The organism is Ancylobacter terrae (genome assembly GCF_045108345.1).
Classification (GTDB): Bacteria; Pseudomonadota; Alphaproteobacteria; order Rhizobiales; family Xanthobacteraceae; genus Ancylobacter.
This window is the reverse complement of the sequence record NZ_JBJGXH010000003.1, coordinates 338193-393763: the sequence shown is the minus strand read 5'-3', so window position 1 is coordinate 393763 and position 55571 is coordinate 338193. Positions and strand designations below refer to the sequence as shown.

Genomic DNA, 55571 nt, shown 5'->3' with positions numbered 1-55571 from the left:
GTCCGGCTCGGATGCCAACGAGACCAACGTCAAGCTGATCTGGTACGTCAACAACGTGCTCGGCCGGCCGGAGAAGAAGAAGATCATCTCGCGCTGGCGCGGCTATCACGGCTCCGGGCTGATGACCGGCAGCCTCACCGGCCTCGCCATCTTCCACAACGCCTTCGACCTGCCGCTGGCCGGGGTGCTGCACACCGAGTCGCCCTATTACTACCGTCGCGCCGACCGCGCGCTGTCGGAGGAACAGTTCTCCGACTACTGCGCCGCGCGGCTGGAGGAGATGATCCTCGCCGAGGGGCCGGACACCATCGCCGCCTTCATCGGCGAGCCGGTGCTCGGAACGGGCGGCATCGTGCCCCCGCCCGCCGGCTACTGGGCGAAGATCCAGGCGGTTCTGCGCAAATACGACATCCTGCTGGTGGTCGACGAGGTCATCACCGGCTTCGGCCGGCTCGGCACCATGTTCGGCTCCGACCATTACGGCATCGAGCCGGATCTGATCACCATCGCCAAGGGGCTCACCTCCGCCTATGCCCCGCTCTCCGGCGTCATCGTCTCGGAGAGGGTCTGGCGCCTCCTTGAGGAAGGCTCCGACAAGCTCGGCGCCATCGGCCATGGCTGGACCTATTCCTCGCACCCGCTCTGCGCGGCGGCGGGCGTCGCCAACCTGAAGCTGATCGACGAGCTCGACCTCGTCACCAATGCCCGCGAGGTCGGCGCCTATTTCAGGGCCGGGCTCGCCGCGGCGGTGGGCGACCATCGCCACGTCGGCGAGGTGCGCGGCGAGGGCATGCTGGCGGCGGTGGAACTGGTGCAGGACCGCGACGACCGGGTGTTCTTCGATCCCTCGGCCAAGGTCGGCATGCGCGCGGCGGCCACGCTCGGCGCGCGCGGCGTCATCGGCCGGGCCATGCCGCATTCCGACATCATCGGCTTCGCGCCCCCGCTCTGCCTCACCCGGGAAGAAGCGGACATCGTCATCGACGCGACGAAAAGTGCGATCGAGGAAGTCGCCGCGACGCTGTGAGCGCAGTCTCGCCCCCGCCCGCGCCGGGCTCTACTCTGGCGCGGCGCACGCCTGCCGCCACGGCGCGGTGCCTGACCCCGGAGGTTGCATGAAGATCGGCGCCCTGTTTCCCCAGTTCGAGATCGGCCGCGACCCCGCCGCCATCCGCGCCTTTGCCGAGACCGCCGAGGCGCTCGACTACACGCACCTGACCGCCTTCGACCAGATCATCGGGCTGAACAAGGCGAGCCGGCCGGACTGGACCTATGTCCACGATGCCGAGGACATGTTCCACGAGCTGTTCGTGCTGTTCGGCTATCTCGCCGCGCTGACCCGCAAGATCGACTTCGTCACCGGCGTGCTGGTGCTGCCGATGCGCGGCACGGCGCTCGTCGCCAAGCAGGCGGCGGAAGTCGATTTGCTCTCGGGCGGGCGGCTGCGGCTCGGCGTCGGCGTCGGCGTGAAGCCGGACGAGTTCGAGGCCTGCGGCGAGGAGTTCAAGAATCGCGGCAAGCGCATGGACGAGCAGATCGACCTGCTGCGCAAGCTCTGGTGCGCCGACCTCATCAGCTATGAGGGCCAGTTCCACCGCGTCCGCGACGGCGGCATCAACCCGTTGCCCGTCCAGCGCCCGATCCCGATCTGGATCGGCGGCGTCTCCGATGCCGCCATCCGCCGCGTCGCCAAGCTCGGCGACGGCTGGCTGCCGAACTTCCAGGCGGACGACACCGGCAAGCGCGGCATCGACGAGATGAAGGCGCAGGCGAAGAGCTTCGGCCGCGACCCCGACGCCATCGGCATCGAGGCGACCATGACCATCATCGACCGCTCCCCCGCGGAGCTGCGCGAGGAGGTCGAGGCCTGGCGCGCCATCGGCGCCACCCACATCACCGTCAACACCATGCCGGAGCGCTGGGTCGAGGAAGAAAAGCGCTGGAACAAGGCCGATATCGGCAAGCTGGAGAACCCGGCGGCCCATGTCGAGGCGCTGCACGCCTTCCGCCACGCCCTGCCGGAATTGTTCTGAGAGCCTGTCCGGAAACTCAGGCCGTCATCCTGAGGAGCGCCGCAGGCGCGTCTCGAAGGAGGTCCAGAGAGCTTCCGAGCCTCCTGGACCCTCCTTCGAGACGCCATTCCTGAACGGAATGGCTCCTCAGGATGACGGTGTCGCCCTTTTCCAAACCGACTCCGAGACGGCGGGGCATTCCCTCTCCCCGCCGGGGAGAGGGTAAGGGCGAGGGGCACGCCAGTCAGAGGATGAGCATGCCAGTGTTCGAACGCGCCGAATATCGTGCCCGCATCACCCGCGTGAAGGCGGCGATGCGGGCGGTCGGCATCGATGTGCTGGTCTGCGCCGATCCGGCCAACATGAACTACCTCACCGGCTATGACGGCTGGTCGTTCTACGTCCACCAGTACGTCGCGCTCGGCCTCGACGCGGACGAGCCGTTGTGGATCGGGCGCGCCATGGACGCGCCCGGCGCGCGGATCACCAGCTTCCTGGCGGACGCGAATATCCGTCCCTATCCCGAGACCCACGTCGATTCGGACGATCTCCACCCCGCGCAGTTTCTCGGCCAAGTGCTGGCCGAGGCCGGCTACGGCGCCGCCACCCTCGGCGTCGATCTCGACGCCTTCTATTTCACCGCCCGCGCCTTCCTCGAACTCGGCAAGGCCCTGCCGCAGGCGCGCATCGTCGACGCAAAGGGGCTGGTCAACTGGGTCCGCCTCGTGAAATCCGACGACGAGGTGGCCTTGATGCGCGGCGCCGCCGCCATCGTCTCGAACGCCATGGCGGTCGGCATGGAGGCGGTGGCGCCGGGCGCGCGCGAATGCGACGTGGTGGCGCAGATCACCGCCGCCCAGTTCCGCGGCGTGCCCGGCTTCTGGGGCGACTACCCGGCGGCGCTGGCCAACGTGCCGAGCGGGGCCAAGACCGCCGCGCCGCACCTCACCTGGTCCGGGGAACGCTACGCCCACGGCAACGTCGCCTATCTCGAACTCGGCGGCTGCCATGCCCGCTACCACGCCGCGCTCGCCCGCACGCTCTATATGGGCACCCCGCCCGCCGGCCTGCGCGACATCGCGAAGGTGGTCGCCGAAGGGCTCGACATCGCGCTCGACACCGCCCGCGCCGGCGCCACCGCCCATGACGTCGCGGCGGCGTGGAACGCCGTCATCGCCCGCGCGGGCTACGCCAAGCCCTCGCGCATCGGCTACGCGATCGGCCTCAACTACCCGCCCGACTGGGGCGAGCGCTCGCTGTCGCTGCGCGAGGGCGAGCACCGCGTGCTGGAGGAGAACATGTGCTTCCACATGATCCTGGGCATGTGGATGGACGACTGGGGCTATGAGCTGAGCGAGACCTTCCGCGTCACCGCCGCGGGCGCGCCGGAGGTGCTGACCTCCTTCCCGCGCGATCTCGTCGTCAAGCCGTGAGGGAGCGCGCGCCATGACCCATGCGGAAACCCCCGATGCCGGCGTCGTCGCCCTCTCCGGCGGCATCGGCGGTGCCAAGCTGGCGCTCGGCCTCTACCGCACGCTCGGCCCGGGCCGGCTGACGGTCGCGATCAACACCGGCGATGATTTCGAGCATCTCGGCCTGCACATCGCCCCCGACATCGACACCGTCGCCTACACGCTGGCCGGCATCAGCGATCCCGTGCGCGGCTGGGGGCTCGAGGGCGAGAGCTGGGCCTTCATGGAGCAGCTCCGCGCGCTGCGGGGCGAGGACTGGTTCCTGCTCGGCGACCGCGACCTCGCCACCCATGTGCTGCGCAGCGAGATGCTGCGCGCCGGCGCCAGCCTGTCGCAGGTCACCGCCGATCTCGCCGCCCGGCTCGGCATCGGCGCGTCGCTGCTGCCGATGAGCGACGACCCCGTCCGCACGATGGTCGAGACGGACGAGGGCGTGCTCGCCTTCCAGCGCTATTTCGTCGAGCGCCGCTGCGCCCCGCGCGTCACCGCTATCCGCTTCGAGGGCGCGGCGCGTGCGCGCCCGCAGCCCGAGCTTCTCGCCCGCCTCGCCGATCCGCGCCTCGCCGCCATCGTGATCTGCCCGTCGAACCCGTATCTCAGCGTCGACCCGCTGCTCGCCGTGCCGGGTCTGCGCGCCGCGATCGCCGCTGCGCCGGCGCCGGTCATCGCCGTCTCGCCGATCATCGGCGGCAAGGCGGTGAAGGGGCCGACCGCCAAGATCATGGAGGAACTCGGACTGCCGGTGAGCGTGCGCGCCGTGGCCGAGCATTATCGCGGCCTGATCGACGGATTGGTCATCGACGATCTCGATGCCGCCGACGGCCCCCATCTCGGCCTGCCGGTGGCGGTGACCCGCACGCTGATGGAGACGCTGGAAGACCGCGACCGCCTCGCCCGCTCCGTGCTCGACTTCGCCGCCGCCCTGCGCAAGCACCCGTGAGCGGGCGCGCCGGCTCCCGTTTCGGGCCGGGGATGGCTCATCGGCGGTCGTCATGGCCGGGCTTGTCCCGGCCATCCCCGTCTTTGTGACGGCGAAGGACGTCGTGGATCCCCGGGACGAGCCCGGGGATGACGCATTCCGACCCTGGGTTGCGCGCGTCGAACCGCCCTCACGGCAGCCGGGCGATGCGCTCCAGCATGAGTTCGTAGAAGGGCGGGTTGTCGAGTTCGCGCAGCACCAGCGCGTTGGCGGGCTTCTTGGTGACGTTCCACCAGTCGACCACCGTCATGCCCGAGGTCACCGGCGAGTGGATCTCGATCTCGACATGGCAGCGGCGTCCGGAGAACAGCTCGGGCCGCAGCAGGTAGCCGATGACGCAGGGGTCGTGCAGCGGGTAGCTGTCGGTGCCGAACTTCTTGTTGCCGAAGACCTGGTAGAACTCGGCCATGCCGGCCGCCTCCACCGCCGTGCGCGTGCCGACCGCGCGCAGGCGGCGCAGCCAGTCCGGCGTCATCACCGCCTTGTAGGTGCAGTCGATCGGCACCATCGTCACCGGCGCGCCGGAGGCGAACACGACATGGGCGGCGTGCGGGTCGACGAAGATGTTGAACTCGGCGGCCGGGGTGGTGTTGCCACCCTCGAAGAAGCCGCCGCCCATCATCACCACTTCCGCGAGGCGCGGAATGATGGCCGGCTGCTTGATCATCGCCACGGCGAGGTTGGTCATCGGCCCCAGCGTGCAGACGGTGATCGCGCCGGGCGCAGCCGACATCACCTGCTCGATGATGAAGTCGACGCCGTGCTGGGTACCGAGCGGCGCGGAGGGGACGGGCAGGTCGCAGCCGTCCAGCCCGCTCTCGCCATGGACATATTCGGCCGTGAAGCCGGGCTTCACCATCGGCCGCGGGCAACCGGGATGGACGAGGATATCGGCGCGGCCGGCCAGTTCCAGCACCTTCTGGGCGTTCTCGCTGGTGCGCGCGAGCGGCACGTTGCCGTGCACCGAGGTGACGCCGACGATGTCGAGTTCTTCCGGCGAGCCCAGCGCCAGCAGCAGCGCGAAGGCGTCGTCCTGGCCGGGATCGGTGTCGATGATGATCTTGCGCCGCATCATGGCGTGCCGGCCTCCTGTTGCGCGCCCACCATAGCCGCGCCGTTCCGAAGAAAAGCCGGCCGCGATGCGCGCCTTGCGCCGAAAATCCTTCGGCCCCGCCGTCCCCTTGCGGGTTGTTTCTTCCCGGCCCCCGACCTTAGTCTGGACGCCACGGGCGCGCGACCGCCGCGGCGGCGCCACGCATCGGAAAAACAAGCATAATTCCGTCCAGAGAGAGGCACGACGATGAACAGATGGCTGCCGGTGATCTTTTGCAGTGCACTCGCCCTGGGCGCGGTGCAAAACGCGGCTTATGCCGCGGACCCGATCCAGATCGGCGTGATCGCCAATCTGACCGGCTCGTCGGTCAACACCTCGATCCAGATGACCCGCGGCGTCGAACTGGCGGCGGAGGCGATTAACGCGGCGGGGGGCATCAACGGCCGCCCGGTCAAGCTGATCGTCGAGGATTCCGAGAGCCGCGCCCAGGCGGCGCTCGATGCGGCCAACAAGCTCTACAACGTCGACAAGGTGCCGGCCGCCATCATGTTCGGCGGCTCCAGCCTGATGATCCCGGTCGCCGAGCTCGCCAAGCAGAAGGGCACGGTGCTGATCAACACCTCCTCCTCCTCGCCCAAGCTCGGCAACTACCCGGGTACGCTGTTCTCGATCCTCCCGCTCGACGACATCGTCGGCAAGGAACTCGGCCTCTACCTCGCCGATTCCGGCGCCAAGACCGCCGCCGTGGTGGTGCCGAACAACACCTTCGGCCTCGGCGTCGCCGATGCGGCCGCCGCGGCCTTCGAATCGAAGGGCGGCAAGATCGTCAAGAAGGTGGCCTACACCGAGGGCCAGCCCGACTACCGCGCCGACATCCAGCCGCTCATCGCCGCCAAGCCCGAGGCGATCATCACCGCCGGCTATGGCGACGACACCCGCACCGTGCTGCGCAACGCCCGTGAGCTCGGCCTCGCCGCGCCGTGGTACGCCGCCTATCCCTCGATCCTCGAGATCGAGAACAAGGACTGGATGAGTGGCAAGCTGATGGGCGTCGACAATGGCGGCTACGGCCAGCCGACCGGCAAGGGCGTGGCCGACAAATACGCCGCCAAATATGGCGACCCGGCCTCCATGCTCGCCCATGTCTATTACGGCTATGACGCGCTGACCGTGCTCGCCAAGGCGATCGCCGCCGCCGGCTCGGCCGATCCCGCCGCCATCGCCAAGGCGATGCCGGAGGCGGTGAAGTCCTATGAGGGCGCCACCGGCAAGATCGTGTGGGACGCCCGCAACCAGCGCGTCGACCCCCCGCTCGACATCATCGTCTATAAGGACGGCGCCTTCGTCACCACCGGCACCCGGAACTGACATCTGCGTTCGACCGCCGGCAGCCGGGCGCCCCGCGCCCCCGGCTGCCGGTGCTTCTGCCGCCTCCCCGCGCCGCGCCGGAACCCGCCTTGCTCCAGGTCCTCGTCAACACCCTCGTCTATGCCAGCATGATCGCGGTGATCGCGGTCGGCGTGGCGCTCTGCTACTCGATCCTGCGCTTCGCCAACTTCGCCCATATCCAGTTCGCGGTGCTCGGCGGCTATCTCGCCTACTCATTCCACGGGCTCGTGGGCCTGCCGATCCCGCTCGCCGTGCTGGCCAGCGCGGTGGCGACGGGGGCGATCGCCGTTCTGGTCGACTGGCTGGTCTTCGCCCGGCTGCGCGACATCGCGCCCGAGGGCAAGATGATCGTCTCCTGGGGCGTCGCCCTGTTCATCCGCTCGATCCTCGCGGTGATCTATGGCGGCTCGGCCCGGGTGTTCGACCTGCCGACCGGGGTGATGGTGGTGGGCGACGCGGTGTTCACCACGCTCGACGCCATCGTCGTCGCCGCCGCCTTCGCGCTGATGATCCTGCTGCAGCTGTTCCTGCGCGGCACCCGCGTCGGCTCCGCCCTGCGCGCGCTCGCCTCGAACCCGGAACTCGCCGTGACCCGCGGCATCCCCGGCGAGCGGCTGATCGCGCTGATGTGGTTCATCTCCGGCGGCCTCGCCGCCATCGGCGGCGCGCTGCTGGCGCTGGAGACGCGGCTGCAGCCGAACATGGACCTCTTGATCCTGCTCCCGGTCTTCGCCGCGGTGACCATCGGCAACCTCTCCAGCGTCTCGGGCGCGCTGATCGGCGCGCTGGTGCTGTCGCTGGCGCAGAACCTGCTGATCTATGTCGATGTCGGCTGGCTGCTCGGCGGCTTCGCGACCGGGGACAGCTGGCACATCCCGACGCAATACCGCGACTTCATCGCGGTGGCGGCCCTTCTCCTCGTGCTGCTGCTGCGCCCGCGCACGGCGCCGCTGGCGGGGAGGTGAGCGGGTGCTCGATTTCGCGATCTACTGCCTCACCATCATCGCCATCTGGTCGGTCCTCTCGCTCAGCCTGAACATCCAGTTCGGCATGGCGGGCCTGGTCAATTTCGGCCAGATCCTGCCGTTCGGCCTCGGCGCCTATGCCGCCGCCATCGCCGCCGCTTTCGGCCTGCCCTGGCCGGTGGGTGCGATCGCCGGCCTCGCCGCCGCCGCCCTCGGGGCGGTTCTGGTGATCCTGCCGGCCCGGCGCCTCGCGCAGGATTACTGGGCGCTGGTGACGCTGGCGGTGGCCGAGATGTTCCGCCTCCTCGCCCTCAACACCCCGGGCCTCACCGGCGGTGCCGACGGGCTGAACGTGCCGCGCGTCAACGATCCGCTCGTCGCGCTCGGCCTGTCGCTCGCCCTGCTGGCGATCGCCTACCTCATCGCCACCCGCATCGGGACCTCGCCCTTCGGCCGCCTGCTGCGGGTGATGCGCGAGGACGAGGTGCTGGTGGCGACGCTGGGGCGCGATCCGGTCAGTTACCAGCTGCGGGCCTCGCTGGTCGGCTGGATGATGGCGGCGGCGGCCGGCGTGCTCTACGCCCATGTCATCGGCTATGTCGCCCCGAACAGCTTCACCGTCGCCGAGACCTTCATCGTCTGGACAGCGGTGATCCTCGGCGGGCCCGGCAACAATCTCGGCGTCATCCTCGGCACCGCCATCGTCCAGCTCACCGCCGTGTCCTCGCGCTTCGTCGCCGCCTGGCTGAGCCTGCCGGCGGACGTGCTGGCCAATCTGCGCCTCGCCGGCTTCGGGCTGGTGCTGGTGCTGATGTTCCTCTACCGGCCGCAGGGGCTGGTGCCCGAGACGCGGGAGGCGCGCCGTGCTCGCCGTCCGTGACCTCACCCTCGCCTTCGGCGGCCTCCAGGTGCTGCGCGGCGTGACGCTCGAGGCGGCGCCCGGGCGCGTCACCGGCATCATCGGGCCGAACGGCTCCGGCAAGTCGACCCTGCTCAACGTCGTCGCCGGCGTGCACGCGCCGAAAGCCGGCACGGTGACGCTGAACGGCGCCGCCCTGCCCTATGGCCGGCCGGAACGGGTCGCGCAGGCCGGCATCGGGCGCACCTTCCAGACCCCGCGCCTCGCCCGCCGCCTCACCGTGTTCCAGAACATGCTGGCGGGCGATCGCGACCAGCCGGGCGAGCGGCTCAAAGACCTGTTCCTGCGGCCCGGCCGGGTGCGGGCGCGGGAGCAGGAGATCGCGGCGCGCGCCGAGGCGATGCTGACCCGGCTCGGCCTCGCCCACAAGAGCGACGACCCCGCCGGCGGCCTCTCCGGCGGCCAGCAGAAGCTGCTCACCATGGGCATGCTGCTGATGGCCGATCCCGCCGTGCTGCTGCTCGACGAGCCCGCCGCCGGCGTCAATCCGGTGCTGATCGAGCAGCAGGTGGCGCTGCTGCGCGAGCTGCGCGCGGAAGGGCGCATCGTCATGCTGGTCGAGCACAACATGGAGATGGTCGCCGACATCTGCGACACGGTGTTCGTGCTCGATGCCGGCGCGGTGATCGCCGCCGGCACGCCGGGCGAGATCCGCGCCGACGAGACCGTGATCCGCTCCTATCTCGGCCAGCCCGCGGGGGGTGGGCGATGAACGCCATCCTCGCCCTCGACACCGTCACTGCCGGCTATGGCCCCGTCACCGTGCTGGACGGGCTCTCGCTGGCGCTCAATCCCGGCGAGATCCTCGCCGTGCTCGGCGCCAACGGCTCGGGCAAGTCGACCGTGCTCAAGACCGCGATGGGCCTGACGCGGGTGAGCGCCGGCACCATCGCGCTCGCCGGCGAGCCGTTCACCCGCCTGCCGGCGCATGAGCGGGCCGCGCTCGGCCTCGGCTACGTGCCGCAGGTGCGCAACGTCTTCGCCGACATGAGCGTCGCCGATAACCTGCGCATGGGCGCCTATCTGCGCCCGAAGGAGCTGGAGCGCGGCAGCGAGAAGGTGTTCGCGCTGTTCCCGCGCCTGAAGGAGCGCCGGCGCGAGCTGGCCGGCAACCTCTCGGGCGGCGAGCGGCGCATGCTCTCCATCGGCATGGCGCTGCTGCTCGATCCGAAGGTGCTGCTGCTGGACGAGCCGTCCAGCGACCTCGCCCCGGCCACCGTCGACCTCGTCTTCGCCGCCATCCTCGACATCCATGCCCGCCTCGCCATCCCGATCCTGCTGGTCGAGCAGAACGTGACCAAGGCGCTGTCCATCGCCCACCGCGTCTGCGTGCTGGTGCGCGGGCGCGAGGCGCTGGACGCGCCGGCCTCCGCGATCGACACCTCGCACCTGCACGCGCTGTTCCTCGACGGCGGCGTGCGCACCTCGGGTGGCGCCTGAGTGACCATCTGGCAGGTTCCGCCCGCTGTGGGACGGTGTAGGTGCCGGAAGGCCTTCCTCCGGCCGGCACCTTGGAGGCGGGCTGGGAATCCCGGGGGATGCCGCCGCCGCGTCCCGGATCGGCGCTGCACGGCGTGCCGCTTGTCCGGGAAACAGGACGTTCAAAAGGCGCGCCGCATGACGAGCGCTTGTGCGAAGGCGCGATGCGCCGTCATCCTGAGGTGCCCGGGCGCCGCGCGGGCCTCGCAGGATGTCCGGTGCGCTGCGGGCAGAGCCGATTTTCAGACCGCCCTTGAACGGGTGCGGAGGGACCGGGCTTCATGATCGACAATCCCCCGCCCTGGCCGAACGGCGCGCGCTGCGCCGTCGCCTTCTCCTTCGATATCGACGCCGACAGCGTGGTGCACGCCGCCCACCGCGCCCGCGCGCCCGACCTGCCGCAGGCGCTCGCCCATATGCGCTACGATCCCTTCGTCGGGACGCCCCGGCTGGCGCGGCTGTTCGGCGAGCGCGGCGTGCCGATCACCGCCTTCGCCCCCGGCTGGGTGATCGAGACCTACCCGCAGGCGATCGAGGCGATCCTGAAGCACGGCGGCGAGATCGGCCATCACGGCCATTTCCACGAGCGGCCGAGCGATCAGGGCGAGGAGGCCGAGCGCGAGACGCTGGCGCACGGCAGCGCGATCATCGAGCGCTTCTGCGGCCGGCGCCCGCGCGGCTACCGCGCGCCCTATTACGCGCTGTCGCGCGCGACTTTCGACCTGCTGATCGAAGCCGGCTTCGCCTACGATTCCTCGCTTTTCGCCGACGACGTGCCGATCCTGCTCGACAATGGCCGGGGCACGCTGGTCGAGCTGCCGGTGCCCGCCTCGGTGGACGACTACAACCAGTATGTCTCCAGCCGCGCCTTCGATTACCTGATGAAGGTGTCGGCGCCCTCGCAGGCGCTGGCGGTGTTCCGCGAGGAGTTCAACGCGCTCTGGCAGTTCGGCGGGCTGTGGGTCTCGGTCTGGCACCCGGCGGTCAGCGGGCGCCCGGCGCAGGCGCTCGCCATCGCCGAGCTGATCGAGCACATGCGGGCGACCGGCGACGTGTGGTTCGCCACCCTGTCCGAGATCGCCGATCATGTGCGCGCGCTGATGGCGGCGGGGACGTGGCGCCCGCGCGTCGAGACGGTTCCATTTTACCGTGATCCGGTGTTCTGAACCGCGGATGAAAGCGATGACACTGACTGCACCGACCGCACCGATCGTCCACCTCACTGCACCGACCGGTCACCCCCGCGCGCGGGCCTTTGCCATCCCCTTCGACGGGGTGCCGGGGCCGAACAACGCCATCACCGACGTGCCCGGCGTAAGCGTCGGATATTCGACGCTGATTTCCGGCGAGGGGCCGCTGAAGGTGGGCGAGGGACCCGTCCGCACCGGCGTCACCGCCATCCTGCCGCGCCCGCCCGGGCAGTTGGAAGTGCCTGTATTCGCAGGGCTTTACAGCATGAACGGCAATGGCGAGATGAGCGGCTCGCACCTGATCGAGGAGATCGGCGCGTTCAATTTCCCCATCACCATCACCAACACCCACGCCTGCGGCCTTACCCGCGACGCCACCCTGCGCTGGGTGGCGAAGGCCCGGCCGGACGCGCTGGAAGACGCCTGGGGATTGCCGGTGGCGGCCGAGACCTATGACGGCTTCCTGAACGATATCAACGGTTTCCATGTGCGCGAGGAACACGTCGTCGCCGCCATCGAGGGCGCGACGGACGGGCCGATCGCCGAGGGCAGCGTCGGCGGCGGCACCGGGATGATCGCCTTCCAGTTCAAGGCCGGCTCGGGCACCGCCTCGCGCCGCGTCGCCTTCGCGGGCGAGACCTATACCGTCGGCGCCTTCGTCCAGGCGAATTTCGGTAAGCGGATCAATCTCTTGATCCGGGGCCGCCGGGCCGGTCGCGAACTCGGCGAGCCGGCGATGATCGAGCGCACGCCGCGCGCGGAGAAGGGCTCCATCATTGCCATCGTCGCGACCGACGCGCCCTTCCTGCCCCACCAGCTCAAGCGCCTCGCCCGCCGCATCCCGCTCGGCGTCGCGGCCACGGGGGGCTATGGCTATCACTCGTCCGGCGATATTTTCCTTGCTTTTTCAACGGCTAATGGACCGGCCGCGGGCGGTGCCGGTGGGCGCCTGTCGCAGGCGGCGTTCGTGCCGGAGGCCGATATCGACCCGTTCTTTGACGCCGTGGTGCAGAGCGTCGAGGAAGCCATCCTGAATTCGCTGGTCTCCAACGGCGACATGACAGGTCGCGATGGCAATTTCGTCCCGGCTTTGCCAAAAGACTGGCTGAGCAGCAATTTTGGCCCGCAGGACGGGCTTCGGGAGCGGTGAGATGGCGGCGGACAGGCTGGACCCGGTGGATGTGCGGATCCTGGCGCTGCTCCAGAAGAACGGCCGCATCAAGAAAGTCGACCTCGCCTCGGCGATCGGCTTGTCGCTTTCCTCCTGCTGGGACCGCCTGCAGAAGATGGAGCAGGCCGGCTATGTGCGCGGCTATCGCGGCGAGATCGACCTGGCGCGCCTCGTCAAGACCGAGCTTATTTTCACCACTCTGACGCTTCAGCACCACACCGGCGCGCATTTCTCCCGCTTCGAGCAGGTTGTCCGGAATGTCCCGGAAGTATTGTCCTGCCACGCCGTGGGGGGTGGTATCGATTATATCCTGCAGATCATCGCCCGAAACATCGGACACTACCAGGAGATCATCGACGATCTGCTGACGCGCGAGATCGGCATATCGGTTTATTTCACCTATGTCGTGACCAAGACCATCAAGCGCTTCGAGGGCTACCCGCTCGCGGAACTGCTGGAGCAGGACGAACCCGGCGCGGAGACGACGCGCGCGAGGTCGCGGTGATCCCGCCCGCCCGGCTGGAGCTGATCGCCGTCCCCGGTCTGCCGCTGATCGCCGCGGGCGATGACCTCCCCCGCCTGATCCACGACGCGCTGTCGGCCGCCGGCCAACCCCTCGTCGAGGGGGATATCGTTGTCATCGCCCAGAAGATCGTCTCCAAGGCGGAAGGCCGCCGCATCCGCCTCGCCGATGTCGAGCCGTCCGCCGAGGCTCTGGCGCTGGCCGGCGAGGTCGGCAAGGATCCGAGACTCATCGAACTGATCCTCACCGAGAGCCGCCGCATCGTCCGCAAGCGCCCGGGCGTGCTGATCGTCGAGCACCGGCTCGGCCTCGTCATGGCCAATGCCGGCATCGACCAGTCGAACATCGGCGGCGCGGAATCCGATCCCGCCGCGCTGCTGCTCCCGCTCGACCCCGATGCCAGCGCGGCTCGTCTCGCCGAGGGCTTTTCGGGGCGCGCGGGCGTGCGGGTCGGCGTCGTGATCAATGACAGCTTCGGGCGCCCGTGGCGGCAGGGCACCGTCGGCGTCGCCATCGGCGCGGCCGGCCTTGCGGCACTCGTCGACCGGCGCGGCGATCCGGACCTGTTCGGCCGCACGCTGCGTGTCACCGTCATCGCTCATGCCGACGAGATCGCCGCCGCGGCGTCGCTGCTGATGGGGCAGGCCGACGAGGGACGCCCGGCGGTGGTGGTGCGCGGCCTCGCTTCGGCGGGACCGGAGGCGCCGGCGCGGGCGCTCATCCGCCCGGCGGGGGAAGACCTGTTCCGCTGAAGGCGCGCCCTCACGGACGGTAGCGGAACGCTTTCCGCCGATCCGCGTTCAAGCTGTCGCGCAGGCCCGTGAAGCAGCGCGTCAGGAGGTTTCAGGCACCGTCTTGTCGGCCGCGTGGCGTCACGCTACAGTCCCTGCAACCCGATCCGGGCCCCTCTGACGCTAGCCCTGCCGGCGCTCGCGTGATGTCGGATCCTTCCCGATGTCCGCCGGCCGAGAGAATCAATGCGTCGCTTATCGCATCCCCTACCCATGCCTGCCGCCCTGCTGGCGGCCGCTGTCGCTTATCTCCCTACCCTCGATCACGACCTGACCGGGCGCTGAGCCATGGAACAACTCATCGAACTTGCCGCCAGCCCGGCCGCCTGGGCGGCGCTCGCGACGCTGATCGCCATGGAAGTGGTGCTCGGCATCGACAACCTGATCTTCATTTCCATTCTCACCAACAAGCTGCCCGAGCACCAGCGCACCAAGGGCCGGCGGATCGGCATCGGCCTCGCGCTGATCATGCGCCTCGCTTTGCTCGGCACGGTGGCCCTCATCGTGCGCCTCACCCAGCCGATCTTTTCGGTGTTCGGCCACGATTTCTCGTGGCGCGACATCATCCTGATCCTCGGCGGCCTGTTCCTCGTGTGGAAGGCGACGCGCGAGATCCATGAGAGCGTCGATCCGCGCGCCCATGCCGAGCAGACCATGAGCCAGGCGGTGACCATCAGCTTCGGCGCGGCGATCGTCCAGATCATCATGCTGGATCTCGTCTTTTCGATCGACAGCATCATCACCGCCGTCGGCATGACCGAGCACATCCCGATCATGGTCATCGCCGTCATCGTCGCGGTGCTGGTGATGCTGCTGGCGGCCGACCCGCTCGCCCGCTTCATCGCCGCGAACCCGACCATCGTCATGCTGGCGCTGGGCTTCCTGATCATGATCGGCATGACGCTGATCGCGGAAGGTTTCGGGGCGCACGTGCCCAAGGGCTATGTCTACACCGCGATGGCCTTCTCGACGGCGGTCGAGGCGCTCAACATGCTCGCGCGCCGGGCCAAGACGCGCACGCACTGATGTCGCTGCGGCCCGGCGGCGTCCTGTCGCCGGGCCCGTTCCTCATCGCCATTTGTCAAACCCGCGAGGGAGCGACTATAGACCTGCGGCCCCGTCCAAGGGGCGCAGGCGCGGCGAGACGGGATGTGAGGCGATGTCGAAAGTCTTCAGGATCGGGACCCGCGCCAGCAAGATGGCGCTCGCGCAGAGCGAGGCGGTCCGGGCCGCGCTGCAGGCCGCCTTTCCCGAGCACCGCTTCGAACTCGTCACCCGCCCGGCTCCGGCCGATCGCGACCACAAGAGCCGGCTCGGGGCGCTGGGCGGCAAGGGCGGCGCCTTCATCCAGGCGATGCGCGACATGATGACCGCCGGCGAGGCGGACATGGCGATGCACTCGCTGAAGGATCTGCCCGGCAATGACGAGTATTACGCCGAGACCGGCTTCGCCATCGGCGCCTGCCTGCCCCGCGACGACGCGCGCGACGCGCTGGTGCTGCGCGAGAGCGTGACCGCGCCGGCGGTGATCGGCACCTCCTCCATCCGCCGCCGGGCCTTCCTGCGCCGGCTTTTTCCGGACGCCGAGGTGGTGGCCTTTCGCGGCTCGGCCGATCTGCGGCTCGACCGGCTCGATCGCGGCACGCCGATGGAGTTCAACTATGGCGGCTCGACGCCGCCGGTGGAAGCCGTGGTGCTGGCCAAGGCGGGCCTGCAGCGGATCGACCTCGGCCACCGAATCTCGCGCGTGCTGGAGGTCGAGGAGATGTGCCCGGCAGTGGGGCAGGGCGTCGTCATCGTCGAGTACCAGAGCGGCAATGACGAGATCGGTCGGCTGCTGGCCGCGATCAACCACCGCGCCACCACCTTCCTCTACCAGGCCGAGCGCGCCATGCTGCGCGAGCTCAACGGCCACTGCGATTCCTCCATCGGCGGCTATGCAACGATCGAGGGCGGGCGGCTGCATCTGCGTGGCGTCGTGGTCTCGGCGGACGGGCGCAGCCTCGTCGAGGTGATCGATTCGACGCCCAACGCCGCCCCCGCCGATCTCGGCGCCCGCGTCGGCGAGCGGCTCAACGCGCTCGGCGCCCAGACCATCATCGAGGAAAGCCGCTACATCGACTGAGGCGGCGGGTCGCCTGCGGGACGTGGGCGCGGGAAATGGTTGCGGCAACGCGGGTCCGTCATCCCAGAACGGCCGGCAGGTCGTGTCCGGGATCGCCGGCACGGTGGCTCCGACACGCTACACCGGCTCTTCGGCCTGCATGACGGGATCGAACACCCGCCTCAGGCGCCGAATCGCTCGGCGATCAGCGCGTCGAGGGCGCGGATGGTCTGCGCCTCGCCGCCCTCCGGCCGGCCCGGTCGGGATGAGGGGTTCCAGGCGTAGATGTCGAGGTGCAGCCAGGATTTCGCCTGCCCCACGAAGCGCTTGAGGAACAGCGCGGCGGTGATGGAACCGGCAAAACCCGAGCCGGGGGCGTTGTTGAGATCGGCGATCGGGCTGTCCAGCATCGCGGCGTAACCCGGCCACAGCGGCAGCCGCCAGAGCGGATCGGCTTCCGCAACGGCATGGCGGGCGAGGTCGGCGGCGAGCGTCTCGTCATCCGTATAGGCCGGCGGCAGTTGCGGGCCGAGCGCCACGCGCGCGGCCCCCGTCAGGGTGGCGAGGTCGATCAGCAGCTCCGGCGCCTCCTCATCGGCGAGGGTCAGCGCGTCGGCGAGGATCAGGCGCCCTTCCGCATCGGTGTTGCCGATCTCGACCGAGAGACCCTTGCGGCTGGCGAGAATATCGCCGGGGCGGAAGGCGGAGCCGTCGATGGCGTTCTCCACCGCCGGGATCAGCACCCGCAGCCGTATCTTCAGGCCACGACCCATGATCATGGCGGCGAGGCCGAGCGCGTTCGCGGCCCCGCCCATGTCCTTCTTCATCAAGAGCATGCCGCTCGACGGCTTGATGTCGAGCCCGCCGGTATCGAAGGCGACGCCCTTGCCGACGATGGTCACCTTCGGCGCATCCGGATCGCCCCAGACGAGGTCGATGAGGCGCGGTGCGCGCGGGCTGGCGCGACCGACCGCGTGGATCATCGGCAGGTTGGCGGCAAGCAGCTCCGCGCCGCGCGTCACCGTGATGGCGGCGCCGTGGCGGCTGGCGAGGGCGCGGGCGGCGTCCTCGATCTCGGCGGGGCCGAGGTCGTTGGCGGGCGTGTTGACCAGGTCCCGCGCCAGCGCCACCGCCGCTGCCGTGCGCGCCAGCATGCCGGCATCCACGCCGTCGGGCACCACGAGGCGCGCCGTGCCGCCCGGCCGCTTGCGGTAGCGCTCGAAACGGTAGCCGCCGAGCGCGAAGCCGAGCACGGCGAGGCGCGCATCCGGCGGCGCCAGTGCGAGGCGCCAGTCGCCGGTCGGCAACACGGTGGCGAGCTTGCCGAAGGCGAGCGGGTCCGCGCCCGCCGCGTCGGAGAACGCGAACAGCGCGCCGGCGAGCCCGCCATCCGCACCCGGCAACAGCACATGCGCGCCGGCATCGGCCCTGAATCCAGCGGCGCGGGCATAGGTGAGCGCGGCCGGCGGCGGCGCCTCGGGTCCGGCTCCCCCGGTCCAGCTCCCGTCCTTCCAGTCGCGTGCGGTAAGGCACCAGACCGGCAGGGCGTCGGGCGAGGCGGCGATCAGGCGGTCGCTCATGGCAGGCACTCCGGGGACGGGTGGCTCGGCCTAACATGGCGCCGGCCGGGGCGGAAGACGGCACCCCTTAACCGCTTGTTAGGGTTAATGCTCCATGAAGAGGCAAGGGCATGCCGCCCGCCGGAGATGGTCATGCGTTCGCTTCTGGTCACCCGCGCGCAACCCGTTCGCGCGCCGCGCCGTGCGCTGGTGGCACTGGCGCTTGCGGGCAGCGCGGCCCTCCTGCTTGGCGGCTGCCAGACCAGTTCGCGCTCGCTGACCGCCAACGCTACCGGTTCCATTTCGCAATCGGCCCCGTCCGCTGGCCGCCCGGCCCAGCTCGCCGAACTCGAGCAGCGCTATGCTGCCGATCCGGCCGATGCCGCGGCAGGCCTCGCCTATGGCAACGCGCTGCGGGCGACCGGTCAGCGCGCGCAGGCGACCGCCGTGCTGCAGCAGACCGCCATCAAGAACCCGCGCGATACCCGGGTGCTCGGCGCCTACGGGCGCGCGCTCGCCGAGAACGGACAGCTCCAGCAGTCGCTCGACGTGCTCGCCCGCGCCCACACGCCGGACCGGCCGGACTGGCGCATCCTCAACGTGCAGGGCGCCGTGCTCGACCAGATGGGCCGGCCCGAGGAAGCGCGCAAATATTACGAGACGGCGTTGAAGATCGCCCCGGACGAGCCGACCATCCTCGCCAATCTCGGCCTTTCCTACGCATTGTCGAAGAACCTGCCACAGGCCGAGGCGACGCTGCGCCAGGCCGCCGCCAGCCCGAAGGCGGACCTGCGCGTGCGGCAGAACCTCGCCCTCGTCCTCAGCCTCCAGGGGCGGATGGGCGAAGCGGAGCAGCTGGCGCGTGCCGATCTGTCGCCGGAGGAGGCGCAGGCGAGCGTGGCCGCGATGCGCCGCCTGGCGGCCGCGGGCGGCGCCAAGCCCCAGGGCGGCAGCACCGTGGCCACCACGCGGCCGGCGGCCCGCGGCGCGGTGGCCTCGGGCGCACCGCAGCTGCGCAGCACGCCCGCTGCCCCCGACGATGCCTCCGCGCCGCTGTCGCTCGCACCCCAGCCGGCCAAGGTCGCCGCCTGGGGCACCGCGCAGTAACGAGCCCCCGCTTGCGCGGGCGGCATCAGCGGAAGATGTTGTTGAACTCGTCCTTGATCTTGCCGGCGTTCTTTTCGAGCGCGGCATAGTCGACCGGCAGGACGGTCAGTTCCGTCAGCTTGGGGCCTCCCTCGGGCGGGGCGATGTCAGAGCGGGCCGAATAGCCGCCATCCGCCGGGAAGATGTTCTGCGCCGCCGGGCTGATCATGAACTCGGCGAAGGCCTTGGCCGCATTCGGGTTCGGGCTGCCCTTCACCACGGCGGTCGGGGAGGGGATCACGAAGGTGCCGTCGGCCGGATAGACGGTGATGATCTCGTGGCCGTCCTTGCGGTCCTCGGCGGCGTAGGAATCGAGCGCGCCGACCGCGATCAGCCGCTCGCCGCGCTTGAGATTGTCCGATACCTGCTGGTTGCCCTGCACGACCATCACATTGTTGTCTGCCAGCTTCTTGTAGTAGCCCCAGCCCAGCTTCTGCGACAGCGTGCCGACCACCGACAGCTGCAGCGAGGTGAAGGACGGGTCGGTCATCACCAGCTTGCCGTCATATTTCGCGTTGGTCAGATCGGTCCATTTGGCCGGGCGCTCGCCGGCCGCGATCTTGTCGCCGCGCATGTAGATGGTGATGAGGTTGAGGCGTTGACCGATCCAGGCGCCGTTCGGGTCCTTCGCCTCGGCGGGCACCTTTTCAAAGTCCTTGGGCTTGAACGGGATGAACAGCCCCTGCTCGGCCATCACGTTCGAGGCCGCGGGGTCCGACGTCGTCAGCACGTCGGCGGCGACCCGGCCGGCCGAGACCTCCTGGTTGAAGCGGCGCAGGATGGCCGAGCCGCCCGAGCGGAACAGCTCCACCTTGATCCCGGTCTGCTCCTCGAACAGGCGCGCCAGCTTGTTGGCCTGCTCGATGGGGGTGGAGGTGTACCACACCACCTTGCCCTCGCTCTTGGCCTTGGCGAGATCGACCTCGTCGGCCGCCGCAGCGCCGGCCATGCCGACGACCGCGCCGCCCAGGATGAGCCCCAGGGCGGCGACGACGCACCGCCGCGACGCGGCGCCCGTTTGCTGAGTCATGATGTCCTCCCGTAGCGTTGATTTTGTTGTGTCGTGGCCCTGCCGGTTCAGCCGCGATAGAGCGGCTCCGGCTGGGTGAAGAAGGCGTGCAGGATGTGCAGCACCAGCATGTAGTTCTTCTGCTGGAACGAGGCGTGCGAGATGCCTGGCATCACCGCGAACTGCTTGTCGGAGTTGGGCAGGCGCTTGAAGAACTCGACCAGGTCGTCGAAGCCGGCGATGCCGTCATACTCGCCGCGCATCACGATGGTCGGCACGGTGATCCTGGTCGGATCGATCACCGGCAGGTTGGTGCACATGTCGATATAGGTGCCGTTCGGCATGGAATCGTCGAGCGCCAGGATGGCGTCGGCGAAGGCCTCGATCACCCGGTCCTCCGCCGTGCCGGGATGGTCGCGGTTGAAGATCGAGTAGACGAAGGCCTTGTCGATGGGCCGCCGGCCGCCCGCGGGGAAGTCCGGCAGCTTCTTGCGCCGGTTCTCCAGCGTATGGCTGCCCTCGCCGGTCCACACGAAGGCATCGAGCGCAAGACGCCTCACCCGTTCCGGATGCGCCTGCGCGAAGGTGGCCGCGCGCAGCGCGCCGGAGGAGATGCCGTAGACGAGGAAGTCCTTCGCCCCGGTCTCGCCCATGATGTAGTCGGTGGCGGCGGCGACGTCGGCGCCCCCTTCCGCGATCGTCGCCTGCGTGCCGGGGCGCTTGTCGGAGCGGCCATAGCCGCGCATGTCGACGGTCCAGGTCTCGAACCCCTTGTCGACGAAATAGTCCATCGCCGAGGAGAAGGGCCGCCCTGGGATCTGGAGGTCGAATGTCGGCTGCGAGGCCATCGACGAGCCGTGCACGAACAGCACGGTGCCGGCCTTGTCGCGCCCTTCCGGGGTCTTCTGCCACAGGAAGAGCTCGGCATCGCCGTTGCGGGTCCAGTGCTCGCGGCCCGTGACGGCCGGCTTCAGCGCGGATGCGCCCTGCATGATCAACTCCTTGGTCAACGAATCTAGGCGGCGAGCCGGGCCGGTTCGGACGTGCGCGGGAAGACGCTGCATTCCGAGGTATCGATGGCGAGGAAGACCTCGTCGCCGACGGCGAACGGCTCGAGCGGATGGGTCTGGACCCGCAGCACGGCGCCCGAGGGGAGCTGGGTCCAGTATTCGGAGAGGTTGCCGAGATAAGTGTGCTCGGTCACGCGGGCGGCGAGGCGGTGGGTCTCGCTGCGGGCGCGCGCCATGCGGATGCTCTCGGGCCGCACCGCGATGTCGACGCCATCGCCAGCCCGGAGCCGGTCGGCCTGGCGGAGGCCGGTGACCTCCATCCCCTCCACCACCACGGCCGGCGCGCCACCGGTGCCGGCGCGCACCTCGCCCGGCAGGAAGTTCACGATGCCCATGAAGTCGGCGACGATCTTGTTGGCCGGGCGGCGGTAGACCTCGTCCGGCGTGCCGTATTGCTGGAGCGCGCCGCCATGCATCACCGCGATCTGGTCGGAGAGCGCGAGCGCTTCGGACTGGTCATGCGTCACATAGACGAAGGTGATGCCGGTGCGGCGCTGCAGCTGCTTCAGCTCGACCCGCATCTTCTCGCGCAGCTTGGCGTCGAGATTGGACAGCGGCTCGTCGAGCAGGAGGATCCCCGGCTCGACGACGAGGCTGCGGGCGAGCGCGACGCGCTGCTGCTGCCCGCCCGAGAGTTCGTTCGGGAAGCGGCCTTCGAGGCCGTTCAGATTGACCAGCGCGAGGGCGTCGAGCACCTTGCGCCGCGCCTGATCGGTCGGGATCTTGCGCAGCTTGAGGCCGAAGACGACGTTCTCGAACACCGTCTTGTGCGGCCAAACCGCATAGTTTTGGAACACCATGCCCATGCCGCGCCGGTCCGGCGGGGCCACCCCGTCGGGCGACGACACCACCGTGTTGTCCACCCGGATGGTGCCGGCATCGGGCGTGAGGTAGCCGGCGATGAGCCGCAGCGTGGTGGTCTTGCCGCAGCCGGACGGGCCGAGCAGGGTCACGAACTGGTTGTCCTTGATCTCGAGATCGAGGTCGCGCAGCGCGGCCATGCCGCTGTCCTTGCCACCATAGAATTTCGAGAGGCCGTTGATGCGGATGCCAGCCATCAGCCCATCACTCCCGGTCGCGAATTGCCTGAAGCGCCCGTCTTCATGCCGAGCCGGCTGCCGCCGAAATGGCGGGCGATGCCGATGGCGAGCGCGATGATGACCATGTTGACCATGGCGAGAGCGGCGACGGGTTCCGTGTAGCCGGTCTCGTAGAGGTTGTAGACCGCAACCGCCAGGGTGATGGAGGTCGAGGAGAACAGCAGGATCGAGGCGGAGAGTTCCTGGATCACCGGCACGAACACCAGCAGCCAGCCGGCGAACAGGCCCGGCTTGATGAGCGGCAGGGTGATCTCCCGCATCGTCGTGCCCCAGGAGGCGCCGAGGATGCGGGCGCTCTCTTCCAGCGAGGGATCGATCTGCCGGAGCGAGGCGTTCGCCGCCCGCACGCCGAGCGGCACGTAGCGCCCGACATAGGCGAGCAGCAGGATGGCGAAGGTGCCGTAGAGCGCGACCGGCATCGCCAGCCAGAACTGCAACAGCGCCACCGCCATCACGATGCCCGGCAGGCCGAGCGGGATGAGCGAGGCATAGTCCAGCAGGCGTCGACCCGGCAGCTTGGTGCGCACGTCGATCCAGCTGATCGCCGCGCCGAGGAAGACGCAGGCGGTGGCCGCCACGGTGGCGAGCAGCAGGCTGTTGGTGATGGCCCGCCGCGTGACGTCGTAGTCGACGAGCACGAAGCGGTAGTTCTCCAGCGTGAGGTTCTGCCAGAAATTGAGGCCCCAGGACTTGGAGAAGGACACCGCGATCAGCGTGCCGTAGGGCAGCACGATGGCGACAAGGAAGGTGACCACGCAGGCGCCGAACAGCACCCAGCGCCAGCCGCCCAGATCCATCAATTGAGGCCGCGCACCCTTGCCCGCCAGCGTCACATAGGAGCGTCGCGCCAGGAAGGCGCGCTGCAGATACAGCGCCGCCACGGTGATGGCGATGAAGAGCAGCGACAGCGCCGAGGCGGTGCCGAGCTGCGGGGGATAGTCGAACAGCGAATAGATGCGGGTCGGCAGTGTCACGATGCGGCCCGGCAGGCCGATGATCGCCTGGCTGCCGAACAGGGCGATGGCGTTGACGAAGGCGAGCAGCGTGCCCGACAGCACCGCCGGCGCCACCAGCGGCAGGGTGATGGTGAGCGCCGTGCGCAGCTTGCTCGCGCCGAGGATCTGCGCCGCCTCCTCATAGGACGCGTCCACCGATTGCAGCGCCGAGGACGCCAGCAGATAGACGAAGGGGAAGGTGTGCAGCACCGTGACGAAGACGAGGCCGCTCATCGTGAAGATGTTGAAGCCGATGTTCAGCCCCATCACCTCGCGCAGGAACACGTTCACGATGCCCGCATTCGGGCTGAACAGGTTCACGAAGGCGATGGCGGTCAGGAAGGGCGGCGACAGATAGGAGAGCGTCGCCGTGACCTGGATCAGCCCCTTGCCCGGCACGTTGGTCCGGCTCACCGCCCAGGCCAGCGGCACGCCGATGACGACGCTGAGCAACCCGGTCCACGCGCCGAGGACGAGCGAATTGCCGAGCGCCCGCAGATAGGAGCGGCCGGTCAGCGCTTCGGCGAAGAATTCCCCGGTCAGGTGCCCGTCCCGCCACACGCTCGCGAGGATGAGCGAGAGGACGGGCAGGATGACGAGGACGGTCAGCGCGATGATCGCGGCGCCGATGACGATGTTTTCGAGGCGCAGCCATCGCGGCAGGCCACCAGGTCGCGACGCCGTCGCGAGGGCGAGTGAAGCCATTTTTCCTCCCGGAGCCGGCGCACGTTGTCGGGGCTGCGCTTCGGCATGGACGTTCAGGCTCGAGGGGCGCCGCGCCGGCTGGGGTGTCAGCTGGGGCGTGGCGCGGCGTCAGGCAAACGGGTTGCTCAGCGTCCCGAGGCCGGTGATCGACATGGTGACGTTGTCGCCGGCCTTGAGGAATTTCGGCGGGTTGAAGCCCAGGCCGACGCCGGCCGGCGTGCCGGTGGCGATCAGGTCGCCGGGCATCAGCGTCGCCCCGGCGGAAAGGGTCTCGATGAGGCCGGGGATGTCGAAGATGAGATCGCGGGTGTTGGCGTTCTGGCGCAGTTCGCCGTTCACCCAGGTGCGGACCTCGAGATTGTCGATATCCACCTCGTCGGCGGTGGTGATCCACGGGCCCATGGGGCAGAAGCTGTCGAGCGCCTTACCGAGGAACCATTGGCGGTGGTTCTTCTGGCGGTCGCGGGCGGTCACGTCGTTGATGATGGTGTAGCCGAAGATGTGCTTGAGCGCGTCGTCCCGGCGGATGTCCCGGCCGCCCTTGCCGATGACGATGGTGAGTTCGACCTCGTAGTCGACGGCACTGGTGACACGCGGATGGGTATCGACCGGCTCGCCCGGGCCGACGACGCAGGTGCCCGGCTTGGTGAACACGGCCGGGTAGTCGTCGATCTCCGCCCCCTTCACCGCCCCCGCCTCATAGCCGGAATTGGCGAATTCGCGGGCATGGTCGCGGTAGTTCTTGCCGACGCAGAAGATGTTGCGGCTGGGGCGGGGGATGGGGGCCAGCAGGCGAACCTCGGACAGGTCCATGCCGTTGCCGTTCATCTTGATCCGCGGGGCGATCTCGTCGAACCGGCGGATGAGGTCGATCATGTCTTGCGCCTCCATCGGACAGACGCGTTCCGCCTCGGCATCGACGAGGCCGATCTGCTCGCGCCCGGCGTGGAGGAAGGTGGCGAACTTCATGTTTTGCCCTTGATTGGTTGACCAATTTGCCGTGTTATGGCGTTATTGGTCCAAAATAGGTCAACCAGGTCAAGTCAAAACCGGCACGCGAACATGAAATTCTTCGGAAATGACTGGTGCAGGTCGTCTTTATTGGTATACCAAATACGACGAACATGAGCCCAACAGCGGAAGCGGAATATGGATCGCGACCTCGCCGAGCCGAAGCCGACCGTGCAAGTGCATGACTTCCTCGCCTCCGCCATCGGCTCGGGGCGGTACGACGTCGGCGCCAAGCTTCCCACCGAGCGGGCGCTGGCCGAGCAGCTCCGCGTGCCGCGCTCGGCGGTCCGCGACGCTCTGTCGGTGATGGAGGCGCAGGGGCGCGTCGTCCGCATCATCGGCAGCGGCACTTATGTCGCCAAGCCCGCGGAAACGCCGGTCGAGGTTCCCTCGGCCCGCCTCCACGATGCCAGCCCGACCGAGATCATGGCGGCGCGCCTCATCGTCGAGCCGCGCCTGGCGCAGCTCGTCGTGATGAACGCGAAGGCCGCCGATTTCGAGCGTATGGAGGAGTGCAACCGGCGCGGCGAGGCGGCGGACGATTTCGTGGAGTTCGAGACGTGGGACGCCGCGCTGCACCAGGCCATCGCCGAGGCGACGCACAACCCGCTCATCGTCGCGATCTACGCCACCATAACCGGGGCCCGCGAACTCGCCGAATGGGGCGAACTGAAACGCCTCAGCATCACCGCCGAGCGCCGCGACGCCTATCGGCAGGAACACCGGGAGATCGTCGCCGCCCTGCGCGCCCGCGACGGGCGTACGGCCGAGGCGGCCCTCACCGGCCACCTCGCGCGGGTGCGCCGTAACCTGCTGGGCGAGTGATCGGAACGATGGGGATCTACCCCTTTACCCGTCGGCGATAGCCGTCCGGCACGGTGACGTTGAAGGTGCCGTCTCCGACCGCATAGACGGCTCCCTGCCGCACGGGCAGATCGGCGGCCGTTTCCACCGGCATTCCCGTGAGCGCGTGCAGCAGTGCGCGGATGACGCCGCCATGCGTCACGATCACCGCGTCCTCGGTGATCTCGGCGATGGCGGCCTGGGCCCGCTGCGTCAATGCCGCATAGCTCTCCCCGCCCGGCGGCACGAAATGCCAGGGATCGGCGTCACGCGCGGCGACGGCGATCGGATCGCGCCGGCGCAGGTCGAGCCAGGTCGAGCCCTCCCAGCGGCCGAAGGAAAGTTCCTTCAGCCGGTCGTCGCGGCGGAACTCGTCGGGTGGCAGGCCGAGCCCGGCCCGCAATATGGCCATGGTCTGCGCAGCCCGGCTCAGCGGGCTCGCCACATAGCAGCTCGGCCGGTCGAGGCTGAGCTGGCCGATGACGCGCGCCGCGCCGGCCGCCTGCTCGCGGCCGAGATCGTTCAGCGGGATATCGTGGCCACCCTGCAGCCGGCCGGCCAGATTCCAGTCGGTCTCGCCATGGCGGATCAGGAATATCCGCGGCTTGGTCATCGCGCGGGAATGGTGACGACGTGGGTATAGGAACTGCGGAACGGGTAGGCGACGCGCACGGTGATCTGCTGCGGGCGCAGCGGCAGCGGGCCGGCATAGTTGAGCCGGGTGCCGCGCACCTGCCGCCCGAGGCAGAGCGTGTTGCCGCCGTCGACCCCGGTCACGATGAAGGGGCCGATGTCGGTCGACAGCCGGCCGGTGGCGGGGGGCGTCAGCACGGTGATGGTGGGCACCTGCTGCCACTGGCACAGATTGTCGGCGGTGCCCGCGGCGAAGAGCGTGCGCCCGGCGCCGCTGCCCGTGAGCAGAGAGACCGGCGTGCGGCCCCTCCGATCGGTCGGAGGCATGCGATAGCCGGGGAACACCGCGCCGCCCGACCCGAAGATGCGGTCCCAGAGCGGGTATTCCTGGAAGGTCGGCGGCACGCCGTTGTCCGGGACGCCCGGCGGCGGACGCACGATGATCGGCGCGACGCCCTGCGCCTGTGCCGAACCGGCGAGGGTGCCGAGGACTGTTGCGGCGGCCAGGACCGCCAGCGCGGCGCGGCGGACGATCCGGTTGGAGTGCACGGGCATCGCAATCGTCTCCATCGGCGGCGCATCGCGCCCGGCAGGGAAAGAGGTTCAGTCGCGCTCCAGCGTCAGGTCGGGCGCTTCCGGGTTCTTCATGCCGACGATGTGATAGCCGGCATCGACATGGTGGATCTCCCCGGTCACGGCCCGGCCGAGATCGGACAGCAGATACATGCCGGTATCGCCGACCTCGTCGATGGTGACGGTGCGGCGCAGCGGCGCGTTCAGCTCGTTCCACTTGAGGATATAGCGGAAATCGCCGATGCCCGACGCCGCGAGCGTCTTGATCGGGCCGGCCGAGATGGCGTTGACGCGGATGTTCTTGGGGCCGAGGTCGGCGGCGAGATAGCGCACGCTCGCCTCCAGCGCCGCCTTGGCGACGCCCATGACGTTGTAGTGCGGCATCCATTTCTCGGCGCCGTAATAGGTCAGCGTCAGCAGCGAGCCGCCATTTGTCATCAGCTTCTCGGCGCGCTGGGCAACGGCGGTGAAGCTGTAGCAGGAGATCAGCATGGTCTTGCTGAAATTCTCCGCCGTGGTGTCGACATAGCGGCCGTCGAGCTCGTTCTTGTCGGAGAAGGCGATGGCGTGGACCACGAAGTCCAGACCGCCCAGCACCCGCTCGGTCTCGGCGAAGACGGCATCGATGGTGGCGGGATCGGTCACGTCGCAATGGCCGACGACGGCGGCGTCGAGTTCGGCGGCGAGCGGTTCGACGCGCTTCCTCAGCGGCTCGCCCTGATAGGTGAGGGCGAGACGAGCGCCCTGCGCCGCCGCGGCCTTGGCGATCCCCCAGGCGATCGAGCGGTTGTTCGCCACCCCCATGACGAGGCCGCGCTTGCCGCTCATGAGACCGCCCGATGCCATACCCTGCTCCGTCGCCGCATGCCGCAAGGGCATGCCTGTCCACGGCAACCCGGACGGGGTCGCCTGCCGATCCTATTGCACAGCAGCGGGAGCGGCTCAAGCCGCCCCTCTGCGGGGCCGGTGGCTCAGCCCTGCTCCTCGCGCCGGCGTCGCATCAGCGCCTCCAGCTCGGCATCGGGCGTCTCCGGTAGCGCGATCCGCACGGTGATCAGCAGATCGCCGGTGACGTCCTCGCTCTTCGGCAGCCCCTTGCCGCGCAGGCGGAAGGTGCGCCCCGAACTGGTCCAGGCCGGGATCGACAGTTCGACCGAGCCGGTCAGCGTCGGCACCCGCAGCTTGGTGCCGAGCACGGCGTCGGCGAGCGGCAGGGCCTGGTCGGTCTTGAGGTCTGCGCCATCGACACGGAACACCGGATGAGGCGCATAGGTGACGACGACGAAGGCGTCGCCGGGCGGACCGCCGAGCGGGCTCGGCTCGCCCTGGCCCTTCAGCCGCAGCCGGTAGCCTTCCTGCGCGCGCGGCGGAATCTTGACTTCGACCGTGCGGCCGTCGGGCAGGCGCACCTTGGTCGGGCCACCCTCCATGATTCGTTCGAGCGGCAGCGGCACGGTGATCTCGATGTCGTTGCCCCGGCCCGGCTCCCCACCGGCCGCGCGCCCGCCACCGCCGCCACGGGAGAAGCCGCCGAGGATGTCCGAGATGACGTCGTCGAAGCCGCCGGCACCGAAGCCGCCGCCCTGGGGGCGGCCGCGCCGCATGCCGTCGGTGCTGAAATGAAAGCTCTCGAACGGCGATTCCCCGCCCATGTCGGGGCGCGGACCGCGCCGGAAGCCACCGCCGCCGCCCGGGAAGCCCTCGAAGCCGCGCGGCTTGCCTTCGGCGTCGATCTCGCCGCGGTCGAACTTGCCCCGCGTCTCGGGGTCCGAGAGGATCTCGTGGGCGCTGTTCAGCTCGGCGAACTTGTCCTGCGCCTTGGGGTCCGACGTGTTGGCGTCGGGGTGCAGCTTCTTCGCCAGGCGCCGGAAGGCGCGCTTGATCTCATTCTGGTCGGCGTTGCGGGCCACGCCGAGCACGTCATAGGGGTCGCGCATGGATTCTCATCTCGCCCGGAGGTTCCGGCTGGCGCCCGGGAAACCGGACGCCGTCATGCTCGTCGCATTCTCGTAGAGCGGCGCGCAACGCACGTCGCCTGAAAATGCACCGGCACCGCTCATGTGGGATCTGTGTTGCCGTTGCGCAACGGTCGCGTCGTGCCGCGCAGGCTGCTTCCCGCTCAGCTGCGTTCCAGCAGCCGCGCATTGCTGATCGCCCATTCGCTGCGGCCCTTGCGGCACGCCTCGCCTTCGAGCCAGCGCTCGTCGCCCTCGCGTACGAGACTGACGAGGAAGCCCCGGCACGCGGATGGGGCACTGGCCTCGCCGAGCGGCGTGGCGGTGCCGCGCCATCCGCTCGCCGGGTTCTCCCACGGCACGCTCGGCGCCCCGCTCCGGGTCGCCAGCGCCTCGGCGAGCGCCCGCCGCGCGCTCACCCAGTCGTCGACGCCCACGCCCGCGGGAACCGCTTCGCCCGGCGCCATGGCGACGGGGCGGGGTGCCGTCGAGCCGGTGACAATCGGGTCGGTGGCGATGCCCATGCCCGCACAGCCGCCCAGCAGCAGGGCGATCCCGGCGCAGCAGAGCGCTGGCATGGCCGGCAGACCGATCGCGCGCAGGCCCCCCGCGCGGGTTTCATGTGGGCGGCCGGGCGCAGGTCGGCTATAGGGACTGCGGCGGCCGGTTGGCCCGCCGGATTCCCGCGTCCCACGATACACAAACACCACGGCCCCCGCCTCTGGTCACGCACGACTGATCGGCACATGGAACAGCGCGAAGAGTTAATTTCTGGTGATTTCACCGCCGCTACGGAGCCATTTCGCCTTTTCGAGGAATGGCTTGCGGAAGCGACCCGGAGCGAGCCGAACGATCCCAACGCCATGGCGCTGGCGACCGTCGACGCGAGCGGCCTGCCGGATGTGCGCATGGTGCTGCTGAACGGGCGCGATGCCCGCGGCTTCGTCTTCTACACCAACACCGAGAGCGCCAAGGGCGAGGAACTCGCGGCCAACCCGCGCGCGGCCGTGGTGTTTCACTGGAAGTCGCTGCGCCGTCAGGTGCGGGTTCGCGGCCCGGTCGAGCGTGTCACCGACGCCGAGGCGGACGCCTATTTCGCCTCCCGCCCGCGGCTGTCGCAGATCGGCGCCTGGGCCAGCCGGCAGTCGCGCCCGCTGGAGGGGCGCTTCGCGCTGGAGGCGGCGGTGGCGAAGGTGACGGCGCAATACGCGCTCGGCAGCGTGCCGCGTCCCCCCCACTGGACCGGATTCCGCATCCGCCCGCTGCAGATCGAGTTCTGGCACGACCGGCCGTTCCGGCTGCACGACCGCATCATCTTCCGCCGCGCCGGCACCGGCGAGGAGGGCCTCGATGCGGCGCAGTGGAGCAAGACACGGCACTATCCGTGAGCTAAGAAACAGCGATGGCACCCAACACCGCGTCCCAGACCAACCAGCCCCGCCGCATCCTGCTGCTGACCGGCGCCTCGCGTGGCATCGGCCACGCCACGGTGAAGCGGTTTTCCGCGGCCGGCTGGCGGGTCATCACCTGCTCGCGCCACCCGTTCCCGGAGAACTGCCCGTGGGAGATGGGCCCGGAGGACCACCTCCAGGTCGACCTCGCGGATTCGGCCGACACCCTTCGGGCCATCGAGGAGGTGAAGCAGCGCCTGCCGGACGGCGAGCTGCACGCCCTCGTCAACAATGCCGGCATCTCGCCCAAGGGAGCGGGCGGCGCGCGGCTTAACACCATCAACACCCCGGAAGAGGACTGGCACCGGGTGTTTCAGGTGAATTTCTTTGCCCCCGTGCTGCTGGCGCGCGGCCTGCTCGAGGAACTGAAGCGCACCCATGGCGCGGTGGTGAACGTTACCTCCATCGCCGGCTCGCGGGTGCATCCCTTTGCGGGGGCCGCCTACGGCACCTCGAAGTCGGCGCTGGCGGGACTGACGCGCGAGATGGCGGCGGATTTCGGCCCGCTCGGCGTCCGGGTGAACGCCATCGCCCCGGGCGAGATCGACACCTCGATCCTCTCCCCGGGCACCGACAAGATCGTCGAGCAGATCCCGATGCACCGGCTCGGCACGCCCGACGAGGTGGCGAAGATCATCTATGTGCTGTGCACCGAGACCTCGTCCTACCTGAACGGCGCCGAGATCCACATCAATGGCGGCCAGCACGTGTGAGCGGACGCTCCGGGCACGCCATCGCTGCGTGCCGTAATCCCGGACGAAGCGGAGCGCAGAGCCGGGATCGTCATCCGTGCAAGGCTCCCGGACGATCCCGGATACGGCCGACAGCCGTTCCCGGATGATGAGCGCGAGGGCAGCAACTCCGCCGCGAGTTCCGCCCTACAGCCAGCGCTTCCACTTGAAGAAGGCGTAGGGCAGCACCGCGGCCACCAGCATGGCGAAGAGCGCGATCGGGTAGCCCCAGGTTTCCGTCAGCTCCGGCATGTGGGTGAAGTTCATGCCGTAGACCGAGGCGATCAGCGTCGGCGGCATCAGCACCACCGAGAGCACCGCGAAGATCTTGATGATGTTGTTCTGCTCGATCGAGACCATGCCGAGTGTCGCATCGAGCAGGAAGGTGATCTTGTCGCCGAGATAGCTCACATGGTCGGTGAGCGACGTGGCGTCGCGGTGCATGCTCTTGAGCGTCGCCCGCTGTTCCTTGGAGAGCGAGGGCGCCTGCCCGTCGGTGTCGGCGGCGAGGAAGGTGACCAGCCGGGCGATCGAGACGAGGCTCTCGCGCACCTTCGAGGCGAGGTCGGCCTTGCGCCCCAGCACGCGCAATATGGCGCGGTAACGCTGGCTGGCGTCGTCGCGGGCGCCGTTCCGCTCGAAGACGCGGTTGGAGACCAGGTCGATCTCGGCGCCCAGCCGCTCGAGGATGTCGGCCGCGCGGTCGACGATGGCGTCGAGGAGATCGAGCAGGATCTGCTCGCCGCCCGGCTTGGCGGGGCAGGAGCGGCCGAGGCGGGACTGCAGGATGTTGAAGGGCGTGGGCTGGTCGTAGCGCACCGTCACCAGCCGTCCGGCCCGCAGGATGAAGCTCACGGCGGCGAGCTTGGGGTGCTCGGTATCGGCCGCGCAGACCACGCTGCCGGTCATCACGCGGGCGCCGTTCTCGACATAGAGCCGGCTCGACGGCTCGATCTCGACCATCTCCTCGCGCGTAGGCACGCCGAGATTGAGGCCGAGTTCGACGAGGGCTTCCTCGTCCGGCGTCGGGCTGATCAGGTCGAGCCACAGCGCATCCGGTGGCAACGGCCCCCCGGCCGCCACGACATGCTTATCCAGCACACCGGCGCGCGGACAATAGGCGTGCAGCATGGATCCTCCGGGGGCGGGCGGCCGAGGTGGCGCGGCAAAGCGCATGCACGCACCGGGCCGGTGCGCGCGGGACTGTCCGTCCGATGTGAGGTGCTGCGCGAGCGGGGGGCGGGCGCGCCGTCAGGGCCTCCGAGGCCCGGGCGTCAGGCCGCGAAGTGCTCGATGTCGCGAAGGGTGATTACCTTCTCGGCCTCGGGCTGCGCCTCCGTCTTGGCGGCAGCGGGGGCCTTTTCCGTGGCAGCGGCGTAGCGGGCGGCCGCGGCGACGGCAGAGATGCCGATTTCACGCCAGTGAACGCTTTGCTGCGAACGATCCCAACGTTCGCTTCCGGGCTGAACTTCCCGGGACTCGTCGGTCGACATGACTTCCTCCATCGCCGCCGCCCTGTGCAGGGACGACCTGCATACTGAATGGGCAGCGACTGCGTCAAAAATAAGCATTCCCGGCGTCGTTGATAAGGCCAATCTCGACCGTGAAGCCTGCTCGGCTGCGTTGTGGTAAAACTGCGACATTTCCGCAACATGCAGCGGCCAGACGCATGGCCGGGCTTCATGGCCTCTTCAAGGCAAACCGGACTTCGGCTAATGGACAAGGGAGAGCATTCGCTGGCCCGGCGTCCGGCGAATCGTCGTTTTAAAGAGGCATAACATGACGTTGCGTAGGGTCGTGGTGGCGCTCCTGGTGCTGACCGCAGGTGCCTGTACCCAGGTAACGCGCCAGGCAGCCCCGGAAACGGCGATGAAGCCGCGGGACAAGCAGCTTCTTGCCAACGCGCCTTACAAGAAGGTGCTGCCGCCGGATCAGTACCAGCGGTCGATCGTCGACTATTCCGGCTCGCAGAAGCCGGGCACCATCGTCGTCGATACCGACAAGAAGTACCTCTACTATGTCGAGGACGGCGGCAAGGCGATCCGCTACGGCGTCACCGTCGGCGAGGAAGGCCTGGCCTTCCGCGGCGAGGCGAAGGTCGGCCGCAAGACGGAATGGCCGACCTGGACGCCGACCCCCGAGATCAAGCAGCGCCTGTCGGGCATCCCGGACTTCGTCGGCCCCGGCCCGCACAACCCGATGGGTGCCCGCGCCCTCTATCTCTATCAGGGCAACAAGGACACGCTGTTCCGCATCCACGGCACCAACCAGCCCGAATATATCGGCCAGGCGATCTCCTCGGGCTGCATCCGCATGCTGAACGAGGACGTCATCGATCTCTACAACCGCGTGCCGCAGGGCACCAATGTCGTGGTGCTCTGACCGCGCACCCGATCAGCCTCGTCTGATGGAAAAGGCCGGGTTCAACCCCGGCCTTTTTGCGTTGAGCGTTCCGGTCGCGGCGGCTCAGGCCCAGCCGGTGTCGTCATAGCCCCCGTCCAGCCCGCCGTCGAAGCCGGTATCGTCGGTCGAGGCGAGATGGTCGTCGAGGCCGAAGGGATCGCTGAGATCGCCGGACGCCGTGGACGCGTCGGCAGCCTCCTGCGTGCCGTCCGGCTTGGCATCCGCGGCATCCTTGCCGCCGTCCTTGCCGGAATCGCCCCACGGGTTCCAGAAGCTCCCAGCATCGCCGCCGGTGTTCGCGGTCGTGTCGCCCGCGCCGGCCGGCGCCTCGGCGGCCTTGGCCTCGCCGCCGCCGAACGGGCTGCCCGAGCCGCCCATCATCGAGCGGATGCCGTCATACAGCAGCGCGCCGCCGGCGACGCCCGCCGCCGTGGTCAGCGCCGATGAGAGAAAGCCGCCGCCACCCGCGCCGAAGCCGGGCCGTGCGAAAGGCGATTGCGGCGGTGCCGCCGGCGCGAGACGCGGATCGCCATAGCCGGCGGACGGGGACGGTGGGACGGGAAAGCCCTCGCGGCCGCCGGCGCTCGGCACCGAGGTGCCGCGCCCGGCCCCGAACAGCCCGCCGAGGAACGAGCCCTGGGCCGCGTCGGGCGTCTGCCGGGTGGGCGGCGCGGTATCGAGCCGCGCCTGGAGCTGGTCGACCTGCGCCTGCAGCTCCTCAAGACGTGCATTGGCTGCTCGCAGCGCATGCTCCTGCACCAGCACCGATTGCGCCAGCGCATAGGGCGCATGCGGCGCCTCGCGCACGCGCTGCGCGATCAGCGCTTCGGCCTCAGTGTCGCGGGGCGCGTCGGCGACCTGGCGCAGCCGCTCAAACAGGCCGTCGATGAGGGCACGTTCTTCGCTGTTCATCGTTCCACTCCATGGCGTCGATGCCCTTGATATGAAGACGCGTCGGTGGCGGAGAAGGGGCGCCCTCGGTGAAATTTTCGTAAGGGCACGCCGGTCGGCATCCCGATGCGGGGGAGTTGGCGTCGGCGCGTCACCTCCGCTATGGTCCGGCGCGATTTTCAGCGAGAGGACGCGATGGCCGACAGCCACGCCGACGACACCCATTTCGGCTTCCGTACCGTGCCGCTGGGCGACAAGCAGCGCATGGTCGACGAAGTGTTCCATTCCGTCGCGCGCCGCTACGACCTGATGAACGACCTGATGTCGCTCGGCCTGCACCGGGCCTGGAAGGACGCACTGGTCTCCAAGCTCCGCCCGCCGCGGTCCGACCGCCCCTTCGCCCTGCTCGACGTCGCCGGCGGCACCGGCGACGTTTCGTTCCGCACCGTCGAGGCGGGTGGGCCGAACGTCACCGCCACCGTCGCCGACATCAATGCCGGCATGCTCGAGGTCGGCCGCGAGCGGGCCGAGGCGCGCGGCCTGTCGGATCGCGTCGCTTTCGTCGAGGCCAATGCCGAGGACCTGCCCTTTCCGGACCGCTCCTTCGACGCCGCCACCATCGCCTTCGGCATCCGCAACGTGCCCCGCATGGACAAGGCGCTCGCCGGCATGCGTCGCGTGCTGAAGCCGGGCGGGCGTTGCTTCGTGCTGGAATTCTCGCGCGTCGACGTGCCGGGGCTCGATGCGATCTATGACGCCTATTCATTCCGGGTCATCCCCGGCCTCGGCCGGATGGTCACCGGCGATGCGGAGTCCTATCGCTACCTTGTCGAATCGATCCGCCGCTTCCCGAGCCCCGAGGCCTTCGGCGAGATGATGAAGGCTGCCGGCTTCTCGCGGGTCGGCTGGACGGCGATGACCGGCGGCGTCGTGGCGCTGCATGCCGGCGTCCGGCTCTGAGCCGGGGAGAGGCGTCACGTGGGTACCGCACTGGGAGACGGTCTGCGCCTGATGCGCGCGGGCTATGTGTTTGCCCGCGAAGGCGTCGTCACGCGCTTCGATCCGGCCGGCATGCCGCCGGGGCTCGCGCCGCTGCTGCGCCTGGCCCGGCTGATCGAGCGTCGCGACGCCGGTCCCGGTTCGGTGCGGCTGTCGGCGGCGCTCACCCGGCTCGGCCCCTCCTATGTGAAGCTCGGCCAGTTCCTGGCGACGCGGCCGGACGTGGTCGGCCCCGTTCTGGCGAAGGACCTCGAGAACCTGCAGGACCGCATGGGCCCGTTCCCGCAGGCGGTGGCCGAGGCGACCATCGCCCATACGCTGGAGCGCCCGGCGAGCCTCGCCTATGCCAGCCTGTCGGCGCCGATTGCCGCCGCCTCCATCGCGCAGGTCCATAAGGGCGAGGTGCTGGACGTCGACGGCACGCGCCGCGCGGTTGCCGTGAAAGTGCTGCGGCCCGACGTCGCCCAGCGCTTTCGCGCCGATCTCTCCTCCTTCTACCGCGCCGCCCGGCTCGGCGAGCGGATGTCGCCGGAAGGCCGGCGCCTGCGCCTCGTCGCCATCGTCGACACGCTGGCGCGCTCGGCGACCATGGAGATGGACCTGCGGCTGGAGGCAGCCGCCCTGTCGGAGCTCGCGCAGAACACCGCCGAGGAAGCCGATTTCCGCGTGCCGGCAGTCGACTGGGACCGCACCGGGCGCGAGGTGCTGACCACCGAATGGATCGACGGCATCAAGCTGAACGATCTCGACGGGCTGCGCGCCGCCGGCCACGACCTGCCGAAGCTCGGCGCGGCGCTGATGCAGTCCTTCCTCCGCCACGCGCTGCGCGACGGCTTCTTCCACGCCGACATGCACCCGGGCAACCTGTTCGTCGACGGCGAGGGCCGTCTGGTGGCGGTCGATTGCGGCATCATGGGCCGCATCGGCGCCAAGGAGCGGCGCTTCCTCGCCGAGATCCTGTTCGGCTTCATCACCCGCAACTGGCGCCGCGTCGCCGAGGTGCATTTCGAGGCCGGCTACGTGCCCTCGCACCATTCTGTCGATGATTTCGCGCAGGCCATCCGCGCCATCGGCGAGCCGATCCATTCCCGCCGCGCCGACCAGATCTCGATGGCGAAGCTGCTGACGCTGCTGTTCGAGGTCACCAGCCTGTTCGACATGAAGACGCGGCCGGAGTTGCTCTTGCTCCAGAAGACCATGGTAGTGGTCGAGGGCGTTGCCCGCTCGCTCGATCCCCATCTCGACATGTGGAAGACCTCCGAGCCGGTGGTGCGGGTGTGGATCGAGCGCAATCTCGGCCCGGCCGGGCGGATCGAGGACGCCGCCTCCGGCTTCGGTGCGATGGCGCGCGGCTTCGCCTCGCTCCCGGCGCTGATCGAGCACGGCCAGGCCATCGCCGCCCAGCTCGACGCCGCGACGCGGGACGGCCTCGCCTTGTCGCCTGATACGGTCGAAGCGATCGGCCGGGCGGAAGGGCGCGGCAATCGCTGGGTGACGATCGCGCTGTGGGTGATCGCCGGCCTGCTGGCGGCGCATTTCGTCTTCTGATCCGGTCGCCCGGCTCGGCAGGGCGCCGATTTGCCGCTAAGAAGCGGAGGCGATCCGCTCCGCACGGGAACTGCGCATGCTCGAAGGCCGGACGATCCTTCTCATCATCGGCGGTGGCATCGCCGCCTATAAGAGCCTCGACCTGATCCGCCGGCTGAAGGAGCGCGGCGCACGCGTGCGCGTGGTGATGACGGCGGCAGCGCAGCATTTCGTTACCCCGCTCGCGGCCGGGGCGCTCAGCCATGAGCCGGTGTTCACCGAGCTGTTCGACCGCGCCGCCGAGCAGGACATCGGCCATATCCGGCTGGCGCGGGAGGCCGACCTCATCCTCGTCGCCCCCGCCACCGCCGACCTCATGGCGAAGATGGCCAACGGCCTCGCCGATGATCTCGCCACCGCCGTGCTGCTGGCGGCGACCGCGCCGGTGCTGGTGGCGCCGGCGATGAACCCGGCGATGTGGGCGCACCCGGCGACCCGGCGCAATGTCGCGCAGCTCAAGGCCGATGGCGTCGCCTTCGTCGGCCCGGAAGCCGGCGCCATGGCCGAGCGCGGCGAGGCGGGGGCGGGCCGCATGGCCGAGCCGGTCGCCATCGCCGAAGCCGCGGCCGCCCGGCTCGGCGCGGCGCAGACGGGCGGTGTGGAAAAGCCGCTGGCCGGCAAGCGCGTCCTCGTCACCTCCGGGCCGACCCATGAGCCGATCGACCCGGTGCGCTACATCGCCAACCGGTCCTCCGGCAAGCAGGGCCACGCCATCGCCGCCGCCGCCGCCGCGCTGGGCGCCGAGGTGATCCTGGTATCGGGCCCGGTCAGCCTGCCCGATCCGGCGGGCGTCTCCGTCCATCACGTCGAGACCGCGCGGCAGATGCTCGCGGCGGTCGAGGCGGCGCTGCCGGTGGATGCCGCCATCTTCGCCGCCGCGGTCGCCGACTGGCGGACCGCGAGCGAATCGGGCCAGAAGATGAAGAAGGAGCGCGGCGGCGGGCCGGCGGCGCTGGCGCTGGTCGAGAATCCCGACATCCTCGCCACCATCGCCCATCGCACCGCCCTGCGCCCGCGCCTCGTCGTCGGCTTCGCGGCGGAGACGCAGGATGTCGTCGCCCACGCGCAGGCGAAGCGGGCGCGTAAGGGCTGCGACTGGATCCTCGCCAATGACGTGTCGCAGGATGGCGGGCAGGCCGCGGGAATACCGGGAGGGGTGATGGGCGCCGACAGCAACATCGTGCATCTGGTCAGCGCGGCCGGAGTCGAGCACTGGCCGCTGGCCAGCAAGGCCGAGGTGGCGCGCCGGCTGGCCGAGCGCATCGCCGCCACGCTTGCCGGAAAGGACGAGGACCTCGCCCGATGACCCGGCTGGATGTCGCCTTCCGCCGCCTGCCCCATCATGGCGGGCTGCCCCTGCCGGCCTATGCCACCGAGGGCGCGGCCGGTCTCGACCTCGTCGCCGCGCTGCCGGAAGGCGAGCCGCTGGTGCTGTCGCCGGGCGCCCGCGCCGCGGTGCCGACGGGGCTCGAGATCGCCCTGCCCGCTGGCTATGAGGGGCAGGTGCGTCCCCGCTCCGGGCTCGCGCTGAAGCAGGGGCTCACCGTTCTCAACGCGCCCGGCACCATCGACTGGGACTATCGCGGCGAGGTGAAGGTGATCCTGGTCAATCTCGGCGACTCTGCCGTCACCCTCGAGCGCGGCCAGCGCATCGCCCAGCTCGTCGTCGCACCGGTCACGCGCATTCGTCTCGTGGAGGGCAGTGATTTGGAAAAAACAACACGGGGAAGCGGTGGATTCGGGTCGACGGGGCTCGACGGCGCGCCCTTATCGCGCTAGCCACAGGGCATGCCGCGCTTATCGGACAAGAGCCTGCTCGCCCTCGCCGCCGTCGTCGACGTCGCGCTGCACGCGCGCGGCACGCCGGTGGCCGCCAAGGCGCTCGCCGCCCGGCATCAGCTGCCTCCGCGCCATCTGGAGCCCGTGCTGCAGGCGCTGGTGCATGCCGGCGTGCTGAAGGGGGTGCGTGGTCCGCGCGGCGGCTACGAACTCGCCCGCGAGCGCCGCCGCATCACCGTCGCCGAGGTGGTCCGCGTGGTGGAGGCCGAGGACGAGGCCGCGCTGGAAGGGTTTCCGGGTATCGTCCGAGACGTGGTGCAGCCCGCCGTCGCCGAGGCCGAGCGTACCTTTGAGACGGCGCTGGAGGCGGTGACGATCGAGGCGCTCTGCCGCCGCGCCGCCCAGGGCAATCGCGGCATGCCAGAAGGCATCGATTTCACTATATAGTTATGTCCAATTTTTAATTGGTCGACCGTTATACGTGAATATGCTAGGCAGGCGCCGGACAAGGCGGTCCAAGCCGCCTGCATCATCAGGAAACGAACCGGAGACAGCCATGGCCGATTCCGCCGGCAAGACCACCCCCTCCTCTGTTCCCGGCCGCGGCAAGGTCTATGCGTCGATCACCGACACGGTCGGCGATACCCCGCTGGTCGAGCTCCAGCGCCTGCCCGGCACCCGCGGCGTCGAGGCTCGCATCCTGCTCAAGCTCGAATTCTTCAACCCGCTTGCGAGCGTTAAGGACCGCATCGGCGTATCGATGATCGATGCGCTTGAAGAGGCGGGCGTCATCAAGCCGGGTACCGTGCTGGTCGAGCCGACCTCCGGCAATACCGGCATCGCGCTCGCCTTCGTGGCCGCCGCGCGCGGCTATCGCCTCATACTGGTGATGCCGGAATCGATGTCGGTCGAGCGCCGCAAGATGCTGGCGCTGCTGGGCGCCGAGCTGGTCCTCACCCCGGCGGCGCAGGGCATGCGCGGTGCCGTGGCGAAGGCCGAGGAACTGATCAAGGAACTGCCCGACGCGGTCATCCCGCAGCAGTTCCGCAATCCGGCCAACCCGGCGGTCCACCGGCGCACCACCGCCGAGGAGATCTGGAACGACACGGCCGGCGGGGTCGACGTGGTCGTTTCGGGCGTCGGCACCGGCGGCACCATCACCGGCCTCGGCCAGGTGCTCAAGCCGCGCAAGCCGGGCCTGCGCATGGTCGCGGTCGAGCCGGAGGACAGCCCGGTGCTCTCCGGCGGCCAGCCCGGCCCGCACAAGATCCAGGGCATCGGCGCCGGTTTCGTGCCCGAAGTGCTGGATCGCTCGGTGATCGACGAGGTGGTGACGGTCGGCAACCAGACCGCCTTCGAGACCGCCCGCGCCGTCGCCCGGCTGGAGGGCATCCCGGTCGGTATTTCGTCCGGCGCGGCGGTCGCCGCGGCGCTGGAAGTGGGCGCGAGGCCGGAGATGGCCGGCAAGACCATCGTCGTGATCATCCCCTCCTTCGCCGAGCGCTACCTCTCCACCGCCCTGTTCGAAGGGCTCTGAGCGGACCGGGTCCACACGCTCCGTCCGCATCGATCGCGTCACCGGCCCGGGCGTGCCCCGCGCCGTTGCGTTTGCACGCCGCCTGGGCAGCGATCGCCCTTGCGACGCGTCATCCCGGTGCGCGGGACCCTCGCGCCCCTTCTAGCGCGACTCCCGCTTCGCTACAGTCGTGATGATTCGGGCGGACGCGTCGGGGATGCGCGGTCGCGCGTGTCGCGGATTGGGGGATGAATTCGGGATGGCGCAACCGGCCGGAAGGACGGCGAGGCGGCGCGCTGACGCATGCCGGAAAGGCCTGCGGCGGGGGCTGGTGCACGCCACGCGCCCGGCGCTGGCGGCGGGCGCGATCATCGCCACCGCGGCGGTGCCCGCGCGCGCCGATATCGCCGGTGCGGTCTCGGCCGTCGCGCTGACGCTCGGCCAGCTCGACCGTGGCGCGCTGATCGGCTTCGCCCTGTTCACCGGCCTCATTGCCTTCGCCACCACCACGGCGATCGTCCATGTCCGTTTCCGCCTCGCCGCCATCCGCCGCGAGGCGCAGGCGCAGAGCGAGCTGTCCCGGCTGGAGGCGCAGATCGAGGAGGGACGCGCCCTGCTCCTCGCCGAGCCGCAGGTCGTGGTGGTCTGGCGCGATCCCGCGCATCCTCCCGAGATCATCGGCAACGCCGGCGCCCTTACCGGCGGCGTCGCCCCGTCGCGGCTGCTGGCCTTCGGGACCTGGCTCTCCCCCGCCTCGGCTTACGCCATCGAGCAGGCGCTCGATGCGCTGCGCAAGCGCGGCACCTCGCTGGCGCTCGGGCTGATCGCCCAGGATGGCCGGCATGTCGAGGCGGACGGCCGCCCGGTCGGCAGCGCGGTGGTGCTGCGCCTGCGCGACGTCAGCGGTCTCAAGCTCGACCTCGCCCGTCTCGCCGAAAGCCACCGCGCGCTCGACGAATCGGTGTCGGCGCTGCGCCGGCTGCTGGCCGACCTGCCCGCGCCGGTCTGGGTGCGCGATGCGGGCGGCCGGCTGAGCTGGAGCAATCCCGCCTACGCCCATGCGGTGGAGGCGAAGGACGCGGCCGATGCGGCCGCGCGCAACCTCAACCTGCTCGGCAACGATGCGCTGCGGGCCGCCGCCGATGCCCGCGAATCCGGCCGCTTCTCGGCGCGGCTGCCGGTGGTGGTGGCCGGCGCCCGGCGCGTGCTCGACGTGCTCGAGGTGGCGTCCGGCGACAGTGTCGCCGGCATCGCGCTCGACGCCACCGCGGTGGAGAGCGCCCGGGCCGAGCGCGAACACATCATCAATTCGCACCGCCGCACGCTCGACCAGCTCTCGACCGCCGTCGCCATCTTCGACGGCGAGCAGCGGCTCGTGTTCCACAATGCCGCCTATGCCAGCCTGTTCGAGCTGGAGCCGGCCTTTCTCGAGGAGCGCCCGACCGACCTCGCGGTGCTGGACCGGCTGCGCGCCAGCCGCCGGCTGCCCGAGCAGGCCGACTTCCGCGCCTGGCGGGCGCAGCTGCACGAGGCCTATCGGGCGCTCGAGCCGCGCGAGCACTGGTGGCACCTGCCCGGCGGGCGCACGCTGCGCGTCGTTGTCGCCCCCAACGCCGAGGGCGGCGTCACCTATCTGTGCGACGAGGTGACCGAACGCCTCGCGCTGGAGAGCCGCTACAACGCGCTGATCCGCATCCAGAGCGAGACGCTCGACGCCCTCGCCGAGGCGGTGGCGGTGTTCGGCAGCGACGGCCGGCTCGGCCTGCACAATTCCGCCTTCCTGCGGCTGTGGCGGCTGCTGCCCGCCGCGCTCGCCGAGCACCCCCATGTCGACGCCGTGGTGGCGCTGTGCCGCCCGCTCGATCCCGGCGCCGCCGCCTGGGAAACCCTGCGCGCCGCCGTCACCGCCATCGAGGAGCGCGCCCCCGCCGACTTCCGCATGGAACGCGTCGACGGCGTGATCCTCGACGGCTCCACCCAGCCGCTGCCCGATGGCGGCACGCTGGTCACCTTCCGCGATGTCACCGACAGCGCCAATGTCGAGCGCGCGCTGGTCGAGCGCAACGAGGCCCTCGTCACCGCCGACAATCTCAAGAGCGCCTTCGTCAGCAAGGTGTCCTACGAGCTGCGCTCGCCGCTCACCACCATCATCGGCTTCGCCCAGCTGCTCGACGACACCGTCATCGGCCCGCTCAACGACAAGCAGCGCGCCTATGTCAGCCACATCACCGAATCGAGCGCGGCGCTGCTCGCCATCATCAACGACATTCTCGACCTCGCCACTATCGACGCCGGCGCCATGGTGCTCGACCTCGCCGAGGTCGATGTGCGCGCGGTGATGGAAGGTTCCGCCGAGGGCCTGCGCGACCGCCTCGCCGAGGGCGGCGTCCATCTCGTCATCGAGGCGCCCGACGGCATCGGCCGCTTCCGCGCCGATGCCAAGCGCGTGCGGCAGATCCTCTACAACCTCCTGTCCAATGCGGTCGGCTTCTCGCCCCCGGGCGCGACCGTCACGCTCGCCGCCGAGCGGCGGGACGGGGCGATCCGGTTCCGCGTCCATGACCAGGGTCCGGGCATTCCGGCGGAGATCGGCGCCCGCGTGTTCGACCGCTTCGAGAGCCACACCACCGGCACCCGCCACCGCGGCGTCGGGCTGGGCCTCTCGCTGGTGCGCTCGCTGACCGCGCTGCACGGCGGCTCGGTCGCGATCGGCGCCGGGCCGGGCGGCGGCACGCTCGTCACCTGCACCTTCCCGCTCGACAGCGGCGCCGGCCGGGCCGCCGCGGAGTAGCATCGCCATGGCCGACCACATTCTCGATACGACTCACTGGGATGTCGTGCTGCCCGACGAGGGCGCCACGCGCCGCCTCGCCATGGACCTCGCCGCGCTGCTGGCGCCCGGCGACACCCTCGCGCTGTCGGGCGATCTCGGTGCCGGCAAGACCACGCTGGCGCGCGCCCTCGTCCGCGAACTCGCCGCCGACGACCGGCTCGACGTGCCGAGCCCGACCTTCACCCTGGTCCAGTCCTATGATCTCGCCCGCGCGGCGGTGGTCCATGCCGATCTCTACCGCGTCGCCGACGAGGCCGAGCTCGACGAGATCGGCTGGTACGAGATGACCGAGGGCGCCATCGTCCTCGTGGAATGGCCCGAGCATGCCGGTGCGGCGCTGCCGGTGGAGCGGCTCGACGTGCAGCTCGCCCTCGCCTCCGACATGGGGCCCAATGTGCGGCGGGCCCGGCTGTCCGGCCATGGCCGCTTCGCCGCGCTGCTGCGCCGGGTGCGGGCGACGCGGGCGTTGATCGACCTCGCCGGTTTCGGTCCGTCCCGCCGGCGCCATCTGCTCGGCGATGCCTCGACCCGCGCCTATGAGCGCCTCTACGGTGCCAAGCGCGACGCCATCCTGATGATCGCTCCGCGCCGGCCGGACGGCCCCCCCGTGCGCAACGGGCTGCCCTACAGCGCCATCGCCCATCTCGCCGAGGACGTGAAGCCCTTCATCGCGCTCGCGCGCGGGCTCAAGGCGCGCGGCTTCTCTGCCCCGCAGATCTATGCCGCCGACCTCGACAACGGCCTGCTCGTGCTGGAGGATCTCGGCACCGAGGGCGTCGTCTCGGGCGCGCCGACCGCGCCCATCGTCGAGCGCTACGAGGCCGCCGCCGACGTGCTGGCGGCGCTGCACGGCTTCGAGCTGCCCGCGAGGCTGCCGGTCGGCTCGGGGATCGATCACGTCATCCCCGCCTACGACCTCGAGGCCTTCCTGATCGAGGTGGAGCTCCTCCTCGACTGGTACCTGCCCCATCGCGGCCGCCCGGCCCCGTCGGCGGCCGATCGCGAGGTGTTCCGCCAGCTCTGGTCGCGCGTGCTTACCTTGCCGCTGGCGCAGAAGCCGACCTGGGTGCTGCGCGACTATCATTCGCCGAACCTGATGTGGCTGCCCCAGCGCAAGGGGCTGGAGCGCATCGGCCTGCTCGATTTCCAGGACGCGGTGATGGGTCCGCCCGCCTACGATCTCGCCTCGCTGGCGCAGGACGCGCGCCTCGACGTGCCCGAGGAACTCGAACTCGCGCTGGTGAGCCGCTATGCGAAGGCGCGCCGCGCCGCCGAGCCCGCTTTCGACGTGCGCAGCTTCGCCGCCACCTACGCCATCCTCGGCGCCCAGCGGGCGACCAAGATATTGGGCATCTTCGCCCGGCTGAAGCATCGCGACGGCAAGCCGCACTACCTGCGCCACATTCCCCGCATCTGGCGCTACCTCGACCGCTGCCTCGCCTTCCCCGACCTCGACCCGCTGAAGGACTGGTACGCCGCCCATGTGCCCCCGCCCGAGGCGGAGGCCGTGCCCGAGGCGCTGGCGGAGGCGGCGCGGTGAGCCGTGTGACGACGGCGATGGTGCTGGCGGCCGGCATCGGCAAGCGCATGCGGCCCCTGACCGACACGCGGCCAAAGCCGATGGTGGAGGTGGCTGGCCGCATGCTGGTCGACCGCGTGCTCGACCGGCTGGACGCGGCGGGAGTCGAGCGGGCGGTGGTGAACATCCACCATCATGCCGATCTGCTGGAGGCGCATCTGGCGCGCCGCGCCCGCCCGGCGATCACCATCTCCGACGAGCGCGGCGTGCTGCTGGAAACTGGCGGCGGCGTGCTGAAGGCGCTGCCGCTGCTCGGCACGGCGCCGTTCTTCACCATCAATTCCGACACGATCTGGATCGAGGGCATCCGGCCCAATCTGCGCCGCCTCGCCGCGCAGTTCGATCCCGGGCGGATGGATGCGCTGCTCCTGCTGGCGGCGACCTCCGCCTCGATCGGCTATGACGGGCCGGGCGATTTCCTCATGGACGCGGACGGCCGGCTCGAGCGGCGCGGCGAGCGCGGCATCGCTCCCTTCGTCTATGCCGGTGCCGCCGTCCTGACACCCGATCTCTTCACCCGCGCCCCGCTTCCCGCGGGCGCCTTCTCGCTGAACCGCCTGTTCGACCGGGCCGGTGCGGCGGGGCGCCTGTTTGGGCTGCGGCTCGAGGGCGTGTGGATGCATGTCGGCACGCCCGGCTCCGTCGTCGAAGCGGAGGAGGCGATCCACCGCTCGGCCGACTGAGCGGCGGTAGCGGGCGGGAGTTGCCTGGGCGGCACCCGTCGGGCGAGACTGGCCGCATCCCCTTGATGCGGAGCCTCGTCATGGACCAGCCGGAAACCTCCCGCCGCGATGTTGCGGCGCTTGCCATGGGCGGGCTCGCCGCCGCGCTCCTCGCCACGCTGCCGGCGGGATCGGCTGAGGCCTATCAGGGCAATATGGAGCGCGCTCTTTCCGCCCTCTACGACGCGCTGGCCTCGCTGCGCGAGGCCACGCCGAACAAGGGCGGTCACCGCGAGGAGGCGATCAACCTCATCCGGCAGGCGATCGCGCAGGTGCAGGAGGGCATCGCCTTCGCGGACCAGCACGGCGGCGGCGGGCCGACCCCGTAGGTCGCCTTGCCCGTGCGCCCGACCTCTGCGTTTACCGTTGCGGAGGTGATTCGGCACCGCCGGCGGTACGATTTCCGCGTGCAGCATGCCCCGTCGTCCCCCGAAAAACCGAGGCGGCGCGCCGTTCCGGCCCCTGGTGGCGCTGCAACCGGCGATGGGACCGGGCGCGCCCATGTCTAACGCATTCTTACCGCGAGATTCGAAATAGATACGCCTCATTAACCATGAATTGACGTTTGCATGGTCGAATGACTCCCAACAGATCGGAAGCCGATCGCCGGGGAGCCATCGATGAAAGCCGCGCGTATCGTTGTTCTTGTCGTCGCCGTCGCTGCGGGCGGGCTGGCCTTCATGCTCTCGCGCGGGCGCTCGACGGCGGTGCAGGCCCCTGTCGCCACCAACGTTACCATGGAGGGCGTGCTGGTCGCCCGGCGCGACATCGGCGTCGGCCAGAACCTCGTCGCCGATGACCTCGTTTGGGAGCAGTGGCCGAAGAACGCCGTCGGCGACGTGATGATCCGCCAGTCCGCCCGCCCCGGCGCAGTGGACGAGCTCAAGGGCGCGGTGGCCCGGGGCACCTTCGTCACCGGCGAGCCGATCCGCGAGCAGAAGCTGATCCGGGCGGGCGGCTCGGGCTTCATGTCCGCTATCCTGCCGAGCGGCATGCGCGCCGTCTCCACCGAAGTGCAGGAAGACAAGCGCGCCGGCGGTTTCATCCTGCCGAACGACCGGGTCGACGTCATGCTGACCCGGAAGGACCCCGAGGCGCAGAAGCGCAATGTCGACGCCTTCATCACCGAGACCGTACTGACCAATGTCCGCGTGCTGGCGATCGGCCAGACCATCGAGGACAAGGAGGGGCAGCGCTCGGTGGCCGGCAAGGCCTCGGCGACGCTGGAGCTGACGCCGCAGCAGGCCGAGATCCTCGCCCAAGCCAGCGAGGCGGGCACGCTCGCCCTCGCCCTGCGCAGCCTCGCGGATTCCTCCCCCTCCGCCAGTGACCATCAGCCCAAGCGCGAGGCGAGCTCGATGAGCATCGTGCGCTTCGGCATCCCCTCGATCGCGACCACCCGGTGAGGTCGATCCCCATGTCCACGCAGCTTCGCCCCTTCCGCCTTCTTGCTGCCGCGTGCATGGCCGGGCTGGTGCTCGCCACCGCGCCGGCCGCCCGGGCAGCCGATCCGTCCGGCTATGCCGTCAACGCCGTGCGGGCCCAGGTGCTCGCCCTCGGCGTCGGCAAGTCGGTGGTGATCGACCTGCCGCGCGACACCAACGACGTGCTGGTGGCGAATCCCGCCATCGCCAACGCGGTGGTGCGCTCCTCGCGCCGGGCCTATCTGATCGGCGTCACGCCGGGCCAGACCAGCATCGTCTTCTTCGACGGCGAGGGCCGGCAGATCGCCGCCTACGACGTCGAGGTCGGCCGCGACGGCACCGGCATGAAGGCGGCGCTGCAGCGCCTCCTCCCGAACGCGTCGGTGAACGTCGACATCGTTAACGACAGCGTCGTGCTCTCGGGCCAGGTCGCCAATGCCGGGGAGGCCCAGATCATCGTCGAGGCCGCCGCCAAGCTGGTCGGCGACCCGAACAAGGTGGTGAACGGCCTCACCATCAAGGACAAGGAGCAGGTGCTGCTCAAGGTAACGGTCGCCGAGGTCCAGCGCAGCGTCATCAAGCAGCTCGGCGTCGACTGGGACATCAACAATCTCAGCGTGGGCAGCATCGTGCTAAACGGCGCCACCGGCTTCCCCTTCCCGGTGAACGGCGGTCCCGGCAACAATCTCGGCGGCACCTACACCCAGAGCGGCGGCGGCAGCATCAACGCCACGGTGAAGGCGCTGGAACAGGCCCGGGTGTTCCGCACCCTCGCCGAACCGACGCTGACCGCCATCTCCGGCGAATCCGCCGACTTCCTCGCCGGCGGCGAGCTGCCCTACCAGACCTGCACCATCTCCAACGGCTCCTGCACCTGGACGACGGAGTTCAAGCCGTTCGGCGTGCAGCTCAAGTTCACGCCGGTGGTGCTGGCCTCGGGGCGCATCTCGCTGCGCGTCTCGACCGAGGTGAGCGAGATCGACCCGACGCTCTCGACCACCAACCGCCTGATCCTCGGCACCTTCTCCTCGATCGAGAATACCACGCCGGGCTTCTCCATCCGCCGCGCCACCTCCACCGTGGAGCTGCCCTCGGGCGGCTCGGCGGCCATGGCCGGCCTGATCCAGCAGAAGACGCGCCAGGCCATCTCCGGCCTGCCGGGCTTGCTCAGCCTGCCGGTGCTCGGCACGCTGTTCAAGAGCCGCGACTACCAGCGCGGCGAGACCGAGCTCGTGATCCTGGTGACGCCCTATCTCGCCAAGCCCGTCGCCAACAGCAACCTCGCCCGCCCCGACGACGGCTTCGCCGATCCGTCCGACCCGTCCACCGTGCTGCTGAGCCGGCTGAACCGCATCTACGGCGTGCCGGGCACGGCGGCCGATCCGCAACGCTTCGAAGGCCGCTACGGCTTCATCATCGACTGAGGGTGGCTCGACATGACACGTCCCATCGCTGCCATGGCGCTGCTCGCCACCCTCGCCGGGGCCTGCACGCCGCAACTCGCCGACCGTGAGATCACCGGGTCGATCTCCTCCGACTACCGCGTCAACCACCCGATCCGGATGGTCGACGGCCAGTACAGCATCGATCTCTTCGTCGGCGCCGGCCGCGGCGGGCTCACGCCCGACCAGCGCGCGCAGGTCGCCCAGCTCGCCGGCATGTGGCGGCGCGAGAGTTCGGGCGCGCTGACCATCTTCGTGCCCAGCGGCACCCCCAATGAGCGGACCTCCAGCGGCACCGCGCGCGAGGTCCGCAGCATGCTGACGGCCTATGGCGTGCCGGCGGGGGCCATCCACACCCGCGCCATCCGGCCCCAGCTCGCCCAGCCGGGCGACCTCGCCCCGATCCGCCTGGTCTATTCGCGGGTGCAGGCGGAGGTCGACGGCTGCGGCCTGTGGCCCGACGATCTCGGCCCGACCATGGCCCGTTCCAGCTTCGAGAATCGGCCCTACTACAATTTCGGCTGCTCGACCCAGAAGAACCTCGCGGCGATGGTCGCCAATCCCGAGGACCTCGTGCAGCCGCGCCCCGAGACCCCGCCCTGGGCCGCGCGGCGCCAGACTGTCATCGAGGCCTACACCAAGGGCCAGGACCCCTCGACGGTCTATGTCGACTCCGCCACCAACGCGGCGGCCAACGTGTCGAACGCCGTCGGAACCCAGTGAGGAGGGACGCCATGGCCACGCTCGCTTCCGCCGCCGCATCCGATCTCCACGACGGTCTCGCCCGCGTCCCCGCGCGCGACCTCACCGTGCCGCCGCTGCCGCGCGTCTCGGTGCAGGCCTTCTGCGAGGGCGCGGCGCTCGCCGGCCAGCTGCAGGCCGCCGCTGCCGACCGCCGCATGGCGCGCGTGCATTTCCGCCTCCAGATGGGCGGCCTCGCCGCCGCCGAGGAGGCCTATCGCGACGCGCCGACCCCCAACGTCATCGTGGTCGAGAGCCCGGCGACCCGCGAGGCGCTGTTCGAGGGGCTCGACCGCCTGTCTAACTACTGCGATGCCGACACCCGGGTCGTGGTCATCGGCCGGCTGAACGACATCACCCTCTATCGCGACCTGATCCGCCGCGGCATCTCCGACTATCTGATCGAGCCGGTCGAGACCCTCGACATCATCGCCGCGCTGTCCGGCCTGTTCACCGTGCCGGATGCGCGCCCGCTCGGCCGCACCCTCGCCGTGCTCGGTGCCAAGGGCGGGGTGGGCGCCTCGACCGTCGCCCACAACCTCGCCTTCGCCATCGCCCGGGACTTCGCGCTCGATGCGGTGATCGCCGATCTCGACCTGCCCTTCGGCACCGCCGGGCTCGACTTCAACCAGGATCCTCCGCAGGGCACCGCCGACGCCGTGCTGGCTCCCGAACGCGTCGACGCCGCCTTCATCGACCGTCTGCTGTCGAAATGCGCCGAACGCCTCAGCCTGCTCGCCGCCCCGGCGACGCTGGAGCGCACCTACGACCTCACCGCCGAATCCTTCGAGCCGCTGTTCGACACGCTGCGCAACACCGCCCCGATGATCGTGCTCGACGTGCCGCACCTGTGGACCACCTGGGCGCGGCACGCCGTGCTGGGCGCCGACGAGGTGGTCATCGTCGCCGCGCCGGACCTCGCCAATCTGCGCAACGCCAAGAACCTGTTCGACCTGGTCCGCGCCGCCCGCCCCAATGACCGCCCGCCGCGCTACGTGCTGAACCAGGTCGGCGTGCCCAAGCGCCCCGAGATCCGGGCGGCGGATTTCGCCAAGGCGCTGGGCGCCGAGCCGCTCGCCGCCATCCCCTTCGACGCGGCGCTGTTCGGCACCGCCGCCAATAACGGCCAGATGGTCGCGGAGGTGAACGGCACCCACAAGGCCACCGAGGCCTTCCGCTTCATCGCCCAGACGATCACCGGCCGGGTCGAGGCGAAGCGCCCGGCGCGCTCCGTGATCGGGCCGCTCTTCGCCAAGCTCCGCAAGCGCTGAACGGATAGGCATCGTCATGTTTGGAAAGCGAGGCACTGGCGGATCGGGAGCGGCCGGCGTCACCCCGGCGCCCGCGGCGAGCCCGCGTGCCGCCCCCCCGCCCGCCCCGGCGGTCGTCGTCCCGGTCGGCGCCGGTCCCGCACCGGCGAGCCCGCCGCCGCTGGCGCCGCGCCGCTCGGAGAGCTTCTACGAGACCAAGAGCCAGATCTTCGGCGCGCTGATCGAGGCCATCGACCTCTCCCAGCTCGCCCGCCTCGACGGCGTCTCCGCCCGCGAGGAGATCCGCGACGTCATCAACGAGATCATCGCGATCAAGAACATCGTGATGTCGATCGCCGAGCAGGAGGAACTGCTCGAGGACATCTGCAACGACGTGCTCGGCTACGGCCCGCTGGAGCCGCTGCTGGCCCGCGACGACATCGCCGACATCATGGTGAACGGCGCCGAGACGGTCTATATCGAGGTCGCCGGCAAGATCGAGCGCAGCTCCATCCATTTCCGCGACAACCAGCAGCTCCTCAACATCTGCCAGCGCATCGTCAGCCAGGTCGGCCGCCGCGTGGATGAGAGCTCACCGATCTGCGACGCCCGCCTGCCGGACGGCTCGCGTGTCAACGTCATCGCCCCGCCGCTGGCGATCGACGGCCCCACCCTCACCATCCGCAAGTTCAAGCGCGACAAGCTGACCCTCGACCAGCTCGAGCGCTTCGGCTCGATCACGCCGGAAGGCGCCGAGGTGCTGAAGGTGATCGGCCGCTGCCGGGTCAACACGCTGATCTCGGGGGGCACCGGCTCGGGCAAGACCACGCTGCTCAACTGCCTGACCCGCTACATCGACACCGACGAGCGTATCATCACCTGCGAGGACGCCGCCGAGCTGCAGCTGCAGCAGCCGCATGTGGTGCGCCTCGAGACCCGCCCGCCCAATCTAGAGGGCGAGGGGCAGGTCACCATGCGCGACCTGGTCCGCAACTGCCTGCGCATGCGTCCCGAGCGCATCATCGTCGGCGAGGTGCGCGGACCCGAGGCGTTCGACCTGTTGCAGGCGATGAACACCGGCCATGATGGCTCGATGGGCACGCTGCATGCGAACTCCCCGCGCGAGGCGCTCTCCCGCCTCGAATCGATGATCACCATGGGCGGGTTCTCGCTGCCCTCGCGCACGCTACGCGAGATGATCTGCTCGTCCATCGACGTCATCGTGCAGGCCGCCCGCCTGCGCGACGGCTCGCGCCGCATCACCCACGTCACCGAGGTGGTCGGCATGGAGGGCGACGTCATCATCACCCAGGACCTGTTCGTCTACGAGATCCTCGGCGAGGACGCCAATGGCCGCGTCATCGGCCGTCACCGCTCCACCGGCATCGGCCGGCCGCGCTTCTGGGACCGCGCCCGCTATTACGGCGAGGAGGTCCGGCTCGCGCGGGCGCTCGACGCCGCCGAGGTGGCCGGCGAGCCGCTGAGGGGATGAGGCTATGGCCGAAACGCTGCTGATCCCCGTCCTCGCCATGCTCGCCGCCGGCGGGCTCGCCTATGTCTTCATCTTCCCGCTGCTCTCCGGCGAGCGGACGGCGGAGCGGCGCAAGCGCGACCTCGCCCTCGCGGAGACCTCCATGCGCCGCGCCACCCGCGGCACCGACATCGGCTCCTCGCGCCGCCAGCAGGTCGAGGAATCGCTCAAGGACCTCGAGGCGCGCCAGCGCAATGCGCGCAACCCGCCGCTGCAGACCCGCATCACCCAGGCCGGCGTCGAGTGGACCAAGCGCCAGTTCATCGTCGGCAGCGCCGTGCTGGGGTTCGTCGCCTTCCTGCTCGGCACGCTGTTCGGCTGGCCGCTCTACATCGCCGCCGGCTTCGGCTTCGTCGCCGGCTTCGGCCTGCCGCGCTGGTGGCTCGGCTTCCGCAAGCGTCGGCGCGACGCCGCCTTCCTGCGCGAACTGCCCAACGCCGTGGACGTCATCGTGCGCGGCATCAAGTCGGGCCTGCCGCTCGGCGACTGCCTGCGCATCATCGCCGCCGAGGCGCAGGAGCCGGTGCGCTCGGAGTTCCGCCGCGTGGTGGAAACCCAAACGCTCGGCATCCCCCTGCCGGACGCCTGCGCCCGCCTCTACGAGCGGGTGCCGCTGGCGGAGACCAGCTTCTTCGCCATCGTCGTGGCGATCCAGACCAAGGCCGGCGGCAATCTCTCGGAGGCGCTCGGCAACCTCTCGCGCGTGCTGCGCGACCGTCGCCGCATGCGCGAGAAGATCCAGGCGATGAGCATGGAGGCGAAGGCATCCGCCGCCATCATCGCCTCGCTCCCGGTCGCCGTCATGGTCCTGATCTACCTGTCCACGCCGGACTACATCTCGCTGATGTGGACCGAGCCGCTCGGCCGCGTGATGCTTGCCGGCTGCGCGTTCTGGATGTTCTGCGGCGTGATGGTGATGCGGAAGATGATCAATTTCGACTTCTGAGGGCGCCGGCGGCGCCTATCGGCAAGGATTTCAGCACGCGCGGGGCCGGTCGGGCCGGCGGACGCAAAGGGGCAGGGCGCGGCGATGGTCGATCTCATCATCGAGAAGTTCCACGACACGCAGCTCATGGTGACGCTGTTCACCATGATCGCGGCGATCGCCACCGTCTTCACCCTGGCCATGCCCTATCTCGCCGGCGACAGCCTCGAGAAGCGCATGCGCGCCGTCGCCTTCGAGCGCGACCGCATCCGCGCCCGCGAGCGCGAGCGTCTTGCCCAGGGGCGGGACAAGATCGAGCTGCGACGCGCGCCGAAGGCCTACATGGCCCGCGCCGTCGAGCAGCTGAACCTGCGCAAATGGCTGGGCGAGGAGCATGTCCGCGAGACGCTGGTGAAGGCCGGCTATCGCGGCCACGGCCCCTATGTCGCCTATCTCTTCTTCCGCATGGTGATGCCGATCGCCCTCGTCGTCACCGCGGTCGCCTATCTCTTCGTGATCTCGCCGCCGGACTATTCAGCGCCGGTGCGCTTCGGCGGCGTGGTGCTGGCCGCCTATCTCGGCATCAAGGCGCCGGACATCTACCTCGCCAACCGGATCCAGAAGCGGCAGGAATCGATCCGCCGCGCCTTCCCCGACGCGCTCGACCTGCTGCTGATCTGCGTCGAATCCGGCATGTCGATCGAGACCGCGTTCCGCCGCGTGAGCCAGGAGATCGGCGCCCAGTCGGTCGAGCTCGCCGAGGAGCTGACGCTGGCCACCGCCGAGCTCTCCTACCTGCCCGAGCGCCGCCAGGCCTATGAGAACCTCGCCACCCGCACCGATCTGGAAGGCGTGAAGGCGGTCACCACCGCGCTGATCCAGGCCGAGCGCTACGGCACCCCGCTCGGCCAGACCCTGCGCGTGCTGGCGCAGGAGAACCGCGACATGCGCATGGCGGCGGCGGAGAAGAAGGCGGCGGCGCTGCCGCCCCAGCTCACCGTGCCGATGATCCTGTTCTTCCTGCCGGTGCTGTTCGTGGTGATCCTCGGCCCGGCGGCGATGAAGGTGATGGCGATCCGCTGAGCGCGGTCCGTCATCCCGTCATCCCCTCGTCTGCCGGCCCGGGCACCGACCGTCGTCGAGGCCGGAGCCGAGTGCGGAACCTGGATCGTTCCCCGCATGCCCGCGCCATCCGGGATACGGCGCGAGGGCCGTTCCGGGACCCTGAAGCCGGCAGGGTTTCGACGGCGCCGGGAGGTGGGCGTGCCCGTCCTCACCCCGCCCGCGCGGTCGCCAGCCGGCGGGCCGCGACGGCACGGGTGACCAGCAACTTGTCGATACGCCGCCCGTCCATGTCCACCACCTCGAAGCGCCAGCCGTGCCGCTCGAAGGCGGTGCCTTCCTGCGGCAGCGCCTTGAGCTCGTGCAGCGCATAGCCGGCGGCGGTGTGGAAGCCGGCGTCGTCGGGCACCTTGATGCCGAGCAGGTCGGCGAGTTCGTCCACCGGCGTGTTGCCGGCGACGAGATAGGAGCCGTCGGTGCGCTCCACCACATGCGGGCCGGGCCGGCCCTGGTCGTCGAGGATCACCGTGCCGGCAATGGCGTCGAGCAGGTCCGCCGGCGTCAGCACGCCGACCATGGAGCCGTATTCGTCCACCACCAGGGCGAGCGGGGAATTGGCGTGGCGCAGCATCTTCATCGCGTCGAGCGCGCCGGCCGTCTCCACCAGCACCGGGCCCTCGCGTACGAACTGGCGCGGATCGGGCGTCTGGCCGTCGAGGTAGGCGGCGATGAGGTCGGTGATGTCGATCACCCCGACCGCCTCCTCCGGCGTGCCTTCGCAGGCGGGAAGCCGGGTGTGCTTGGTCTCGCGGATCGTCGCCCGCACCGCCTCGGGGTCGTCGGTGAGGTCGATCCAATCGACATCGGTGCGCGGCGTCATCACCGCCCGCACCGGCCGGTCGGCGAGGCGCATCACGCCGGCGATCATCCGCCGCTCGTCGGGATCGATGACGCCGGCCGATTCCGCCTCGGCGACGATGGCGCGGATTTCCTCGTCGGTGACGTTGGCCTCCGCCGATTTCTGGTCGCCGAGCAGCCGCAGCACCACGCGCGAGGAGGCGTCGAGCAGCCACACCGCCGGTGCCGAGATCTTCGACAGCACCACCATCGCCGGCGCCACCAGCGAGGCGAGCTTCTCGGGGCTCTGCAGCGCGAGGCGCTTGGGGATGAGCTCGCCGAGGATCAGCGAGACATAGGTGATGGCGGCGACGACGAGGCCGTAGCCGAGCCCCTCGGCGAAGCGCGGCGAGACGCCCTGAACCTCCAGCCAGTCGCCGAGCATGTCGCCGAGCGTGGCGCCCGAGAAGGCGCCGGCCAGGATGCCGATCAGCGTAATGCCGATCTGCACGGTGGAGAGAAAGCGGCCGGGATCGGCGGCCAGCGACAGCGCCGCGCGGGCACCGGCGGAGCCGCGTTCGGCCATGGAGCGCAGACGTGCCGGGCGCGAGGAGACGACGGACAGTTCCGCCATGGCGAGCACGCCGTTGACGAGCACGAGGAAGACGACGACAGCGATTTCGAACAGCGGCATCAGGGGGTGCGAAATGAATGACGATGCCCCCACATGTAGCACGGATCGCCCGTTTGGCGATCCGGCAACCGCGCCGCATGGCCGGGATCGGGCCCGCAGCGCGCCGCACGGCCCGGTCACAAACGCCTCGCGCTTTGCCGCGGCGTGCTCTAGAAGCGGCTCGGTTGTTCCCTTCGCGCCGGCGGATCGCCCATGTCCTACAACAGCTTCGGCCAGCTTTTCCGCGTCACCAGCTTCGGCGAGAGCCACGGCCCGGCGATCGGCGGGGTGATCGACGGCTGCCCGCCCGGCCTGCGCTTCACGCTGGCCGAGGTGCAGGAGGCGCTCGACCGCCGCCGCCCCGGCCAGTCGCGCTTCACCACCCAGCGGCGGGAGCCCGACACGGTGCGCATCCTCTCCGGCACGCTGGAGGAGGCGGGCGGGCTGGTGTCGACCGGCACGCCGATCGCCTTCCTGATCGACAATGTCGACCAGCGCTCGAAGGACTATTCCGAGATCGAGGCGAGCTACCGCCCCGGCCACGCCGA

54 protein-coding genes (2 of these 54 cut by a window edge) are annotated in these 55571 nt (G+C 69.9%); 38 read left to right on the top strand and 16 right to left on the bottom strand.

The annotated features are described in order from the left end of the window. The 4 genes from ACEUEL_RS18365 to cofD all read left to right on the top strand — a co-directional run. A protein-coding gene (locus ACEUEL_RS18365; RefSeq protein ID WP_405708343.1) for an aspartate aminotransferase family protein crosses the window boundary here: on the top strand, nt 1–1027 show its 3' portion. Its footprint begins 365 nt before the window's first position; only the last 1027 of its 1392 coding nucleotides appear in the window; its start codon lies off the left edge, out of view; the stop codon is at nt 1025–1027. A gap of 88 nt (nt 1028–1115) precedes the next feature. Beyond that, the gene (locus ACEUEL_RS18360; RefSeq protein WP_405708340.1) at nt 1116–2033 is read left to right on the top strand and encodes an LLM class F420-dependent oxidoreductase; all 918 of its coding nucleotides are present in this window, start codon (nt 1116–1118) and stop codon (nt 2031–2033) included. Between the two features lie 236 nt (nt 2034–2269). Next, nucleotides 2270–3445: a M24 family metallopeptidase gene (locus ACEUEL_RS18355; RefSeq protein ID WP_405708337.1), complete on the top strand. Its 1176-nt coding sequence runs from the start codon at nt 2270–2272 to the stop codon at nt 3443–3445. A gap of 13 nt (nt 3446–3458) precedes the next feature. After that, nucleotides 3459–4424 (top strand): 2-phospho-L-lactate transferase, encoded by a 966-nt coding sequence (gene cofD, locus ACEUEL_RS18350; protein WP_405708334.1) that lies wholly within the window; start codon nt 3459–3461, stop codon nt 4422–4424. A gap of 169 nt (nt 4425–4593) precedes the next feature. Here cofD and ACEUEL_RS18345 read toward each other — a convergent pair whose 3' ends face one another. Beyond that, nucleotides 4594–5538: a nucleoside hydrolase gene (locus tag ACEUEL_RS18345; protein ID WP_405708332.1), complete on the bottom strand. Its 945-nt coding sequence runs from the start codon at nt 5536–5538 to the stop codon at nt 4594–4596. A gap of 225 nt (nt 5539–5763) precedes the next feature. Between ACEUEL_RS18345 and ACEUEL_RS18340 the strand changes: the two genes are divergently transcribed. The 11 genes from ACEUEL_RS18340 (at nt 5764) to hemC (ending at nt 16069) form a co-directional block, all read left to right on the top strand. Next, on the top strand, nt 5764–6885 hold the full coding sequence (locus ACEUEL_RS18340; protein ID WP_405708329.1) for an ABC transporter substrate-binding protein: 1122 nt from the start codon (nt 5764–5766) through the stop codon (nt 6883–6885). A gap of 89 nt (nt 6886–6974) precedes the next feature. Next, nucleotides 6975–7871 carry a branched-chain amino acid ABC transporter permease gene (locus ACEUEL_RS18335; RefSeq protein WP_405708327.1) on the top strand — a complete coding sequence of 299 codons (897 nt, stop codon included), beginning with the start codon at nt 6975–6977 and terminating at the stop codon, nt 7869–7871. A gap of 4 nt (nt 7872–7875) precedes the next feature. After that, nucleotides 7876–8751, top strand: coding sequence for a branched-chain amino acid ABC transporter permease (locus ACEUEL_RS18330; protein ID WP_405708325.1), 876 nt, complete (start codon nt 7876–7878; stop codon nt 8749–8751). Next, nucleotides 8735–9502: an ABC transporter ATP-binding protein gene (locus tag ACEUEL_RS18325; protein WP_405708323.1), complete on the top strand. Its 768-nt coding sequence runs from the start codon at nt 8735–8737 to the stop codon at nt 9500–9502. Before ACEUEL_RS18330 ends, ACEUEL_RS18325 begins: the two co-directional genes overlap by 17 nt. Beyond that, nucleotides 9499–10230 (top strand): ABC transporter ATP-binding protein, encoded by a 732-nt coding sequence (locus ACEUEL_RS18320; RefSeq protein ID WP_405708320.1) that lies wholly within the window; start codon nt 9499–9501, stop codon nt 10228–10230. Before ACEUEL_RS18325 ends, ACEUEL_RS18320 begins: the two co-directional genes overlap by 4 nt. A 320-nt stretch (nt 10231–10550) precedes the next feature. Continuing rightward, a complete protein-coding gene (locus tag ACEUEL_RS18315) occupies nt 10551–11435 on the top strand; it encodes a polysaccharide deacetylase family protein (protein WP_405708318.1) in 885 nt (294 codons plus the stop codon). A 16-nt stretch (nt 11436–11451) separates the two neighbouring features. Further along, the gene (locus ACEUEL_RS18310; protein WP_405708316.1) at nt 11452–12609 is read left to right on the top strand and encodes a DmpA family aminopeptidase; all 1158 of its coding nucleotides are present in this window, start codon (nt 11452–11454) and stop codon (nt 12607–12609) included. A gap of 1 nt (nt 12610) precedes the next feature. Next, a complete protein-coding gene (locus ACEUEL_RS18305; RefSeq protein ID WP_405708313.1) occupies nt 12611–13135 on the top strand; it encodes an Lrp/AsnC family transcriptional regulator in 525 nt (174 codons plus the stop codon). Beyond that, nucleotides 13132–13905, top strand: a complete 774-nt coding sequence (gene cofE / locus ACEUEL_RS18300; protein ID WP_405708310.1) for a coenzyme F420-0:L-glutamate ligase — start codon at nt 13132–13134, stop codon at nt 13903–13905. The genes ACEUEL_RS18305 and cofE overlap by 4 nt, the downstream gene beginning before the upstream one ends. Before the next feature lie 327 nt (nt 13906–14232). After that, nucleotides 14233–14970: a TerC family protein gene (locus ACEUEL_RS18295; protein ID WP_405708307.1), complete on the top strand. Its 738-nt coding sequence runs from the start codon at nt 14233–14235 to the stop codon at nt 14968–14970. Between the two features lie 133 nt (nt 14971–15103). Continuing rightward, nucleotides 15104–16069: a hydroxymethylbilane synthase gene (gene hemC, locus ACEUEL_RS18290; RefSeq protein WP_405708305.1), complete on the top strand. Its 966-nt coding sequence runs from the start codon at nt 15104–15106 to the stop codon at nt 16067–16069. A 161-nt stretch (nt 16070–16230) separates the two neighbouring features. Here hemC and ACEUEL_RS18285 read toward each other — a convergent pair whose 3' ends face one another. Next, nucleotides 16231–17628, bottom strand: a complete 1398-nt coding sequence (locus ACEUEL_RS18285) for a leucyl aminopeptidase family protein (RefSeq protein ID WP_405708302.1) — start codon at nt 17626–17628, stop codon at nt 16231–16233. Between the two features lie 132 nt (nt 17629–17760). On the opposite strand from ACEUEL_RS18285, the gene ACEUEL_RS18280 reads away from it, so the two are divergent. Beyond that, complete coding sequence (locus ACEUEL_RS18280) at nt 17761–18714, top strand: tetratricopeptide repeat protein (RefSeq protein ID WP_405708300.1); 954 nt, start codon at nt 17761–17763, stop codon at nt 18712–18714. Between the two features lie 25 nt (nt 18715–18739). Here the strand turns inward: ACEUEL_RS18280 and ACEUEL_RS18275 are convergent, their stop codons facing one another. The 5 genes from ACEUEL_RS18275 to ACEUEL_RS18255 all read right to left on the bottom strand — a co-directional run bounded on the left by ACEUEL_RS18275 (nt 18740) and on the right by ACEUEL_RS18255 (nt 24601). Further along, nucleotides 18740–19783 (bottom strand): ABC transporter substrate-binding protein, encoded by a 1044-nt coding sequence (locus ACEUEL_RS18275; RefSeq protein WP_405708297.1) that lies wholly within the window; start codon nt 19781–19783, stop codon nt 18740–18742. Nucleotides 19784–19830: 47 nt separating this feature from the next. After that, nucleotides 19831–20754, bottom strand: a complete 924-nt coding sequence (locus ACEUEL_RS18270) for an alpha/beta hydrolase (RefSeq protein ID WP_405708294.1) — start codon at nt 20752–20754, stop codon at nt 19831–19833. A gap of 23 nt (nt 20755–20777) precedes the next feature. After that, nucleotides 20778–21890: an ABC transporter ATP-binding protein gene (locus ACEUEL_RS18265; protein WP_405708291.1), complete on the bottom strand. Its 1113-nt coding sequence runs from the start codon at nt 21888–21890 to the stop codon at nt 20778–20780. Then, a complete protein-coding gene (locus tag ACEUEL_RS18260; RefSeq protein ID WP_405708288.1) occupies nt 21890–23632 on the bottom strand; it encodes an ABC transporter permease in 1743 nt (580 codons plus the stop codon). The genes ACEUEL_RS18265 and ACEUEL_RS18260 overlap by 1 nt, the downstream gene beginning before the upstream one ends. 108 nt (nt 23633–23740) lie before the next feature. After that, the gene (locus ACEUEL_RS18255) at nt 23741–24601 is read right to left on the bottom strand and encodes a fumarylacetoacetate hydrolase family protein (RefSeq protein ID WP_405708286.1); all 861 of its coding nucleotides are present in this window, start codon (nt 24599–24601) and stop codon (nt 23741–23743) included. A 180-nt stretch (nt 24602–24781) separates the two neighbouring features. Between ACEUEL_RS18255 and ACEUEL_RS18250 the strand changes: the two genes are divergently transcribed. Then, complete coding sequence (locus ACEUEL_RS18250) at nt 24782–25468, top strand: FadR/GntR family transcriptional regulator (protein ID WP_405708283.1); 687 nt, start codon at nt 24782–24784, stop codon at nt 25466–25468. A 16-nt stretch (nt 25469–25484) separates the two neighbouring features. Here ACEUEL_RS18250 and ACEUEL_RS18245 read toward each other — a convergent pair whose 3' ends face one another. The 5 genes from ACEUEL_RS18245 to ACEUEL_RS18225 form a co-directional block, all read right to left on the bottom strand. Further along, complete coding sequence (locus ACEUEL_RS18245; RefSeq protein WP_405708280.1) at nt 25485–26099, bottom strand: histidine phosphatase family protein; 615 nt, start codon at nt 26097–26099, stop codon at nt 25485–25487. Continuing rightward, a complete protein-coding gene (locus tag ACEUEL_RS18240) occupies nt 26096–26674 on the bottom strand; it encodes a hypothetical protein (RefSeq protein ID WP_405708277.1) in 579 nt (192 codons plus the stop codon). The genes ACEUEL_RS18245 and ACEUEL_RS18240 overlap by 4 nt, the downstream gene beginning before the upstream one ends. Nucleotides 26675–26722: 48 nt before the next feature. Next, nucleotides 26723–27538, bottom strand: coding sequence for an enoyl-ACP reductase FabI (gene fabI / locus ACEUEL_RS18235; protein WP_405708274.1), 816 nt, complete (start codon nt 27536–27538; stop codon nt 26723–26725). A gap of 125 nt (nt 27539–27663) precedes the next feature. After that, nucleotides 27664–28629 carry a DnaJ C-terminal domain-containing protein gene (locus ACEUEL_RS18230; protein WP_405708271.1) on the bottom strand — a complete coding sequence of 322 codons (966 nt, stop codon included), beginning with the start codon at nt 28627–28629 and terminating at the stop codon, nt 27664–27666. A 182-nt stretch (nt 28630–28811) separates the two neighbouring features. Continuing rightward, a complete protein-coding gene (locus ACEUEL_RS18225) occupies nt 28812–29225 on the bottom strand; it encodes an RT0821/Lpp0805 family surface protein (protein ID WP_405708269.1) in 414 nt (137 codons plus the stop codon). Nucleotides 29226–29393: 168 nt separating this feature from the next. On the opposite strand from ACEUEL_RS18225, the gene pdxH reads away from it, so the two are divergent. Continuing rightward, nucleotides 29394–30035 (top strand): pyridoxamine 5'-phosphate oxidase, encoded by a 642-nt coding sequence (gene pdxH / locus ACEUEL_RS18220; protein ID WP_405708266.1) that lies wholly within the window; start codon nt 29394–29396, stop codon nt 30033–30035. A 14-nt stretch (nt 30036–30049) separates the two neighbouring features. Then, nucleotides 30050–30811, top strand: coding sequence for an SDR family NAD(P)-dependent oxidoreductase (locus ACEUEL_RS18215; RefSeq protein WP_405708264.1), 762 nt, complete (start codon nt 30050–30052; stop codon nt 30809–30811). A 165-nt stretch (nt 30812–30976) separates the two neighbouring features. Here ACEUEL_RS18215 and ACEUEL_RS18210 read toward each other — a convergent pair whose 3' ends face one another. Then, entirely contained in the window at nt 30977–31960 is a 984-nt protein-coding gene (locus ACEUEL_RS18210) for a magnesium transporter CorA family protein (RefSeq protein ID WP_405708261.1), read from the bottom strand. 143 nt (nt 31961–32103) lie between these two features. Further along, a complete protein-coding gene (locus ACEUEL_RS18205; protein WP_405708258.1) occupies nt 32104–32322 on the bottom strand; it encodes a hypothetical protein in 219 nt (72 codons plus the stop codon). A gap of 286 nt (nt 32323–32608) precedes the next feature. On the opposite strand from ACEUEL_RS18205, the gene ACEUEL_RS18200 reads away from it, so the two are divergent. Next, on the top strand, nt 32609–33211 hold the full coding sequence (locus ACEUEL_RS18200) for a L,D-transpeptidase (RefSeq protein ID WP_405708256.1): 603 nt from the start codon (nt 32609–32611) through the stop codon (nt 33209–33211). An 84-nt stretch (nt 33212–33295) separates the two neighbouring features. Here the strand turns inward: ACEUEL_RS18200 and ACEUEL_RS18195 are convergent, their stop codons facing one another. Continuing rightward, nucleotides 33296–34144, bottom strand: coding sequence for a DUF2076 domain-containing protein (locus ACEUEL_RS18195; protein ID WP_405708253.1), 849 nt, complete (start codon nt 34142–34144; stop codon nt 33296–33298). A 174-nt stretch (nt 34145–34318) separates the two neighbouring features. Here ACEUEL_RS18195 and ubiE point away from each other — a divergent pair, with 174 nt between their 5' ends. The 17 genes from ubiE (at nt 34319) to ACEUEL_RS18110 (ending at nt 53534) form a co-directional block, all read left to right on the top strand. Beyond that, complete coding sequence (gene ubiE / locus ACEUEL_RS18190; protein WP_405708250.1) at nt 34319–35083, top strand: bifunctional demethylmenaquinone methyltransferase/2-methoxy-6-polyprenyl-1,4-benzoquinol methylase UbiE; 765 nt, start codon at nt 34319–34321, stop codon at nt 35081–35083. Between the two features lie 18 nt (nt 35084–35101). Beyond that, nucleotides 35102–36670 carry a 2-polyprenylphenol 6-hydroxylase gene (gene ubiB / locus ACEUEL_RS18185; protein WP_405708247.1) on the top strand — a complete coding sequence of 523 codons (1569 nt, stop codon included), beginning with the start codon at nt 35102–35104 and terminating at the stop codon, nt 36668–36670. Nucleotides 36671–36740: 70 nt separating this feature from the next. Next, entirely contained in the window at nt 36741–38015 is a 1275-nt protein-coding gene (coaBC, locus tag ACEUEL_RS18180; RefSeq protein ID WP_405708457.1) for a bifunctional phosphopantothenoylcysteine decarboxylase/phosphopantothenate--cysteine ligase CoaBC, read from the top strand. Continuing rightward, nucleotides 38012–38488, top strand: a complete 477-nt coding sequence (dut, locus tag ACEUEL_RS18175; protein ID WP_405708244.1) for a dUTP diphosphatase — start codon at nt 38012–38014, stop codon at nt 38486–38488. Before coaBC ends, dut begins: the two co-directional genes overlap by 4 nt. Nucleotides 38489–38497: 9 nt before the next feature. Further along, entirely contained in the window at nt 38498–38935 is a 438-nt protein-coding gene (locus tag ACEUEL_RS18170; RefSeq protein ID WP_405708241.1) for an RrF2 family transcriptional regulator, read from the top strand. A 109-nt stretch (nt 38936–39044) separates the two neighbouring features. Continuing rightward, entirely contained in the window at nt 39045–40025 is a 981-nt protein-coding gene (cysK, locus tag ACEUEL_RS18165) for a cysteine synthase A (protein ID WP_405708238.1), read from the top strand. Nucleotides 40026–40263: 238 nt separating this feature from the next. Further along, nucleotides 40264–42795: a sensor histidine kinase gene (locus tag ACEUEL_RS18160; protein WP_405708235.1), complete on the top strand. Its 2532-nt coding sequence runs from the start codon at nt 40264–40266 to the stop codon at nt 42793–42795. Between the two features lie 7 nt (nt 42796–42802). Beyond that, nucleotides 42803–44377: a tRNA (adenosine(37)-N6)-threonylcarbamoyltransferase complex ATPase subunit type 1 TsaE gene (tsaE, locus tag ACEUEL_RS18155; RefSeq protein WP_405708232.1), complete on the top strand. Its 1575-nt coding sequence runs from the start codon at nt 42803–42805 to the stop codon at nt 44375–44377. A 17-nt stretch (nt 44378–44394) separates the two neighbouring features. Next, a complete protein-coding gene (locus ACEUEL_RS18150) occupies nt 44395–45099 on the top strand; it encodes a nucleotidyltransferase family protein (protein WP_405708454.1) in 705 nt (234 codons plus the stop codon). A gap of 80 nt (nt 45100–45179) precedes the next feature. Further along, the gene (locus ACEUEL_RS18145; protein WP_405708229.1) at nt 45180–45467 is read left to right on the top strand and encodes a hypothetical protein; all 288 of its coding nucleotides are present in this window, start codon (nt 45180–45182) and stop codon (nt 45465–45467) included. 291 nt (nt 45468–45758) lie between these two features. Then, a complete protein-coding gene (cpaB, locus tag ACEUEL_RS18140) occupies nt 45759–46544 on the top strand; it encodes a Flp pilus assembly protein CpaB (protein ID WP_405708226.1) in 786 nt (261 codons plus the stop codon). Between the two features lie 11 nt (nt 46545–46555). Next, entirely contained in the window at nt 46556–47986 is a 1431-nt protein-coding gene (locus ACEUEL_RS18135; protein ID WP_405708224.1) for a type II and III secretion system protein family protein, read from the top strand. A gap of 12 nt (nt 47987–47998) precedes the next feature. Further along, a complete protein-coding gene (locus ACEUEL_RS18130) occupies nt 47999–48727 on the top strand; it encodes a CpaD family pilus assembly protein (protein ID WP_405708221.1) in 729 nt (242 codons plus the stop codon). A gap of 11 nt (nt 48728–48738) precedes the next feature. Next, complete coding sequence (locus ACEUEL_RS18125) at nt 48739–50016, top strand: AAA family ATPase (RefSeq protein ID WP_405708218.1); 1278 nt, start codon at nt 48739–48741, stop codon at nt 50014–50016. 16 nt (nt 50017–50032) lie between these two features. Beyond that, a complete protein-coding gene (locus ACEUEL_RS18120) occupies nt 50033–51487 on the top strand; it encodes a CpaF family protein (protein ID WP_405708215.1) in 1455 nt (484 codons plus the stop codon). A 4-nt stretch (nt 51488–51491) separates the two neighbouring features. Then, nucleotides 51492–52472 (top strand): type II secretion system F family protein, encoded by a 981-nt coding sequence (locus ACEUEL_RS18115; RefSeq protein WP_405708212.1) that lies wholly within the window; start codon nt 51492–51494, stop codon nt 52470–52472. A gap of 84 nt (nt 52473–52556) precedes the next feature. Next, nucleotides 52557–53534 carry a type II secretion system F family protein gene (locus ACEUEL_RS18110; protein WP_405708209.1) on the top strand — a complete coding sequence of 326 codons (978 nt, stop codon included), beginning with the start codon at nt 52557–52559 and terminating at the stop codon, nt 53532–53534. Nucleotides 53535–53724: 190 nt separating this feature from the next. Here the strand turns inward: ACEUEL_RS18110 and ACEUEL_RS18105 are convergent, their stop codons facing one another. Beyond that, nucleotides 53725–55044 (bottom strand): hemolysin family protein, encoded by a 1320-nt coding sequence (locus tag ACEUEL_RS18105; RefSeq protein ID WP_405708206.1) that lies wholly within the window; start codon nt 55042–55044, stop codon nt 53725–53727. A gap of 192 nt (nt 55045–55236) precedes the next feature. On the opposite strand from ACEUEL_RS18105, the gene aroC reads away from it, so the two are divergent. Further along, nucleotides 55237–55571: the 5' portion of a chorismate synthase gene (aroC, locus tag ACEUEL_RS18100; RefSeq protein ID WP_405708203.1), read on the top strand. 775 nt of this gene lie beyond the right edge of the window; only the first 335 of its 1110 coding nucleotides appear in the window; its start codon is at nt 55237–55239; its stop codon lies off the right edge, out of view.

Bases quoted from the DNA above. Each gene is read 5' to 3' on its own strand.
- ACEUEL_RS18360 (WP_405708340.1), top strand. From the start codon at position 1,116: ATGAAGATCGGCGCCCTGTTTCCCCAGTTCGAGATCGGCCGCGACCCC.
- ACEUEL_RS18355 (WP_405708337.1), top strand. From the start codon at position 2,270: ATGCCAGTGTTCGAACGCGCCGAATATCGTGCCCGCATCACCCGCGTG.
- cofD (WP_405708334.1), top strand. From the start codon at position 3,459: ATGACCCATGCGGAAACCCCCGATGCCGGCGTCGTCGCCCTCTCCGGC.
- ACEUEL_RS18345 (WP_405708332.1), bottom strand. From the start codon at position 5,538: ATGATGCGGCGCAAGATCATCATCGACACCGATCCCGGCCAGGACGAC.
- ACEUEL_RS18340 (WP_405708329.1), top strand. From the start codon at position 5,764: ATGAACAGATGGCTGCCGGTGATCTTTTGCAGTGCACTCGCCCTGGGC.
- ACEUEL_RS18320 (WP_405708320.1), top strand. From the start codon at position 9,499: ATGAACGCCATCCTCGCCCTCGACACCGTCACTGCCGGCTATGGCCCC.
- ACEUEL_RS18315 (WP_405708318.1), top strand. From the start codon at position 10,551: ATGATCGACAATCCCCCGCCCTGGCCGAACGGCGCGCGCTGCGCCGTC.
- ACEUEL_RS18310 (WP_405708316.1), top strand. From the start codon at position 11,452: ATGACACTGACTGCACCGACCGCACCGATCGTCCACCTCACTGCACCG.
- ACEUEL_RS18305 (WP_405708313.1), top strand. From the start codon at position 12,611: ATGGCGGCGGACAGGCTGGACCCGGTGGATGTGCGGATCCTGGCGCTG.
- ACEUEL_RS18295 (WP_405708307.1), top strand. From the start codon at position 14,233: ATGGAACAACTCATCGAACTTGCCGCCAGCCCGGCCGCCTGGGCGGCG.
- hemC (WP_405708305.1), top strand. From the start codon at position 15,104: ATGTCGAAAGTCTTCAGGATCGGGACCCGCGCCAGCAAGATGGCGCTC.
- ACEUEL_RS18285 (WP_405708302.1), bottom strand. From the start codon at position 17,628: ATGAGCGACCGCCTGATCGCCGCCTCGCCCGACGCCCTGCCGGTCTGG.
- ACEUEL_RS18280 (WP_405708300.1), top strand. From the start codon at position 17,761: ATGCGTTCGCTTCTGGTCACCCGCGCGCAACCCGTTCGCGCGCCGCGC.
- ACEUEL_RS18275 (WP_405708297.1), bottom strand. From the start codon at position 19,783: ATGACTCAGCAAACGGGCGCCGCGTCGCGGCGGTGCGTCGTCGCCGCC.
- ACEUEL_RS18270 (WP_405708294.1), bottom strand. From the start codon at position 20,754: ATGCAGGGCGCATCCGCGCTGAAGCCGGCCGTCACGGGCCGCGAGCAC.
- ACEUEL_RS18265 (WP_405708291.1), bottom strand. From the start codon at position 21,890: ATGGCTGGCATCCGCATCAACGGCCTCTCGAAATTCTATGGTGGCAAG.
- ACEUEL_RS18260 (WP_405708288.1), bottom strand. From the start codon at position 23,632: ATGGCTTCACTCGCCCTCGCGACGGCGTCGCGACCTGGTGGCCTGCCG.
- ACEUEL_RS18255 (WP_405708286.1), bottom strand. From the start codon at position 24,601: ATGAAGTTCGCCACCTTCCTCCACGCCGGGCGCGAGCAGATCGGCCTC.
- ACEUEL_RS18250 (WP_405708283.1), top strand. From the start codon at position 24,782: ATGGATCGCGACCTCGCCGAGCCGAAGCCGACCGTGCAAGTGCATGAC.
- ACEUEL_RS18245 (WP_405708280.1), bottom strand. From the start codon at position 26,099: ATGACCAAGCCGCGGATATTCCTGATCCGCCATGGCGAGACCGACTGG.
- ACEUEL_RS18240 (WP_405708277.1), bottom strand. From the start codon at position 26,674: ATGCCCGTGCACTCCAACCGGATCGTCCGCCGCGCCGCGCTGGCGGTC.
- fabI (WP_405708274.1), bottom strand. From the start codon at position 27,538: ATGGCATCGGGCGGTCTCATGAGCGGCAAGCGCGGCCTCGTCATGGGG.
- ACEUEL_RS18230 (WP_405708271.1), bottom strand. From the start codon at position 28,629: ATGCGCGACCCCTATGACGTGCTCGGCGTGGCCCGCAACGCCGACCAG.
- ACEUEL_RS18225 (WP_405708269.1), bottom strand. From the start codon at position 29,225: ATGCCAGCGCTCTGCTGCGCCGGGATCGCCCTGCTGCTGGGCGGCTGT.
- pdxH (WP_405708266.1), top strand. From the start codon at position 29,394: ATGGAACAGCGCGAAGAGTTAATTTCTGGTGATTTCACCGCCGCTACG.
- ACEUEL_RS18215 (WP_405708264.1), top strand. From the start codon at position 30,050: ATGGCACCCAACACCGCGTCCCAGACCAACCAGCCCCGCCGCATCCTG.
- ACEUEL_RS18210 (WP_405708261.1), bottom strand. From the start codon at position 31,960: ATGCTGCACGCCTATTGTCCGCGCGCCGGTGTGCTGGATAAGCATGTC.
- ACEUEL_RS18205 (WP_405708258.1), bottom strand. From the start codon at position 32,322: ATGTCGACCGACGAGTCCCGGGAAGTTCAGCCCGGAAGCGAACGTTGG.
- ACEUEL_RS18200 (WP_405708256.1), top strand. From the start codon at position 32,609: ATGACGTTGCGTAGGGTCGTGGTGGCGCTCCTGGTGCTGACCGCAGGT.
- ACEUEL_RS18195 (WP_405708253.1), bottom strand. From the start codon at position 34,144: ATGAACAGCGAAGAACGTGCCCTCATCGACGGCCTGTTTGAGCGGCTG.
- ubiE (WP_405708250.1), top strand. From the start codon at position 34,319: ATGGCCGACAGCCACGCCGACGACACCCATTTCGGCTTCCGTACCGTG.
- dut (WP_405708244.1), top strand. From the start codon at position 38,012: ATGACCCGGCTGGATGTCGCCTTCCGCCGCCTGCCCCATCATGGCGGG.
- ACEUEL_RS18170 (WP_405708241.1), top strand. From the start codon at position 38,498: ATGCCGCGCTTATCGGACAAGAGCCTGCTCGCCCTCGCCGCCGTCGTC.
- cysK (WP_405708238.1), top strand. From the start codon at position 39,045: ATGGCCGATTCCGCCGGCAAGACCACCCCCTCCTCTGTTCCCGGCCGC.
- ACEUEL_RS18160 (WP_405708235.1), top strand. From the start codon at position 40,264: ATGGCGCAACCGGCCGGAAGGACGGCGAGGCGGCGCGCTGACGCATGC.
- tsaE (WP_405708232.1), top strand. From the start codon at position 42,803: ATGGCCGACCACATTCTCGATACGACTCACTGGGATGTCGTGCTGCCC.
- ACEUEL_RS18150 (WP_405708454.1), top strand. From the start codon at position 44,395: ATGGTGCTGGCGGCCGGCATCGGCAAGCGCATGCGGCCCCTGACCGAC.
- ACEUEL_RS18145 (WP_405708229.1), top strand. From the start codon at position 45,180: ATGGACCAGCCGGAAACCTCCCGCCGCGATGTTGCGGCGCTTGCCATG.
- cpaB (WP_405708226.1), top strand. From the start codon at position 45,759: ATGAAAGCCGCGCGTATCGTTGTTCTTGTCGTCGCCGTCGCTGCGGGC.
- ACEUEL_RS18135 (WP_405708224.1), top strand. From the start codon at position 46,556: ATGTCCACGCAGCTTCGCCCCTTCCGCCTTCTTGCTGCCGCGTGCATG.
- ACEUEL_RS18130 (WP_405708221.1), top strand. From the start codon at position 47,999: ATGACACGTCCCATCGCTGCCATGGCGCTGCTCGCCACCCTCGCCGGG.
- ACEUEL_RS18125 (WP_405708218.1), top strand. From the start codon at position 48,739: ATGGCCACGCTCGCTTCCGCCGCCGCATCCGATCTCCACGACGGTCTC.
- ACEUEL_RS18120 (WP_405708215.1), top strand. From the start codon at position 50,033: ATGTTTGGAAAGCGAGGCACTGGCGGATCGGGAGCGGCCGGCGTCACC.
- ACEUEL_RS18115 (WP_405708212.1), top strand. From the start codon at position 51,492: ATGGCCGAAACGCTGCTGATCCCCGTCCTCGCCATGCTCGCCGCCGGC.
- ACEUEL_RS18110 (WP_405708209.1), top strand. From the start codon at position 52,557: ATGGTCGATCTCATCATCGAGAAGTTCCACGACACGCAGCTCATGGTG.
- ACEUEL_RS18105 (WP_405708206.1), bottom strand. From the start codon at position 55,044: ATGCCGCTGTTCGAAATCGCTGTCGTCGTCTTCCTCGTGCTCGTCAAC.